The following is a 56,592-nucleotide window of genomic DNA, read 5'->3' on the forward strand; positions in this document are numbered from 1 at the left end:
CAGCCAAGGCGGCAGCGGAGAAGGCGGCGGCGGAAGCGGCGGCCAAGGCGGCAGCGGAGAAGGCGGCGGCGGAAGCAGCAGCCAAGGCGGCAGCGGAAGCGGCGGCCAAGGCGGCGGCGGAAGCGGCGGCCAAGGCAGCGGAGGAGGCGGCGGCCAAGGCGGCAGCGGAGGAAGCGGCCGCCAAGGCGGCAGCGGATGCGGCGGCCAAGGCAGCAGCGGACGCGGCGGCGAAAGCGGCGGCCGATGCGGCAGCCAAGGCGGCGGCCGACGCCGCAGCGAAAGCGGCAGCCGACGCGGCAGCAAAAGCGGCGGCGGACGCAGCGGCGAAAGCGGCGGCCGACGCGGCGGCCAAGGCAGCGGCGGACGCGGCAGCGAAAGCGGCAGCCGATGCGGCGGCCAAGGCGGCAGCGGACGCCGCAGCGAAGGCGGCCGCGGACGCCGCAGCGAAAGCAGCGGCAGACGCCGCAGCCGCAGCAGCGCAGAACGATTCGACCGCGCCGGTGGGCCAGGCGCTCAATTCCACCGTCAACATCATCAACACTGTCACCAGCACGTCGGTCAAGCAGGCCGGTTCGTCTCCCGAGGGCGCCGGCAGCAGCGGCAGCGGCAGCAGCAGCGCCGGCAACAGTGCGCCTTCGGATACCAAGAAGGATGACGGCACGAAGGCAGACAGCAAGGACAGCGGCCCTGCCGGTCTCGCCACGAAAGCCGAGCCGGTCAAAAAACTGTACTGCAACTAAGACCATGGCCGCCCGCATGCCGCTTACTTGCCGCCTCGCCCACAGTTCTGCCCGCCGCCGCGCGCTGGCGGCCGGCCTGCTGCTGTCCGCCCTCGCGGCCCTGCCTGCTGCGGCGCTGGCCGCGCCGGTGGCGGCCACGGTGGTGCAGCTGAGCGGCGCCATGCTGGCGCAGAAGCCGGACGGCAGCGTCAAGCCGCTGGCGCTGCGCTCCGAAGTGGAAAGCGGCGACACGCTGCAGACCCAGGCCGGCGCCTACGCGCAGCTGCGCTTTATCGACAACAGCGAAGTCATCATGAAGCCGTCCACCACCTTGCAGGTGGAGCAGTTCGCTTTTGCGCGCGGCAAGCAAGCCGACGACCAGGCCAGCTTCCAGCTGCTGAAGGGCGGCATGCGCTCGGTCAGCGGCCTGCTGGGCCAGCGCAGCAAGGACAAATTCCTGGTCCGCACGCCCAGCGCCAACATCGGCATCCGGGGCACCACCTTCATCCTGGAATTCGTGGAGGCGGGCGCGGCGCCCGAGCAGGCCGCGCCGCCGTCGGGCAGCGCCATGATCCCGCCCGCGCCGCCGCCGTCCGGCGGTTTGCCGCCCGGCTTGCACGTCTATGTCAGCGAGGGCGGCATCTCCGTGACCAACCAGGCCGGCGTGGGGCAGTACGACCCCGGCCAGTTCGGCTACATCAAGGACTTGACCACCAAGCCGGTGAAAATGACCGCCAACCCGGGGATTCAGTTCAGTCCGCCCGCGTCGTTCGCGCCGCCGCCGCCGCCCGCAGACGCCTACTGAAAGTCCGATTGAACACACATCAGCAGCATCAAAAAAAACCAAGAGCCAATATGACATTGAAATTAGCGCGCTTTTTTGCAGGCAGTGTGCTTGCCGCCGCCGTGACCGCCGCCTGGGCCGCCGAGCCCGATGCCGTGATTCGCTTTGAGATCACCCGTTTCGACGTAACGGGCAACACCCTGTTGCCCGCCGCCGAGGTGGCCGGCCTGGTGGCCCCCTACGCAGGCAAGCAGCGCGACTTCGGCGACGTGCAGCGGGCGCTGGAAGCGCTGGAGGCGGCCTACCAGGCGCGCGGCTACAACGTGGTGACCGTGGAGCTGCCGGAGCAGGAACTGGACCGCGGCGTGGTGCGCCTGAACGTGGTGGAAACCAGGATAGGCCGCGTCAAGGTCAAGGGCAACCAGCATTTCGACGAAGCCAATATCCGCCGCAGCCTGCCCGCGCTGCAAGAGGGCAAGACGCCGAATCTGACGCAGGTGTCCGGCAATCTGCGCCTGGCCAATGAGAACCCGGCCAAGAAAGTGAACCTGAAGCTGCAGAGCAGCGACACCGACGGCGAAGTCGATGCGTCGCTGGAGACGACGGACGAGAATCCCTGGAAGGCCATGCTCAACGCCGACAACACCGGCACCGGGCAGACCGGCAAGACCCACCTGGGCTTCGTGCTGCAGCATGCCAATTTGTGGGGCCGCGACCATGTGGCCAGCCTGCAGTACACCACCACGGCCGAGAAGCCGGGCGCGGTGAAAGTGTACGGCGTGGGCTATCACATTCCCCTGTACAGCCTGAACGACTCGCTGGACTTCTTCGGCAGCTACTCCAACGTCGATTCCGGCACCGTGTCGGCCGGCATCCTCGACCTGGCGGTCAGCGGCAAGGGCGCCGTGTTCGGCACCCGCTATACCCACGGCCTGGCCAAGCGCGGCAACTACGAGTCGCGCCTGGTCTACGGCGTGGACTACAAGGCTTTCAAGAACAGCGTACTGCTGCTGGGGACCAACTTCGGCAACGACGTCACGGTCCATCCGCTGAGCGTGAACTACGTCGCCAGCTGGAGCGGCGGCGGCACCGAACTGGGCGGCTCGGTCACGCTGGTGCACAACGTGGCCGGCGGCTCGCGCGGCAGCCAGAAAGACTTCACCCTCAGCCGTGACGGCGCCAAGGCGGCCTACAACCTGCTGCGCCTGTCGGGCAGCTACAGCCGCAGCCTGCCGCAGGACTGGCAGCTGCGCGCCATCGTCAACGGCCAGCTGACGGCGGACGCGCTGATCCCCGGCGAACAGTTCGGCGCCGGCGGCGCCGGTTCCGTGCGCGGCTTCAGCGAGCGCGAAGTCTCGAACGACAGCGGCCTGAGCGCCAATCTGGAGCTGTACACCCCGGATCTGTGCAAGAACGAGCGCTGGCAATGCCGCGCGCTGGCGTTCTACGACGCCGCCTACGCCAAGCGCAACCACGGGCTGGCCGGCGAGCCGGGCAGCGGCACCATAGGCAGCACCGGCCTGGGCCTGCGCGTGTCGATGGGCGCTTCTGCGAACCTGCAACTGGACTACGGCCACGTGCTGCAGGCCGGGGACACCGGGCATAACGGTGGCAACCGCCTGCATGTGCGGCTGGGCCTGGCCTATTGAGCGCGATGCACTTGCGCGCCTTACACGAAGAATCGGGAATACAAAATGAGTCTGCCTAAAAAACTGTCTGCAACGAAAGCCATGCTGGTGCTGCTGCTGTGGTGCAGCTGCACCCTGGCCCTGGCGGCGCAAGTGGCCGGCACCGTGGTGCAGCTGAGCGGCCCGCTGCTGGCGCGCAAGGCCAGCGGCGCGGTCAAGATCCTGTCGCTGAAGTCCGAGGTGGAAAGCGGCGACACGCTGGTCACCGAGAAGAACACCTACGCCATGGTGCGCTTCATCGACAACAGCGAGATGACGCTCAAGCCGGCCACCACCATGAAGATCGACAGCTACGCCTTCGACAACGCCAAGCCGGACGGCGACGCCGCCAATTTCAGCCTGGTGAAGGGCGGCCTGCGCTCCGTGACCGGCCTGCTGGGCAAGCGCAACAAGGAAAAGTTCGAGCTGAAGACGCCGAGCGCCACCATCGGCATACGCGGCACCACCTTCGTGGCCGAATACGTGCCGCCCGATGAAGAACGCGCCCTGGCCTCGCTGCAGGCCTGGCTCAACGCCAGCACCGCCGCGCTGGGCGACAGCGTGATGCCGGTTGCGCCGCTGCAGCTGGCGCAAGGGCCGCTGCTGCCGCCGCCGCCGGCCGGCCCCCCGCGGTTGCCGGGCCTGTATGTGCAGGTGCTCGATGGCCTGATCCACGTCACCAACCCGTCCGGCAGCTCCAACTTCTCTGCCGGCCAGTTCGGCTTCACGCCCAACTTCAGGCAGCCGCCGGTGCTCGTGCCGCAGAATCCCGGCATGCAGTTCGCGCCGCCGCCCGCTTTCAATATATCGACGCCCGGCAGCAGCACCGCCCCGCCGGGCAAGTCGAACACGGTTGACTGCGAGGTGCGTTAAGCCATGAATATCGGCCAGGCTGCGCAGGCATCGGGCGTGAGCGCCAAGATGATACGCTACTATGAAAGCATAGGCCTGGTCAGCGAGAGCCGGCGCAGCGAGGCCGGCTACCGCATCTACGGCGAGAAGGATCTGCACGCGCTGCGCTTCATCAAGCGCGCCCGCAAGCTGGGCTTCGCGCTGGAACAGATACGCGGCCTGCTGTCGCTCTGGCAGGACAGCGCGCGCGCCAGCGCGGACGTGAAGAAAATCGCGCTATCCCATGTGGACGAACTGAATCAGCGCATCCGCGAGCTGACGGAAATGCGCGACACGCTGGCCACGCTGGCCTCCTGCTGCCACGGCGACCAGCGTCCCGACTGTCCCATCCTGCAAACGCTCAGCGAATAAACATCCACACGGTCAGCGCCGCGCCGACCGCCACCACGAAGCCGCGCATCAGCCGCTCCGGCATGCGGTGGATCAGCCATGAACCGCACAAGCCGCCCGCAATGCCGCCCGCGCACAGCGCCAGCGCGGCCGGCCAGCTGATCATGCCCGAGAACGCGAAAATGGCCGCCGCCGACGCGTTCATCGCCATCGCCAGCATGTTCTTGGTGGCCGTGGCCATGCGGATCTGCTGGCCGGCGATGGTGAGCGCGGCCAGCATCAGGAAGCCGATACCGCCGCCGAAGTAGCCACCGTAGACCGCGATGCAGCTTTGCACCGCCACCAGCGCGCCGGTGGGCATGCCGGCCACCGCGTGCAGCGGCTGGCTGCGGAAACTGCCCCAGGCGAACACCGAGGTGGCGAACAGCACCAGCCACGGCACCAGCTTGGAGAAGAACAGCGGCGGCGTCACCATCAGCAGGATGGCGCCGATCACGCCGCCGCCCACGCTGATGGCGAACAGCTGCTTGAACGACAGCCCGCCCACGCCGCCCACCAGCTTGCGGCCGGCGATGGCCGACGTGGTCTGGCTGGGGAACATGGCGATGGTGGACGTCATATTCGCCGCCACCGGGTTCAGGCCGGCCAGCAGCAGGGTGGGGAAGGTGATGAAGGAGCCGCCGCCCGCGAGGGCGTTCTGCACCCCGGCAAACAGGCCAGCGGCGGCGATCAGCAGGACGGTGTGGAATTCGAGTGGAGGCACGGGAGACATGCCCGATTATAGCCGGGCGCGCACGGCGGCGTAATTCCGGCATCATCCCGGCATAGACTATGCAGGGGAGCGGACGATGGAGTATGAACTGTACTACTGGCCCACCATCCAGGGACGGGGCGAATTCGTGAGGCTGGCGCTGGAGGAGGCGGGGGCCAGCTACCGGGACGTGGCGCGGGGCAAGGGCGGCATGGCGTCCACCGAGGCGGCCATCGACCCCGGCGACGAGCCGCGCGCCGCGTTTGCGCCGCCGGTGCTGCGCGCGGGGCAGTTGCTGATAGGGCAGACTGCCAATATCCTGCTGTACCTGGGCCGCAGGCACGGCCTGGCGCCGCGCGCAGAAGCGGGCTGGCTGTGGGCGCACCAGCTGCAGCTCACCATCGCCGACATCGTCAACGAAGCGCACGACAGCCACCACCCTATCTCCACCAATCTGTACTACGAAGACCAGCGCGAGGCAGCGCAGCAGCGCGCGGCCGATTTCACCGCCGCGCGCATTCCCAAGTTCCTGGCCTACTTCGAGCATATCCTGCAAAACAACGGCGGCCGCCACATGGTGGGCAAGCGCCTCAGCTATGTGGACCTGTCGCTGTTCCAGCTGATCGAAGGCTTGCGCTACGCCTTCCCCAAGGCCATGGCGAAGCAGGAACCCGGCTGGCCCGGTTTAACGGCGCTGCACGCCATGGTGGCGCAGCGTCCCCGCATCGCAGCCTACCTGGCGTCGAAGCGGCGCATTCCCTTTAACGAGGATGGCATTTTCCGCCGCTACCCCGAGCTGGAATAGGCCCTGGCCGGCCTTACTGCGCCGCGCTGACCGGGAAGCCCGCGCCGGCGATGGCCGCCTTCACCGCTTCCAGCGCCGCGCTGGACTCCACCTTCACCTGGCCGGCGGCCAGGTCCACCGCCACGCTGGCCTGCGCATCGAGCGCCTTCACCGCCTTGGTCACGCTGGCCACGCAATGCCCGCAGCTCATCTCTTCCACTTGCAGCTGATACATATCGACCTCCTTGTTGTGATGTAAGTACTGTAGCCCTTCCCACCGTGGGAAGGTCAAGCGTGGCGCAAGCAAGGGCGCTGTGTTATTTTCTTGGCACAACGATATTCAACGGGACGGGCATGAAACAATTATTTTGGCTTGCTGTGGTGGCACTGACTGCATGCAGCAATCCTGCGGAGACCGGCTCGCCGGGCGGCGCGGCCGTCAAGGAGGGCCGGGGCGGGTTTCTTGCTTACGAACACAGCGTTTTTATCGACACCGAGGAGGCGCGCGTGCGGCCGCTGGCGGAGCAACTGCTTGCCGCTTGCCACGCGGACCGCGAGAACAACTGTACCTTGCTTGAGTCCGCGAGCGGCCAGGGGCGCGACCCCAGTGCGCTTGTGAAACTGCGCGCCAAGCCGGCCGGCGTCGCCAAGCTGGTGGCGCTGGCCTCGTCCGGCGGCACGGTGCAAAGACAGCAAGTCCATGTTGACGACCTGGCCAAGTCCGTCATTGACAGCAACAAGCGGCTCGACATGCTCAAGGGCTACGAGCGGAAGCTGAAGGATTTGGAGGGCAAGGCGGGCAATAGCGTCGATGCCCTGATGAAGCTGTCCAAGGAGCTGGCGTCGGTGCAGTCGGAGCTGGAACAGGCGGTGGGGCAAAATGCGCATCTGCTGGAGCGGGTCAATCTGGATCTGCTGACCATCCAGATCGATGCGCGCCAGCACAGATCGTTCTGGTCGCCGATCGGCGCCGCGCTGTCCGGCTTTATGGGCAATTTGTCGCAAGGGGTATCGAGCCTGATTACGGGGCTTGCGTATATCCTGCCATGGCTGCTTGCGGCGTTTGCCGCTTGTCTGGGCGGCCGCAAGCTTTGGCGCAAATTGAGACGCAAATAAAACCCCCGGGGACGAAAGCGGCGTACCTTCCTCTATGGCTCGCGTTTTTGTAGGCCTGTTCCTACGCGGTTCGGACGCTGGCGCGGCAAGCCGCTAACTGCCGGGCTTGCTGGCCTGCGGGAGCTCCAAATTTACGTAAGGCATTGTTTTTGAAAGGAAATTTTTACATATTTCCTTGTTAATGTTTCGTTTTGATCATGCTAGGATGCTTAGGCAGTCTTGTGCGCACACGACAGCTTTCCTGCCTTTCATCCTTTTTTACGGGGGTAATATGATCAAAATGAAATCCATCGCAGTCGCGCTGGCACTGGTGGGCGCCACTGCCGGCGCCAGCCTGGCGCACGCAGCCGACATCAGCCAGACCACCGCCGCCGCACTGACCGGCAACACGGCGCACTTCGGCCGCGACCTGACCGCTTACAGCGTGGGCGACCTGTTCACCGACCGTTTCACCTTCACCAGCGGCAACCTGAGCAACTTCGTCGGCGGCGTGATCTCGGTCTCGCCCGGCGCGGGGCCGCTCAAGAATATCGATATCACCGGCCTGAGCCTGTATAACGCGGCTGGCCTGGTGCTGGGCGGCAGCAACCACGGCAACGGCGCCGCCGATGTGTGGACCATCAATTCCATGGGTCCGCTGAGCGCCGGCAGCTACTATCTGCAAGTGAGCGGCACCGTGCTGTCGGCCAACGACGCCAGCTATGCCGGCCACCTGACCCTGGCGCCGGTGCCGGAACCAGCCACCTACGGCATGATGCTGGGCGGCCTGGGCGTGCTGGGTTTCCTGGCCCGCCGCCGTAAAAATCAAGCTTGATTCCGCAAACATGGCGTGGCGCCTGACGGCGCTATAATAAAAACGGAGGCTCAGGCTTCCGTTTTTACGCCGGGAGATCCTATTTTCCGCTTACTCCGCCTCTTCGCCGCGCTTGCGGCGCTGTGCTGCTGCGCCGCCGCGCCGGTGGCCCGGGCCGCCCTCCTGCCGGCCCAGCTGGCCGTGGTGATCAATGACGACGACCCCAACAGCGTGGAACTGGGCGAGTACTATCGCCGGCAGCGCGGCATTCCGGCCGCGAACATGGTGCACGTGCGCATACCCGGCAAGCCGCGCAAGCTTGGCGCCGCGCAGTTCCGCCAGCTCAAGGACGACATCGACGCCAGGCTGGGCCCGGAGATCCAGGCCGTGCTGATGGTGTGGACCGCGCCTTACGCGGTCGAATGCAACGGCATCACCGCCGCCTACACGCTGGGCCTGGACAGCGCCCTGTGCGCCAAGACCTGCCAGCCCAGCAAACCCAGCGCCTATTTCAACGCCGCCGGGCCTGCCATGGCGCGGCCGTTCAGCGCGCTGGGCATGCGCCTGGCCATGTTGCTGCCGGCCGATTCGGTGGAGCAGGGCAAGGCGCTGATAGGGCGGGGCGTGGCCAGCGGTTTCCGCGTGCCGGCCGCAGGCGCCTACTACCTGGAGACCAGCGAAGTGCAGCGCAACAGCCGCGTGCCGTTCTATCCGCGCGCCGGCGTGCTGGCGCAGCGCAAGCTCACCATCCACCAGCAGAAGGCGGACACGCTCGAAGGCGCGCGCGACATCATGGTGTACCAGACCGGCATGGCCACGGTAGACAAGCTGGACACGCTGGCCTTCCTGCCCGGCGCCCTGGCCGACCACCTGACCTCCTTCGGCGGCGACCTGTACGGCGCCACGCAGATGAGCAGCCTGCGCTGGCTGGAGGCGGGCGCCACCGCCAGCTACGGCACGGTCAGCGAGCCCTGCAACTACTGGCAGAAATTCCCCCACCCCACGGTGCTGCTGCGCCACTACCTGAACGGCGACACCGCCCTGGAGGCCTACTGGAAAAGCGTGTCCTGGCCGGCGCAGGGTGTGTTTATCGGCGAGCCGCTGGCCGCGCCTTATCGCCGCAACTGAGCGCCGCAACTGAGCGCCGCAATTGAGACATTTGTCGGATCGTTACAACTTTAGTCCGTTCGGACTAATGACAAGTCATCAATTTGTCATGTGATTATATTAATATGCAGATAGCAACTATAGAAATCATTTTGTTAACGCCTTCCCACACCAGGACCGCATATGAAACCATCCGCCCCCGCCGCGCCAGGCCGCCTCACCGTGCTGGCCGCCTTGCTGGCCAGCCTGTCCGCTCCCGCCCTGGCCGATTCGGCCGTCGTCATCAGCCAGGTCTACGGCGCGGGCGGCAATGGCAGCGGCGCCACTGGCGCCGTGCTGAAACACGACTTCATTGAACTCTACAACCGCAGCGGCAGCCCCGTGTCGCTCAACGGCTGGAGCGTGCAGTACGCGTCCGCCACCGGCAGCAGCTGGTCGGTCACGCCGCTGACCAACGTCATGCTGCAGCCGGGTCAGTACTACATGGTCCAGGAAAGCGCGGGCACGGGCGGCACCGCCACCACCGTGACGGCCGACAAGGTCGGCACGATTACCATGGCGGCCGGCGCCGGCAAGGTCGCGCTGGCCAACACCACCACCGCCTTCACCGTCGTCAATCCTAGCGGTGCGGCGCTGCTCGACCTGGTCGGCTACGGCAGCACCGCCACCTTCTTCGAGGGCAGCGCGCCGACCGGCACGCTGGGCAACCTGACCGCCGCGCTGCGCAAGGGCAATGGCTGCACCGACACCGACAACAACGGCGCCGACTTCGAAGTGCTGGCGCCGAATCCGCGCAACACCTCCGTGACGCTGGCTTGCGGCGCCACGGTGGTCAAGCCCATCGTCGCCACCTGCCCATCCACGCTGTCCGTCGCGCAGGGCTATAGCGGCAGCGTGCCGCTCACCGCAACCGATGAAGACAGCATCGTCACCAGCGCCAGCATTTCGATCGGCGGCATGGCCGGCATCAGCCTGGACGGCTTCACCGCCGCCGGCGCAGTGGGCGGCACCGCCAGCGTCAACCTGAGCGCGGCGGCCAGCCTGGCCGTCGGCAACTACCCGGTCACCATCGAGTTCGCCAACGACGGCAACCAGTTCGCCACCTGCCCGGTCACCGTCAAGGTCACCGGCCTGGCCAGCGTCACCAAGACCATCCCGCAGATCCAGGGCGCCAGCAACGGCGACACGCCTAGCCCGTTCGCCAACACCGTCCAGACCGCCGAAGGCGTGGTAACACTGAAGGTGTCCAACGGCTTCTTCATGCAGGACCCGGTGGGCGACAACGACGTCACCAGCTCGGACGGCATCTTCGTCTTCACCTCCACCGCGCCGACCGTGCAAGTGGGCCAGATCGCCCGCGTGACCGGCCTGGTGTACGAATACGTGCCGACCGGCGCCAAGCGCTCCTATACCGAGTTCAAGGACGTGAGCGCCGTGGTGCCCATGGGCGACGGCCCGGCCATCACGCCGGTCAACGTCGAACTGGGCGACAACCTGGCGCAGGTGGAAGGCATGCTGGTGCGCTTCACCCGTCCGCTGACCGTCAACCAGGCTGAGTTCCTGGGCGACCGCGGCGAACTGACGCTGGCCAATGGCCGCCTGGAAGTGCCGACCAACCGCTACCCTGCGCGCTCGCCGGAGGCGTATGCGCTGGCGGCCTCCAACGCCGCCGGCATGATCGTGCTGGACGACGGCCTGTTCGTCACGCCCGCCACCATCCCCTACATCGGCCAGGACGGCACCGTGCGCGTGGGCGACACCGTCACCGACCTGGTGGGCGTGATCGACTTCGGCGCCGCCGGCGGCAGCATCACCACCTTCAAGCTGCAGCCGGTATCGCCGCCGGTGTTCTCGCGCACCAATCCGCGCGAAGGCGCACCCGAGCTGGCACCCGGCAACGTGAAAGTGGCCAGCGCCAACGTGCTGAACTTCTTCACCACCTTCACCAACGGCCGCAACGTGGAAGGCCAGACCGTGGCGGGCTGCAAGGTCGGCAGCACCACCACCTTGAGCAACTGCCGCGGCGCCGACAATCTGGTGGAGTTCGAGCGCCAGCGCGACAAGATCGTGGCCGAACTGAAAGCCATCGACGCCGACGTCTACGGCCTGATGGAAATCCAGAACAACGGCGACTACGCGGTGACCTACCTGACCAACGCGCTGAACGCGGCCGTCGGTTCGCCGGTGTACGCCGTGGTGCCTGCGCCGGCCGCCACCGGCACCGACGCCATCCGCGTCGCCATGATCTACAAGCCGTCCAAGCTGACCCTGGTGGGTGGCGCGCTGTCGGACGACGACAGCGTCAACAACCGTCCGCCGATGGCGCAAACCTTCCTGGCCAACAACGGCGAGAAGTTCTCGCTGGTGGTGAACCACCTGAAGTCGAAAGGCAGCTGCCCGTCCGGCACCGGCCTGGACGCCGACAAGGGCGACAGCCAGAGCTGCTGGAACAACACCCGCAAGCTGCAGGCCGCGCGCCTGGTGAACAGCTTCGTGCCGCAAGTGGTGGCCGCCGCCGGCGATCCGGACGTGCTGCTGATCGGCGACATGAACTCCTATGGCATGGAAGACCCGGTCTTCGTGATGACCAACGCGGGCTTCGTCAACCAGCTGGAGCGCTATGTGCGTCCGCAAGGCATGCCTTACTCCTACGTGTTCGGCAGCAATAGCGGCTATCTGGACCACGCGCTGGCCAGCGCCTCGCTGAGCCCGCAAGTGGCCGGCGCCGCCGAATGGCACCTGAACGCCGACGAGCCGACCGTGATCGACTACAACACCGACGGCAAGCCGCAGGACCTGTACAACGCGCTGGCCTACCGCGCCTCGGACCATGATCCGGTGGTGGTGAGCCTGAACCTGCAGCCGAAGTTCGTCGACATCAGCGCCGGCGTCAAGTTCGTGCAGCAGGGCACGGTGTACAACCGCTTCACGCAGAAGTCGGCCGGCGTGATCACCGTGACCAACACCGGCAGCACGCCGCTGACCGGCCCGTTCCAGCTGCAATTGAACGGCCTGGGCAACGGCCTGGTGCTGGACAACGCCAGCGGCAGCTTCGGCGGCGCGCCCTACGTCACGCTGGGCGGCACGCTGGCGCCCGGCGCCACCATGACGGTAGCGCTGACCTTCAGCAATCCGAATAAAGCGGTCGTGACCTTCACGCCCAAGTTCTACACCGGCAGCTTCTAAGGAAAATTAACCATGAATAACTTCTTCAGCAAAACCCTGCGCACTGCGGCGCTCAGCCTGGTGCTGGCGGCCGTCAGCGGCCTGGCCTCGGCCGGCGTCATCGTCTCCGTCGACACCCGGACCTTCGGCGTGGCGGGCGGCTATCTGGACTTCCAGTTCAGTTCCAACGGCAATGGTGTGGAGGCCACGGCCACCATGTCCAGCCTGGTGAACTTCGACGACGCAGTGGTCGACTATAACTTCAATGTTACGCCGCAAGCGGGGGGCTACCTGTTCAGCAATCTGACCCTCACCGAGCTGGCCTTCGCGCTCACGTTCGACAAGGTGCTGTCGTTCGACCTGAGTTTTGCCGGCGGCATAGATCCGGTGTCGGGCTATAAGTCCAACTTCAGCATCAGTGCCTTCGACAGCCTGGGCAATCTGGTTGGCAATTACGATCCGGTGACCGGCGCCATTGCCCAGTACCTGTGGACCCCGCCCACCACGCCGGGCGGCGGCGGCTCGATCGGCAACGGCCCCGGCGATCCGGGCGCGGTGAGCGCCGTGCCGGAACCGTCGGACTGGCTGCTGAGCGGCACCGGCCTGGCGCTGATGGCGCTGGTGCTGCGCCGCCGCCGCGCCACGGCCGGCCTGCCTCGCCAGGATATGGCACTGGCGGCTTGATAGTTTGTTGTATCCGCGCACCGGCCGGTGCGCGCGTCAGCGCCTGAACCATGCGCGCCGTCCCGCCAGGGACGGCGCGTTTTTCATAGGGCGGCCGAAAATTTAGTCGGAAATCCTATGAATCGCGCAATTAAATTGTATTAGTAAGCACTATCCGGGCTGATGCATAGTGTTTCCATGCCATCCCCCATCCTCATCATCGACTGCGATCCGCAGGTCCAGCAGCTGTTGGCGCTGAACCTGCGCCAGGCCGGCCACCAGCCGCTGTGCGCGCTGGACGCCGAAAGCGCGCTGCTGATGCTGGAAACCGTCTCGCCCGCGCTGCTGCTGGTGGAATGGGACTTGCCCGGGCAGTCCGGCCTGTCCCTGCTGCGCCGCCTGCGCGCGCAGCCGCGCACCGAGGATTTGCCCGTCATTATGCTGACCGCGCGCGCCGCCGAGACCGACAAAATCATGGCGCTGGAAAGCGGCGCCGACGACTACATCACCAAGCCCTTCAGCCCGCGTGAAACGCTGGCCCGCATGCACGCGGTGCTGCGCCGCCAGGCGCATGCCGCGCTGCACGCCGGCGCGCAGGACGGCGCCATGGCAGGGAAGGACACGCTGCAGCTGGCCACGCTGCGGCTGGACGCCGCCGCCCAGCGCGTCATCGCAGGCGGGCGCCAGCTCAGTCTCGGGCGGGTGGAGTTCCGCCTGCTGCATTTTTTGATGCGGCATCCGGAGCGCGTGTACAGCCGCGCGCAGTTGCTGGACCTGGTGTGGGGCACGGACGCCTGCCTGGACGAGCGCACCGTGGACGCGCATGTCGGCCGCCTGCGCAACGCCTTGCAGCCCGGCGGCTACCACGACCATATCGAAACCGTGCGCGGCTGCGGCTACCGCTTCACGGCCCGCGTCGCCGCCACTGCCTGAGGCCCGGCGCGCCATGGAGCACACGGTCATCCTGAGCAAGCTGGAGCAGGAGTACCTGCTGGGCGCCATCGAGGCGTCGCTGTCCGTGCGCGAATTGCGCAGCTATTTCCTGTGGACGCAAGGCCAACTGCAAGCGCTGCTGCCGCACCGCGTGATGGTCTGCATGCAGTTCAGTCCGGCAGGCGGTGCGCACGGCGGCTTGCTGCGCACCGAATGCCTGCACGGCACCGTGCTCGACCCGGCGGTGCTCAAGCAGCTGTGCGACCCTGCGCAGGGATTGGCGCCGCGGCTTGCCCGCCACGCCCGTGCGCGCGCCGGCGGGCAGGCCTTGCCGGCCGCTGTCGCCGCCGGTGCCGCCGGTGCCGCCGCCGAGCCGTGGGCCGCATTTGGTCCGGACCTGCAGCGTATGGGCCTGGACAATGTGCTGCTGCACGGCAGCGGCGATCTGCCCGGCGGCGGTACCTGCTTTGCGCTGTTCGGCATGCCCCAGCGGCCCGGTCCGCGCCAGGCGTATTTTCTCGAGCTGCTGCTGCCCCACTTGCACTTCGCCTTGCTGCGCCTGGACGCCGGGCCCGCCGCCGCCCCACCCGAGCGCCCCGTCAGCCGGCGCGAAATGGAAATCCTGCACTGGGTCAGGGAAGGCAAGAGCAACACCGAAGTGGGGCAGATCCTCGGCATCAGCGGCCTCACCGTGAAAAACCATTTGCAGCGCATCTACAAGACGCTGGGCGTCAGCAACCGCACGCAGGCGGTGGCGCGCGGCATGGCGCTGCGGCTGCTGGACGGCGGCGCAGCGCGCGCTTGACGCGGCGCCCGCACAAGCACATGATGGATGATTCCTTCCTCGCCGGTGCCCACCGCCCATGACCATGCGCCTGACCACGCTGCTCGTCCTTGCCGCCGCCGGCGTCTTGCTCGGCTGCGCCGCGCTCGCCGGCGGCAGCGGTGGCGACACCGCGACCCAGCCGCGGTCCGGCGCGGCCGCCTTGCCCGAGCTGCTGCAGCGCCTGCACGCCATGGAGGCCGCCTCCACCTGCACCTCTTCCGCCGGCTGCCATGCGGTGCCGGTCGGCGCGCGCCTGTGCGGCGGCCCGTCGGCCTGGCTGGCCATGTCCTCCGCGCAGATGGCCGCCGCCGCTCCGCTCGCGGAACGCTACACCGCGCTGCGCAAAAGCGCCAACGAGGTGGCTGAGAAAGAGGGCATGGCCTCCACCTGCCAGGCCATTCCGCAGCCTGCCGTCGGCTGCCTCGCCGGCTATTGCCGCACCCTTCCTGGCGGGCCGTCCGGCCGCGCCGACTGACATTTCGATTGTTTCTTCATTTGCGTGAAATTAATTCGCGCTGGAAACATTTTTTGTCGACAAATCTTACAGTTTGAGTTCCTTGCAACCATGCAAATGAATCAACTTCCTGATTCTTTTGAAAATATTTCATAGGCACGGTAAATGCTTAAAGGAACGGACTCAACTAGGGGAGTGGTTGAGGCCGGCAAGTTATCTGTCCACAAGACAAGATAGCTTTCTCAAAACTAAGAAACCATTTATATCCAGGGGATTTCGTGGCTAAATTTACGATAAGCGGTACGAGCAAACTCGTCAAAAAAGCGGCATGCATTGCGGCGCTGGCGGCCAGCAGTTTCGCTCAAGCGGGAGTACTCAATTTTGAAAGCGGCTTTGCCGATTCGCCCATCCTGTATGCGGGCCAAAACCAGTCCACCGGCGACTATTGGATCGAGACCTACGCCTACGGCGCCACGCAGAGCACCGACCTGGCCGGCGTGATTGTCGATGGCTCCACCAACGACCTGTGCATTTCCGGCGGCTGTCCGACCAACAACAAAAGCAACTACTACACCGGCCTGAATGACGGCTATCTGTACTTCGGCCTGAACAGCGGCAGCAACTTCCACCTGAGCTCCCTGCAGGCCAGCTATGTCGGCGCCGACGGCACCACGTTCCCCAGCACCGCGGGCGCACTGCTGATCCAGGGCTTCAACGCAGCCGGCGTTGCCGTGGGCAACTCCCAGACCATCTTCCTGCCTGGCCCGACCGGCGGCGCCTTCAACTTCGCCAGCTACAGCCTGTCGCCGCTGGCGGGCTATGAAGTCAACTTCGTGCGCATCTATGGCTACGGTTGCGACGCCACGGGCAGCTGCAGCCGCACCAATGGCATCGGCAACATTGCACTCGACAACATCGTGACTGTCCCGGAACCCACCAGCATGGCCTTGTTCGGCCTGGGCCTGCTCGGCCTGGGCGCGCTGCGCCGCCGCCGTTCGGCTTGAACCAGTGCTGTTCCATTCTTAATCCATTCCGGGAAAAACCATGAACCTGAACCTGCGTCCAATTTCGCTGGCAGTGCTGGCACTGCTGTCCAGCCTGACCATTAACGCCAGCGCGCAAGAAGAGCGCCGCACCTACATCGTGCAACTGGCAGACCAACCCGCCGCCACCTACAACGGCGGCGTCAATGGCCTGGCTGCGACCCAGCCGGCCCCCGGCGAAGTGTTCGACTTCCGCGCGCCCAGCGTGCAGGAATACATCCGCTATCTGGGCGACCGCAAGACCGAAGTGCTGGCCAGCGTCGGCAACCCCGCCGTCATCGCCAACTATGACGTGGTGCTGAACGGCTTCGCCGTGCAGCTGACCGACGCCGAAGTGCTGGCGCTGAAAAACAATCCGGCCGTGGCCGACGTGCAGGCCGACGCCGTGCGCCGCGTCGACACCATCTCCACCGCGCGCTTCCTGGGCCTGAGCACGAACGGCGGCCTGTGGTCGAAATTCACCGGCGGCCAGCTGGTGAAGGGCGAGAACATGGTGATCGGCGTGGTCGACAGCGGCATCTGGCCGGAAAACCCGGCCTTCGCCGACCGCGTCGACGCCAACGGCAACCCGACCTTCGACGGCTCGGGCACGCTGGCCTACCTGAGCCCGCCTGCCAGCTTCAAGGGCGGCTGCCAGAGCGGCGAGGGCTTCGATGCCGGCCTGCACTGCAACAACAAGCTGATCGGCGCCAAGTACTTCAACGCCGGCTTCCTGGTGTCGTCCAACGGTCCGAAAAAGAACTGGAGCGAATTCTATTCGCCGCGTGACTCCAACATCGGCAGCAACGGCGTCTCGACCGGCCACGGCGGCCATGGCAGCCACACCGCGTCCACCGCGGCCGGCAACGACGGCGCCTTCGCCACCGTCAACGGCGTGCCGATGGGACCGAGCACCGGCATGGCGCCGCGCGCCCGCATCGCCGCCTACAAAGTGTGCTGGACCTACGACGATCCGGCCGCCGAAGACGGCACCAACGCCAGCAACACCTGCTACAACACCGACTCGGTGCTGGCCATCGATGAAGCGGTCAAGGACGGCGTGAACGTCATCAACTACTCGATCAGCGGTTCCCAGACCTCGGTCAACGACCCGGTCGAGCAAGCGTTCTACCGCGCCTCGCTGGCCGGCGTGTTCGTGGCCGCCTCGGCCGGCAACAGCGGTCCGGCGCAAGCGGTGGCCCACGTCAGCCCATGGCTGACCACGGTGGCCGCCTCGACCCACGACCGCAGCACCCAGGCCGACGTCACGCTGGGCAGCGGCGCCAAGTACAGCGGCGCCTCGCTGAACGTCAATCCGCTCGGTTCCGCCCCGCTGATCCGCGCCGAAGACGCCGGCCTGGGCGGCGGCGCCGCCAGCCTGTGCTTCAGCGACGCCGGCGCCGCCGCCGCCCTGGGCCAGGTGAAACTGGATCCGGACAAGGTCGCCGGCAAGGTCGTCGTCTGCACCCGCGGCGAGAACGCCCGTGTCGACAAGAGCCTGGCCGTGCTGCAGGCCGGCGGTATCGGCATGGTCATGGCCGACAACGGCGGCGGCCTGGTCTCGGAAGCGCACTCGGTGCCGACCGTGCACGTGACGGCCGCCGACGGCGCCGCCATCAAGACCTACGCCCAGACGCAAGCGGCCAGCGCCGCCATCAGCGCCTTCGCCATCAAGTCGGCGCCGGCCCCCATCATGGCCGGCTTCTCCTCGCGCGGCCCGAACGCCGGCGACAGCAATATGCTGAAACCCGACCTGACCGCGCCCGGCGTGGACGTGATCGCCAGCGTGACCGCTGCGCTGACCCCGGCCGAACACGCCGCCGTGGCCGCCGGCACCCTGGTGCCGCCAGCGGCCTACGCGTCCTACCAGGGCACGTCGATGTCCAGCCCGCACGTGGCCGGCCTCGGCCTGCTGATGCGCCAGCTGCATCCGGACTGGACCCCGGCCGCCATCAAGTCGGCGCTGATGACCACCGCCTACAGCACCCTGAACGACGGCCTGGCCGGCGCGCAGAACGGTCTGCTGCCATGGTCGCAAGGCGCCGGCCACGTCGACCCGAACAAGGCCGCCGATCCGGGCCTGGTGTACGACCTGAAAAAGCCCGACTACGTGGCTTACCAGTGCAAGGTGAACAAGGCCGCCGTGCAACCGCAAAGCGATTGCACCCTGTACGGCACGCTGGACGAGACCTACAACCTGAACCTGCCTTCGATCACCATCGGCGGCGTGCAGAACAGCGTCACCGTGCGCCGTTCGGTGACCAATGTGGGCGGCGCCAGCGCCACCTACAACGCCACTGCCTCGGTGCCGGGCTTCAGCACGGTGGTCACGCCGTCCAGCCTGACGCTGGCGCCGGGCGAAACCGCCGCCTTCACCGTCAAGCTGACCACCACCAACGCCGCCAACGGCGTGTGGAACTTCGGCAGCCTGAGCTGGACCGACGGCACCCACGTGGTGCGCAGCCCGATCCAGGCCCGCACCGGCAAGTCGATCGCCGGCACCACCCAGCTGACCGGCGACAAGACCTCGGGTACCCGCATCTTCCCGATGAAAGCCACCTTCAACGGCCGCATGACCGCCCTCAAGGGCGGCCTGAAGGCGCCTACCCTGGGCAGCGCGGTGACGCTGACTCCGGGACCGCTGAGCTCGGCCAACCTGAAGCTCGCCTGCGCGGCCGGCAACGACCTGCCGAACGTGAAGGTGTACAACGTGGCGATTCCCGCCGGTACCGTTGCGGCCCGCTTCGCACTGCGCGATGCGGACGTCGGCAGCGCCGGGGACGACAACGACATGGGCGTGCTGACCCCGTCCGGCGCCTGGATCTATTCGGGCAACGACGGCAGCAACGAGTCGGCGCAGATCGCCGGTCCGGACGCGGGCAACTACAAGGTGTGCGTAACGGCCTACGGCGGCGGCGCCAGCATGTCGCACAAGCTGCAATCGACCGTGGTGAGCACGGCGGATGTGGGCGGCAAGTTCACCGTGGTGCTGCCGGGTAAAGTGGTGGCCAACGTGGCCGCCAGCATCGTCGCCACCTGGTCCGGCCTGGCCAACGATACCTCCTATCTGGGCGGTATCCAGTTCCAGGATCTGAACGGCAACGTGCAGACCACCACCATCGTCAACATCAACACCGGCTCGGCCAGCATTCCTGTGGCGGAAACGGAACGCACGCGCTCGAAACTGATCGACTAATTGTCGCTCGGCAAGAGCCGTAAATCACAGCCGCGCGGGCGTGTCCCGCGCGGCTGTTTTTATTGCGGAAAACGTTGTCGAATGCTTAAACCCCGTGGTAGGCTAGGCGGATTCAGCCTAGAGTAGTAAATAAGGAGTCGTTCGGATGCACGCAGCACAGCTACACGGTAACAAAGCGCCGCGCCGCGCCGCCGGTTTCACCCTGCTGGAACTGCTGGTGGTGATCGTCATCATCGGCCTGCTGGCGGCCTATGTCGGCCCCAAATACTTCTCCCAGCTGGGCAAGTCGGAAGTCACCATCGCCAAGGCCCAGATCGAGGCCTTCGAGAAGTCGCTGGATACCTACCGCCTGGACGTGGGCCGCTATCCCAGCGCCGAAGAAGGCCTGGCCGCGCTGCTGGCCGCGCCCGCATCGGCCGGCGCGAAATGGAACGGTCCCTACCTGAAAAAAGGCGTGCCGCCCGATCCGTGGGGCAAGCCTTACCAGTACCGCGCACCCGGCACCAAGGGCGAGTACGAGATCATCTCGCTGGGCAAGGACGGCCAGCCTGGCGGCGCCGGCGAAGACGCCGACATCTCGTCCCAGTAAGCCCGGCCTCGACAGCAACCCCAGCAACCCTCGGCACCGGCTCATTCCATGCAGTTCGAAGTACGTACCTTGTCGCCGGAAATGGTGATCGGCCGCCAAGTGGTGGATGGCCGCGATGAAGCGGATGCGCGCCGCCAGGTGGAGGCGCGCGGCCTGTTCGTCAGCGCCATCGCGCCGGTGCGCGGCGGCCTCGGCCTGCCGGTCGGCAAGGGCCGGGGCAAGTCCCTATCGCTGGTGCTGTTCAGCCAGGAATTGCTGGCGCTGCTCACGGCCGGCCTGGGCGTGGTGGAGGCGCTGGAGGCGCTGCTGGAAAAGGAAGCCAGTCCCGCCACGCGCGGCGTGCTGGAACGCCTGCTGGGCGGCCTGCGCGAAGGGCAGCGCTTTTCGACCGTGCTGGCCGAGCAGCCGGAACTGTTCCCGCCGCTGTACGTGGGCATCGTCAAGGCCGCCGAAGGCACCAGCGACCTGCCGCGCGCGCTGTCGCGCTTCATCGACTACCAGCAGCGCATCGACACCGTGCGCGCCAAGATCGTCAGCGCCGCCATCTATCCGTCCATCCTGCTGCTGGTGGGCGGGGGCGTCAGCCTGTTTTTGATTTCCTATGTGGTGCCGCGCTTCGCCGAGGTCTACCAGGGCGCCGGCCGCAACCTGCCGTGGATGTCGCAGATGATGCTGGGCTGGGGCCAGTTCGCCGCCGCCCACACCACCGCCTTGCTGGGCGGCGTGGCGCTGGCGCTGGCCAGCCTGGTGTTCGGCCTGCGCCGCCTGATGGCCAACGGCGGCCTGCTGCGGCTGATGTCGCGCCTGCCCGGCATCGGCGAGCGGGTGCGCATCTACGAACTGTCGCGGCTCTACCTCACGCTGGGCATGCTGAGCGAAGGCGGCATCACCATCCTGCACGCCATCGACACGGTGCAGGGCATGGTGTCGCCGTCGGTCCGGCAGGGCTTGCAGGCCGCGCGCGCGCATGTGGAGTCCGGCCTGCCGCTGTCGTCCGCCTTCGAAGCCAACGGCCTGACCACGCCGATCTCGCTGCGCATGCTGCGCGTGGGCGAGCGCACCGGCGACATGGGCCTCATGCTGACCCAGTCGGCGGCCTTCTACGACGGCGAAATCAGCCGCTGGATAGACCGCTTCACGCGCACCTTCGAGCCGCTGCTGATGGCCTGCATAGGCCTGGTGGTGGGCGCCATCGTGGTGCTGCTCTACATGCCGATTTTCGACCTCGCCGGAGATATGTCTTGATGCCTGACTTTGCCGCCATCGACCACGCCATGCTGGTGCGCGCCCGCGCGCGCGCCGCGCAGAGCAAGCGCAGCCTGGTCGAGGAACTGGAGGCGCTGACCGGCATCGAGCCGCGCCTGGCGGTGCGGGCGCTGGCCCAGCCCTTCGGCCTGGCCGTGCTGGAAACAGTGGACATGCTGGGCTATACGCCGGCCTTCGACCTGCTGCCGCTGTCGCAGGCCATGGCGCGCCGCTGCGTGCTGTTGCGCGCCCAGGACGGCATGCTGGTGGGCGTGATCGCCGACCCCTTCGACCTGGACCTGCAGACCTGGCTGGGCACGCAGGCGCGGGCCACGCCGCACGCGCCGCTGCACACCCGGCTGGCGCTGCAATCGGACATCCAGGCCTATCTGTCCAAGCAGGAGGAGTCGGCGCGCGCGGTGGACAGCCTGCTGCCCGGCGCCAGCGAAGGCCGGCGCGACGGCAAGACAGCCGCCGTGCTGTCCTTCGCCTCCGTGTCCGAGGCGGCCAGCCCCGCCGTGCGCCTGGTGAACTCCACGCTGTACGACGCGCTCAAGGCCGGCGCGTCCGACATCCACCTGGAAAGCACCGCCGGCGGCCTGGCCGTCAAGTACCGGGTGGACGGCGTGCTCGACCACGCCACGGCGGTGAACGGCATTGAAGTGGCCGAGCAGATCATCTCGCGCCTGAAGGTGCTGGCCGAACTGGACATCTCCGAGCGCCGCATTCCGCAGGACGGCAGCTTCCGCGTGGAGGCGGGCGGGCGCGAGATCGACCTGCGCGTCTCCATCATGCCCAGCATCCACGGCGAGGACGCGGTGATACGTATCCTCGACAAGCGCGCCATGATAGAAGCCTACGGCTCGCTCACGCTGGAAGCGCTGGGCTTCGACGCGCCCTCGCTGGCCACGCTGCGCGTGCTGGCGCAGGAGGCTTACGGCATGCTGCTGGTGACCGGCCCCACCGGCTCGGGCAAGACCACCACGCTGTACGCCGCGCTCACCGAGATCCACAACGGCCGCGAAAAAATCATCACCATCGAAGACCCGGTGGAATACCAGCTGCCCGGCATCCTGCAGATTCCGGTCAACGAGAAGAAGGGCCTGACCTTCGCCAAGGGCCTGCGTTCCATCCTGCGCCACGACCCGGACAAAATCATGGTGGGCGAAATCCGCGACCGCGAGACGGCGGAAATCGCCGTGCAGTCCGCGCTGACGGGCCACCTGGTGCTCACCACCGTGCACGCGAACAATGTGTTCGACGTGTTCGGCCGCTTCACCCACATGGGCATCGATCCCTACGCCTTCGTGTCCGCGCTGAACGGCATCTGGGCGCAGCGCCTGGTGCGCATCAACTGCCCGCACTGCGCCGCCGAATACACGCCCACGGAGCAGGAGCTGGCCAGCGTCAACCTGACCCGCGCCGACGTGTTCGACTACCGCTTCATGGAAGGCAAGGGCTGCGGCGACTGCCGTGGCACCGGCTACAAGGGCCGCCGCTCGATTGCGGAAATCCTCACGCTGAACGACGAAATACGGGAACTGATCGTGGACAAAAAACCGATCCGCCAGATCAAGGCCGCCGCCTACGCAAACGGCACGCGCAGCCTGCGCCTGGCTGCGCTGGAGCTGGTCAAGCGCGGCGGCACCACGCTGTCCGAAATCAAGCGGGTGACGCTGCATGCCTAAGTTCCTCAACAGATTGCCGGGACAGGCGCTGCGCATCGGTGTGTCGGGCTTCGCCGTGAGCTTGCTGAAGGTGAGCCGCTGGTTCGGCCCCCGGGCCGAGCTGCTGGCCGAACAGCCGTTCTCGCCCGAAGGCGTGGGCGCGCTGCACGCCCACCACGCCATTGGCGTTGCGCTGCGCGAGCTGCTGGCGGGACAGGACGTGCAGGGCTGGCCCGCCAGCTTCGTGCTGGCCGACGAACTGGCGCGCCTGTGGCAGGTTACGCCGCCCGCGCAGGCGGCGCGCCTGGCCGACCTGGAGGCGGCCGCCGCGCTGCGCTTCCACGGCCTGTACGGCGAAGCCGCCGCCAACTGGAAGATCGTGGCGGACTGGGACGCGCGCCAGCCTTTCTTTGCCGCCGCCATGCCGCAGCCCTTGCTGGCCACGCTGGAACAGGCGGCCGCCGAGCACGGGCTGGCCGTGGTGGAAGTACAGCCGCATTTCGTCACCGCCTGGAACCGCTGGCAGGGCGCGCTGAAGGCGGGCGCCTGGTTCGGCCAGGTGCACGACAATCTGCTGACGCTGGCCGTTATCGACGGCAAGCGCCTGAACGCCATCCGCGCGCTGCCTGTGCCGCGCGGCGCCGACCAGTACTGGCTGGCGCAAACGCTGAAACGCGAAGCGCTGCTGGCCGGGCTGGAAGCGCCGCAGCTGCTGCAGCTGTGCGGCCAGGTGCCGCCGCCGCTGGCCAAGCCGGCCGCCGGCGCGGACCAGATCTCCTGCACCGTGCTGGGCGCCGCCTTGCCCGGCGAAGACAAATGGTCGCTGGCCAGCGTGCTGGCGGCGGGAGGGCTGGCGGCATGAGGAAGATGCGCATCGACTTTGCGGCGCCCGGCTGGCGCCGCGCGCTGTACCGCTCCCATCCCGCCGTGCTGGCCGGGTGCGCGCTGGGGTTGGCGCTGTGCGCAGGCGCAGCCGCATACGGCTACCAGATGGCGCAGCAGCAGCGCGCCCGCGCCGAGCAGCTGGGCGAGCTGGAACGGCAGCAGCGGCGCCAGGCGCAGCAGCTGCAGCAGCAGAAACAGCAGCCGCGCCTGGGGCAGCAGGGCGCCGCGCCGGCCGCCAAGGTGCAGATGCCGGAAGCGCAGTCCAAGGCCATCAACGCGGCCGTGCTGCAGCTGAATCTGCCGTGGCGCGACATGCAGGAGGCCGTGGGCGAAGCCACGCCGGCCAGCATCGCCTTGTTGGCGCTGGAGCCCGCCCCGAACAAGCAAGTGCTGAAGATCAGCGCCGAAGCCAAGAATCCGGACGACATGATCGCCTACATAGAACAGCTCAAGCAGCAGGAGTTCTTCGTGAGCGCCGCGCTGGTGCGGCACGAGATCAACGACCTTGATCCGAACCGGCCGGTCCGCTTCCAGGTGGAAGCCCAGTGGGGCGCGCGATGAAGCCGGGCCTCGCCAAGATGCAGCCCGGGCAGCCGGGGGCGGCGCAAGCCACGCTCAGCGCCTTGCTGCTGCGCGCGCGCCTGGCCGTTGCGCGCGCCGGCGCGGGCGCCTGCGTGGCCGCCGTGCTGTGCGTGGCGGGCGCTGCGGCGTGGACCTGGCTGCTGCCGCGCGGCGCCGAGCAGAAGCTGGCGCTGGCGCGTCCCTTGCCGGTGCCGTCCACGCTGGCGGTGGCTGCGCCGCCGCCATCCGCCAATGAAAACCTGGCGCTGTTCAACGAGACGCTGGGCGACAAGCGCTACGCGGAGCAGCACGTGAAAGTGCTGTTCGGCCTGGCGGCCAAAGCGGGCCTGAGCCTGAACCAGGGCGAATACAAACCGGGCTACGACAAGGCCAGCCGCATCAGCAGCTACCAGATCACGCTGCCGGTGAAGGGCAGCTACCAGGCCATCTGGCAGTTCGCCCTGGCCGCCTTGCGCGAACTGCCCTTTGCCGCGCTGGACGACATCGGCTTCCGGCGCGAGAACATCGGCGACGCGCAAGTCGAAGCCCGCGTGCGCTTCACGCTGTACCTGAAGGACGGCGCCATGCCGGAGCAGCCATGAAGCCGCGCCACTTGCTGATGGCCGTGGCGCTGGCCGGCGCCGGCGCCCTGGTGGTGTTTGGCGACAAAACGCCGGCCGGCAGCGGCGTTGCCGAAGCCGTGGACCGCCGCCCGCAGCCGGCCGCCAGCCCGTCCGCCGCCGTGCCGACGCCGGCGCCGGCCGCGCCCGTGCCGGCAGCCAATGGCGCCAAGCCCGCAGCGGCGGAGGTGCAGATACTGCGCCTGCTGCCGCGCACCGAACTGATAGGCGAATCCGGCGAAGGCAGTTTCGGCGGAGGCGGCGCCCTGTTCGGCAGCCAGAACTGGACCCCGCCGCCGCCACCGCCCCAAGCCCCGCCGCCCCCTCCGCCGCCGCAGGCGCCGCCGCTGCCGTTCAGCTTTATCGGTAAGGCCGCCAGCGAAGGCGCTTGGGAGGTATTCCTGGCGCGCGGCGAAAAGACCTATGTGGTGCGTGCGCAAATGGTGATCGACGGCGTCTACCGCGTCGACGCCGTCGCGCCGCCCCTGCTGAAGCTTACCTATCTGCCGCTGAATCAATCCCAGCAGCTCAATATTGGAGTTCCCGACTAATGGCCCGCACACCCCACCGCATGTTGAAAACCACGGCCATGGCCACGCTGGTGGCGCTGGCGCTGGCCGGTTGCGCAGGCGAGATGGCCTACCGCGACGGCCGCACCCTGGTCGAACAGAACAAGCCGGAAGAGGGCCTGGCCAAATTCCAGGAAGCCATCACGCAAGCGCCCAACAACGCGCAATTCCGGGCCGCCTACCTGCTCACGCGCGACCGCACCGCCGTGCGCTACCTGGACCAGGCCGAGCGCGACCTGGCCGACGGCCGCCGCGCCCCGGCGCAGCAAGCCTACCAGCGCGTGCTGGCCATCGATCCCATGAACGAGCGTGCCCGCGCCGGCCTGCGCGCGGTGGAGTCGGCCGAGCGGCTGGAGAAAATGGTGGCCTCGGCGGCCGAACTCGCCGCCAAAAAAGACTACGACGGCGCGCGCCAGAAGCTCAACGCGGTGCTGGCGGAAAAGCCGGCCTACGAGGAAGCGCGCCTGATGCTGCGCGACGTGAACGACAAGAGCGCCCAGCCCACCGCCGAAGCGGGCCTGTCGAAAGCGTTCAAGCAGCCCATCAGCATTGAGTTCCGCGACGCGCCGCTCAAGCAGGTGTTCGAGATTATCGCGCGCCGCTCCGGCCTGAACTTCGTCTTCGACAAGGACGTGAAGACCGACCAGAAAGCCTCCATCTTCCTGAAGAACAGCACCGTCGAGGCGGCGGTCTATTATCTGCTGATGACCAACCAGCTCGAGCAGCAGGTCCTGGACGGCAACACCATCCTGATCTACCCCAACGTGGCGGCCAAGCTGAAGGAATACCAGGAGATGGTGGTGAAGACCTTCTTCCTGGCCAATGCGGAAGCCAAGTCGGTGGCCAACACGCTCAAGACCATCCTCAAATCGCGCGACGTGGTGGTGGATGAAAAACTGAACCTGCTGATCGTGCGCGACAACGCCGAGGCGATCCGCCTGGCCGAGCGCCTGGTGGCGCTGCAGGACGTGGCCGAGCCGGAAGTGATGCTGGAGGTGGAGATCCTGGAAGTGAAGCGCACGCGCCTGATGGAACTGGGCGTGGCCTGGCCGACCAGCGTCACCCTCGGCCCGCTGATCTCGTCCGGCGGCACGGTGCTGACGATTAACGACCTGAACCACCTGAACCAGCGCAGCATAGGCGTGTCCGCGCTCAACGTGACCGGCAAGGCCAACAAGACCGACGGCGACAGCAACCTGCTGGCCAATCCGCGCATCCGCGTGCGCAACAAGGAAAAGGCCAAGATCCTGATCGGCGACAAGGTACCGGTGATTACCACCACCATTTCGCCCGGCACCGGCGGCTTTGCCAGCGAGTCGGTCAGCTATGTGGACGTGGGCCTGACGCTGAACGCCGAGCCGACCATCTACCTGAACAACGAAGTGGCGATCCGCGTGTCGCTGGAGGTCAGCAACCTGGTCAGCCAGGTGGAGACCAAGTCCGGCACCAAGGCCTACCAGATCGGCACGCGCCAGGCCAGCACCATGCTGCAACTGAAGGACGGCGAGAACCAGGTGCTGGCGGGCCTGATCAACAACGAGGACCGCAGCAACGGCAGCAAGGTGCCGCTGTTCGGCGACGTGCCCATCCTCGGCCGCCTGTTCGGCAGCACCACGGACGACAAGCAGAAGACCGAGATCGTGCTGTCCATCACCCCGCACCTGATCCGCAACGTGCAGCGCCCCGAGGCGGCCAACGCCGAATTCTCGGCCGGCACCGAAGGCAACTTCCGCCGCCGTCCCGACCCCGCCGTGCGCACGCCGGTGGCGCTGCCGCTCGGCGCCCCGAACGTGCCCGCTGCGCCAGCCGCGCCGGTGGTTCCGGCCGCGCCGCAGCTGCCGGGGCAGGGCGCCCAGCCGCTGGCCATCCCCGCTCCCGGCCAGGCGCCGGCCGCGCCGGCCGGCGTGCCGCTGTCCACTTCGCAGCCCGGCCCCGCGTCCAGCGTGGCCCAGCCCGAGCCAGCTGCCCCGGCGCAGCCGCCAGCAAAATGAATCTGCGGCGCCGTGGCTTCACGCTGATCGAACTGCTGGTGACGCTGGCCATCCTGGGCCTGCTCGGCACGCTCGTGGTGCCGGTGGCGCAGGTGACCATCCAGCGCCGCAACGAACAGGAGCTGCGCCGCTCGCTGAACGAGATCCGCCAGGCCATCGACGCCTACAAGCAGGCTTACGATGACGGCCGGGTGGCCAAGAGCACCGTCAGCACCGGCTACCCCAAGAACCTGGAGCTGCTGGTGGAGGGCGTGCAGGACCAGAAAAACCCCAAGCGCAGCAAGATCTACTTCCTGCGCCGTATTCCGCGCGATCCCTTCAGCGCCGAGCCGGAGGCGTCCGATGCGCAGACCTGGGGCAAGCGCAGCTACGCCAGCGACGCCGACCAGCCGCGCGAAGGGGAGGACGTGTACGATGTCTACTCCCTCTCCGAGAAGACCGGCTTGAACGGCGTGGCCTACCGAAAATGGTAAACATGAACAAAGCCAGACAAGGATTTACGCTGATCGAGCTGCTGGTGGTGCTGGGCATTATCGCGCTGCTGCTCACGCTGGCCGTGCCGCGCTACTTCCCCAGCGTGGACAGCGCCAAGGAAACCATCCTGGCCGACAACCTGCGCAACACCCGCGCCACCATCGACCAGTACTACGGCGACACGGGCCGCTACCCGGACACGCTGGAGCAGCTGGTGGAGAAGAAATACCTGCGCGCCGCGCCCATCGACCCCATCACCGAGAGCAGCACCACGTGGATACTGGTGGCGCCGGAAGACGGCACCAAGGGCGGCGTGTCGGACCTGAAAAGCGGAGCGCCCGGCAATGACCGCCATGGCAAACCCTACGCGGACTGGTAGGCCGCCCCGGCGCGGCGCCGGCCTGGCTTCCGGTTTCACCGCGGGCTTCACCTATATCAGCCTGGTCATCATGCTGGCCATCATGGCGCTGGTGTGCGCGACTACGGTCAAGCTGGGCGCCGTGATGCAGCGCAGTGCCGCCGAGCGCGAGCTGCTCAGCATAGGCGCGCAGTTCAGCGACGCGCTGCAAAGCTATGCCAAGGCCACGCCGCCCGGCCAGCCCACCCAGCCGCCCTCGCTGAAGGAGCTGCTGCTGGACCCGCGTTTTCCCGCTGTGCGGCGCCATCTGCGCAAAATCTTTGTCGATCCCATGACGGGCAAGGCGGAGTGGGGCATCAGCTACGTGGCGGGCACCACCGGCGTGGTGGCGGTGTACAGCCTGTCCACCGCCAAGCCGGTCAAGATCGGCAATTTCCCCGCCCGCTTCCAGGGTTTTGAAGGCAAACAGCGCATCTCGGACTGGAAATTTGTCAGCGCGGGGGATGCACAGCCGCTGGCAGGCCAGCCCGGGGCCAAGCCGCCGCAGCCGGGACAGCCCGGCACGCCGCCGCTGCCCGGCGCCCCGCCGCCTGCCGGTGCGGAGCCTGCCGCGCCGCCTGCCATGCCGGCCGAACCTGCGCCGGAACCGCAGGCAGAACCCCCGGCCACCCCGCCGGCCGAACCGCCCGCCGAGCCGGCCGAGCCGGCGCCGCCGCCCGATGACGCCAAGCCGGATCCCGATCCGCCGCCCGAACAGCAGAGATAAAACACCAGCCCGGATGCCCACGCATACCGGGCTTTTTATTTACTGAAATATTGCTGCGCAACATAGTAAATATGCTTGCATAAATTTCTTTATTAACGGAAATTAAATATAATCAAAAGAACAACGGTTTTCTCGTGTTTATGCTATGCTGATTTCCGCAGTCCCGAACTCTTTGGTTAGCTCATCAACCAATAAAATCAACTTTTTAAGGATAACCTATGAAATTGAAACTTATTGTTGCGAGCTTATTGGCCGCAGCTTCCCTGGGCGCCTCGGCGGCGGATCAACTGGTCATTCTGGATGATAACCCGCTGGCAAACAACTTCTTCCAATCCGTCAAATCCCCGGTCGATGATGTCCTGTCCGGCGGCTCCGACGTAATCACTTTTGGCGGCCTGGCACCAGGCCTGTACGAGATCGTCGTGACGATCAGCGGCCAAAACCTGACCTTCGACGGCACCCTGTCGAACCTGAACGGCACCACTGGCAGCGTCTTCAGCGATGGCAAGCTGCGCTTCTTCGGCGTTGAACACAGCGGCGCCGCTCCCTTCGTGCTGAGCCTGTTCGGCGCGGGCGGCGTGGGCGCTAAATACAGCGGCGAAGTGAGCGTGACGGCGGTACCGGAACCAGCCACCTACGGCATGCTGATCGGCGGCCTGGGTATTCTGGCTTTCCTGGCTCGCCGCAAACAAGACTCAGACGCCTGAGGCGGGAACCAGCATTAAAAAACCCGCTTGCGAGCGGGTTTTGTTTTTTGGAATTACTTTGCACGGCGTTTAAAGTCGCGGAAGCGGAAGCCCATTACATATAATGCAAGGAAATAAATTACCGCGCAAATAGTTATTATCAGAAATAATGTTCCGGCACGCAAGAAGGGATGGTGGCCCATTGCCAGCCAGTCGACTTTTGCTGCACTGAACCATGCGGCCGCACCCATCAAACCCACTGCTACCAAGAGTTTCAAATAGAATTTCCCCCAGCCAGCTTTCGGCTGATAGACGCCGCGCTTGCGCAGTCCCCGGTACAGGAATGCCGCGTTGATGCAAGCCCCGAGTCCGATTGAAAGCGCCAGTCCGGCCACGGCGATGTAGGGCACAAACAACAGATTCATCAGCTGCGTGGCGATCAGCACGCCGACCGCGATCTTCACTGGCGTGCGGATATCTTGCTTGGCGTAAAACGCCGGCGCCAGGGTTTTCACCAGGATGATGCCGATCAGGCCGGCACTGTAGGCCACCAGCGGCTGGGCCGACATGGTGGCCGCTTCGGCGGTGAATTTCCCGTAGTGGAACAGGGTGCTGATCAGCGGCACCGCCAGCGTGGCCATGCCCACCGCCGCCGGCAGCGCCAGCAGGAAGGTTAGGCGCAGGCCCCAGTCCAGCAGGTCGGAATATTCCTCGTGGTCGGCGTCGGCATTGGCCTTGGCCAGGCTGGGCAGCAAGATGGTGCCCAGCGCCACGCCCAGCATGGCGGTGGGGAATTCCATCAGGCGGTCGGCATAGGACAGCCAGGAAATGCTGCCCTCGGCCAGGCGCGAGGCGATGCTGGTGTTGATCATCAGGCTGATCTGTGCGGCGGACACGGCGAACACGGCCGGCCCCATCTTCTTCAGCACGCGGCGCACGCCGCCGTCGCGCAGGCCCACCAAGGGGTTCAGGTACAGGCGCGGCAGCATGCCGATGCGTATCAGCGCCGGGACCTGGATGGCCACCTGCAAAATGCCGCCCACGAACACGGCGATGGCCATGGCGTAGATGGGCTGCTTTAAATAAGGCGCCAGGAACAGCGAGGCGGCGATAAAGCTCAGGTTCAGCAGCACCGGCGTGACGGCCGGGATTTTGAACTGGCGCCAGGTGTTCAATATGCCCCCGGCCAGCGCCACGAAGGACATGAAGGCGATATAGGGGAACATCAGCCGCGTCATCCAGACCGAGGCGTCGAAAGCTTCCGGCGTGGCGCGCAGGCCGGTGGCGATCAGGTAGACGAACAGCGGGGCGCCTATAATACCGAGTGCGCTCACCAGCACCGTGGCCCACACCAGCGTGGTGGCCACGTGGTCGGCCAGCTCCTTGCTGGCTTCCTGGCCATGCTGGTTCTTGTACTCGGCCAGGATGGGCACGAAGGCCTGCGAGAACGCGCCCTCGGCGAACAGCCGGCGCAGCAGGTTGGGGATGCGGAAGGCGACGACGAACGCGTCCGTATAGGCGCCGGCGCCAAAGGCGCGCGCAAACAGGCTTTCGCGCAGCAGGCCGGTCACGCGGGACAGCATCGTCATGCTGGAGATGGCAGCGAGGGTTTTGAGCAGGTTCATGGGCGGCGATTATAGCGGGCGCATCCGCCGCACAGCATGAAGCGACGGTGAAAACGCTGTGAAATCGCTGCAAAAAGAGCAATTTGCAGCGTGCGCGGCGTTTTGGGAATTGCTCTGTCGCCAAAAGCCCGCTATAATTTAAGGCTGTACAGATTTCAGTATCGCAGACACTAATGTTTTGCCAGCGTCCCTTGGCTTACATGGTTAGGCAGACAGACTGAACAAACACCTGTTTGGCAAACGCTATTGTTTGCAAACGAACTTTGACAACGATTAGGAACTACCATGGCAAATACCGCACAAGCGCGCAAACGCGCTCGTCAAGCAGTCAAGCAAAACGCTCACAACTCGTCCCAGCGTTCGACCCTGCGCACCGCTATCAAGGCAGTGCGTAAAGCGATCCAGGGCGGCGACAAAGCTGCAGCTACCGCAATCTTCCAGGCATCCGTGTCGACCATCGACAGCATCGCCGACAAGAAGATCATCCACAAAAACAAGGCAGCTCGCCATAAGAGCCGTCTGGCCGCTGCCCTGAAAGCACTGGCAGCCTAATTCCGCTGGCGGCGCTTGCGCCGCCGCGTAATTGAGCAGGATGCAAAAAACCCGCATGGCGCAAGCCATAGCGGGTTTTTGTACGTTGCGCGCCTGCGGGCGCGGCGGCTTACTTGGAGGCGGCCGATGCTGCGGAGGCGGCCGAAGCGGCAGCCGAAGCCGAGGCTTTTTTGTGCTTTTTCATTTTTGGCGCGGAAGCGGCGGCCGATGCGGAAGCCGAGGCTGCAGGAGCGGACGCCATAGCCGATGCCGACGCCGAGGCGGGGGCTGCGGGAGCGGCGGCGAATGCGGATGCGGCGAACAGGGATGCAAGCAGAGCGGCGACAAGTTTGGACATGGCGATTTCCTTTGGCGGTTGGTGGAAAACACTGGATTCAAATGAATTTATTTCACGAATCTGTTTCCTTAACGCAGCGGAATATTGGCAGTTGACAGGCAACGCATCAAATCCTGTAACTATTTTTGTTGCGCCGCGTCAAGCAGGACCGCTTTTCAAGCCGCCATGCCCGGGACGCAGGTGCAGCACCAGGCCATCGAGCGGAATCGGCGGCAGGCCGGCCAGTTCGGGTTCGCGGCGCCCGATTTCGTTGGCCAGATCCATCAGCAGCCATTCCATTTCATCCAGCAGGGCGCGCAGTTCGCCCAGGATGCCGGGATCGTCGCGTGCGACGCCGAGCATATTGTTCATATGGTCCGGATCGAAGCCGGTTTGCAGCACCAGGCTGCGGATGAAGGCCATGCGCTCGAACAGAAAGCCCAGCGGCGTGCCGGCCGGGTCGCGCGGCGCCACCGCCATTTCAAAACTGGAGCGCAGCGCCGACCAGGCTTGCAGCAGCTCGGCCAGGTGGCCGAGCTGGGTCATGGCGCCGTGTTCGTTCGGCTGGTTCAGGGCGTCGCCGGGCGTGGCGTTGATCAGGTCGCGCAGCGCGCCGACCGCCTTGTGGTCGTAGCGGGTCTGGTTCAGCCGCACCAGCACGTCCAAGCGCGGCAGGTCGAAGCGCCGTATCACGGTTTCGGCCACGTCGGCCACCGCCAGCAACTTGGCCAGGGGCGGTATTTTGGCGCTGCGCAGGCCGTGCGGATAGCCGCTCCCGTCCAGGCGCTCGTGGTGGTGCAGCACGGCTTGCGCGGCTGCGGCGGGGAAGCCGGGCATTTCGTGCAGCAGCACATAGCTGGTGACGGGATGCACGTGCACATAGCAGCGCTCGTCGGGCGTTACGTCGTGCCCGGCCGACAGGATGGCCGGATCGGTGTGCATTTCGCCGAAGTCGTGGCCGATGGCGGCCATCAGTAAATTGTAGCGCTCGGTGGCGGGCAGGCCCATGCGCTGGGCCAGCGCGTGCGCGATCATGCCGGTGCGCAGCGTGTGCTCGAAGATTTCGCTGCGCCGCGCGCGCATCACCGTGAGCCGCATCTGCACCGGCTTGGGCAGCTTGAGCGAGGCCAGCGCGTGCTTGACGGCCAGCGGATCGCCGGTGCGCGCGGCCAGCCGGGCATACACGGGTTCATGGTCGAGTACGCGGGCGGCGGCGCTGGCCAGCGCTTCGGCGTCCACCGGGTGTTCGCTTTCGAGCTGGTGGTCCAGCGGCGCGGTCAGTTTATGCTGGGTCAGCCGCTCGAACTGTTGCGGGCTGAGCAGGGCGCCCTTGGCCACCAGCTTGATGCCGGTGGACGAATATATGTCTGCGCTGGCGACGATGCTGCGCTCGCTACCCAGCTCGGCGACCGCCTGCAGATAGTGCGGATTCTCGCCCGTGGGCGCCATCGGTTTGCTGCACGCGTCGGTGTCCGGCATAGAACCAGCCTTTCAAAGCACAGTCTCCATGGCTACCAATATACGGCAATTCGTATTGCGCTGCACCAAACGGCTTGCATATTTGCTACTTTGTCAGCGCGGCCGCAGGTCTTTTGGCGACACTTCCATCCATTCGCCCGGCATCAGCGGGTGGCTGGCCAGCGAGATGCCGCCGATGGCGCTGCGCACCAGGCGCAGGGTGGGGTGGCCGATGGACGCCGTCATGCGCCGCACCTGGCGGTTCTTGCCTTCCTGCAGGGTGATGGCCAGCCACGCGGTGGGCGCGTCGGCGCGGCTGCGGATGGGCGGGTTGCGCGGCCACAGCCACCCCGGCTCGGCAATGCGCACCGCCTGGCAGGGCTTGGTGGTGAAGTCGCCCAGGTCGAGCGGCGCCTGCAGGCGCGCCAGCGCGTCCGCGTCCGGCACGCCTTCCACCTGCACCAGGTAGACCTTGGCCTCCTTGCGGTCCGGGTGGGCGATCTCGTGCTGCAGCTTGCCGTCGTCGGTAAGCAGCAGCAGGCCTTCGCTGTCGGCGTCCAGCCGGCCGGCCGGATAAACATTGGGGATCTTGACATGGTCGGCCAGCGTTTCGCGGCCGTCCTGCGGCGAAAACTGGCACAATACCTGGAAGGGCTTATTGAATAAGATGAGCGGCATAGACGAATTGTACCGTGGCGCCCGGCAAAATACTGGTGCATAATGTGAAACACACGTCTTATGTCTTATAGAAGACTCGACCACACCACCCGGAGATCACGATGTTTCAACATATCAAAGTTCCCGCTGACGGCCAGAAGATCACCGTCAACGCCGATTTTTCCCTGAACGTGCCAGACTGCCCCATCATTCCTTACATTGAAGGCGACGGTACCGGCGTGGACATCAGCCCGGTCATGATCAAGGTGGTGGACGCGGCCGTGGCCAAGGCCTACGGCGGCCAGCGCAAGATCAGCTGGATGGAAATCTACGCGGGCGAGAAATCGACCACCGTGTACGGTCCGGACGTGTGGCTGCCGGAAGAAACGCTGCAGGTGCTGAAGGACTACGTGGTGTCCATCAAAGGCCCGCTGACCACGCCGGTGGGCGGCGGCATCCGCTCGCTCAACGTGGCGCTGCGCCAGGAGCTGGACCTGTACGTCTGCCTGCGCCCGGTGCGCTACTTCAAGGGCGTGCCCTCGCCGGTGCGCGAGCCGGAGAAGACCGACATGGTGATCTTCCGCGAGAACTCGGAAGACATCTACGCCGGCATCGAATACCAGCAAGGCTCGGAAGGCGTGAAAAAGCTGATCGATTTCCTGGTCAAGGAAATGGGCGTGAAGAAGATCCGCTTCCCGGACACCTCCGGCATCGGCATCAAGCCGGTATCGATCGAGGGCACCGAGCGCCTGGTGCGCAAGGCCATCCAGTACGCCATCGACAATGACAAGCCCTCGGTGACCATCGTCCACAAGGGCAACATCATGAAGTACACCGAAGGCGGCTTCCGCGACTGGGCCTATGCGCTGGCGCAGAAGGAGTTCGGCGCCCAGCTGATCGACGGCGGCCCGTGGTGCAAGTTCAAGAATCCGAAGACCGGCCGCGAGATCACCATCAAGGATTCGATCGCCGACGCCTTCCTGCAGCAGATCCTGCTGCGTCCGGCCGAGTACAGCGTGATCGCCACGCTGAACCTGAACGGCGACTACATCTCCGACGCGCTGGCCGCGCAGGTGGGCGGCATTGGCATTGCGCCGGGCGCCAATATGTCGGACTCGGTGGCCATGTTCGAAGCCACCCATGGCACCGCGCCCAAGTACGCCGGCAAGGACTATGTGAACCCGGGCTCGCTGATCCTGTCCGCCGAAATGATGCTGCGCCACATGGGCTGGACCGAAGCGGCCGACCTGATTATCTCGTCCACCGAGAAATCCATCGCCTCGAAGAAAGTCACCTACGACTTCGCGCGCCTGATGGAGGGCGCCACTCAGGTTTCGTGCTCCGGTTTCGGCGATGTGATGATCGATAACATGTAATTTGCAAGCCGGGGCGGCATGGCTGCCAGGCTGGTTTGCAAGGCCCCGCACTGCGCGCCAGTGCGGGGCCTTTTTCATTGGTGTATGCTGATGCTCTCAGACAATAAAGGAACCCACATGCAGTGTCCATTTTGCGGCGAGGGCGCCCTGGTGCACCAGACCAAGGATATGCCTTACACCTACGAAGGCAAATCGACCGTGATCCCGGCCGTCACGGGGGACTTTTGCGGCGCCTGCGGCGAATGCGTGTTCACCGACAAGGAAAGCAAGCGCATCGGCGACGCCATGCTGGCCTTCAACCGCCTGGTGAACAGCGGTGCTTAGTAAACTGGCAATTTAGTTTCAATTATGTAATTTAAATGTATAATGGGAAAAATAAATTTCTCATATACAAGGTTCCCATGTTCCGTTCCGTGTTGTTGCTGGCGTTCGCCAGTGCTTTCGCCACCAGCGCCCACGCCAACCTGATACAGAACGGCGACTTCTCGGCTTCCAACGTTGCCTACGGCAGCGCGCTGTACGCCAATGGTTTCACGGCCACGCGCGTGGCGGCCAGCGGCTGGACCTTCAGCAACGGCAGCGGCATCATCGACCACTCGTGGGACGCCATGGCGAGCCAGGGCACGGTCGCCTTCCTGCAGAACTTTAGCCCCTTGAACTGGGCCGATCCGGCCCTGTCGCAAGTGTTCAGCTCGTCGGCCAGCAGCTTCCAGGTGAGCTTCCAGTTGTCGCAGCGCGACGGCAATCACGAAAGCGTGAACGTCAAGCTGGACGGCAAGGCGCTGGCGCCCACGCTGCAGCCGGTGGGCTCGAACTGGACCTCGTACACCTTTAATATCGCCGGCCTGACGGGCGGCTCGCACACGCTGAGCTTCAACGGCATCAACCTGTCCGGCGCGAGCGACTCCTCGCTGTTCATCGACAACGTCAGCGTCAACGCGGTGCCGGAACCGGCTAGCGCAGCCTTGCTGCTGACCGGCTTGGGCCTGGCAGGCCTGATCCGCCGCCGCCGTGCAAAGTGAGCCCGACTCCAGCCAGCCTGTGCTTGGCAGCGAGGGCGACTGAGGTTATTTGCATTGGAAGCTGAATTTTCCAGTGCGTAACTCGTCTGTCGCCGTGCATAGCTTCGCTGGAGGAGGGACGTCCAGCCTTAGGTAACGCTCAGTACGGGCGTACAAGCAATCCACTTGATACCTGTAGGATGGCGCATCCGCGTTGACTGGCCAGGTCTGATAGATCTTCGATTTCGATTTGCGCTCATCGGATGGCGCCATGATGGGGAGGCTACTCGCCGCATCCGCCGATAGCTCTGCTGGGAAAGAGAGAACGCGGACGGATTCAAGGCGGCTTGCTGGAATGCCCCATTCTGTCGGCGTGCTAGCCGGGCAAGCAATCGGCTGAGCAAATCCTTGTTCCGCTGCCGTAGCCATTGCGGCCGCCGCAAACAATCTGTAGACCAGATTCATTCGATCACCCAAAAGCCCTCATCTTACGTTCGGCCTGGATAGCCGTATTGACGTTGCGTAAGACCGCTGCGTCGCACGCCGGCAATGCTGCGCCGGTTTGCGCAGGGCAGGGACGAAAAAAAACCCCACGATTGCGGGGTTTCTCACTTCCGGACAGCGAACGCTTAGGTCGACTGGATGTTGGAAGCTTGCTTGCCTTTAGGGCCTTGGGTGACTTCGAACTGAACTTTTTGACCTTCTTTCAGGGTCTTGAAGCCGTTCATGTTGATTGCGGAGAAGTGTGCGAACAAGTCCTCGCCGCCATCATCAGGAGTGATGAAGCCAAAGCCTTTGGAGTCATTGAACCACTTAACGGTACCAGTTGCCATAAAAAAAACTTTCAATAAAAACGAATCACACGAGCCATAAAAGCAAGAAGCTTCCTGCCCCCTCCTCGACGCCTCACTTCTTATCAACATGTACATTTCTGCACAAGTCGATATGGCATTGTTGGCGGAACAATTTTTAATGTCAAGCGCTTTCGGCGCGCTGTTGGTATTTTTCTTGCAACAGCAACATTGCTCAACAAAAAAGCAACTCTTGATTTTTCGGCGGTGGCCGCCATCTGCGCCAAGTCGGGAAAACGCGTAAGATGGAATACATGTGGATTTACCTCCATAAAGCACGTTGCAACAACACCGAAAGCATTAGAATATAAGCGTATGGCAACCAAGCATGACACCGAACAGCTGCTGGAACGGCAGACGCTAAAACCGCCTCCCCTGTACCAGGTGGCGTTGCTGAATGACGACTACACCCCCATGGAATTTGTCGTGGCCGTGATTCAGGAGTACTTCAACAAGGACCGTGAGACGGCCACCCAGATCATGCTCAGCGTGCACCGCTACGGCAAGGGCGTGTGCGGCGTCTTCTCGAAGGATATCGCGAGTACCAAAGTGGAGTTTGTATTAACGCATGCACGCAAGGCAGGCCACCCCCTGCAGTGTGTGATGGAGGAAGTATGATTGCGCAGGAACTGGAAGTAAGTTTGCACATGGCGTTTGTCGAAGCACGGCAGGCACGGCATGAATTCATCACGGTAGAGCATCTGCTGCTGGCGTTGCTGGACAACCCGTCTGCGGCCGAAGTGCTGCGTGCGTGCGCCGTCAACATCGAGGATTTGCGCAAAACCCTGACCAACTTCATCGGCGACAACACGCCGACCGTGCCTGGCACGGGCGAAGTGGATACCCAGCCGACGCTGGGCTTCCAGCGGGTGATCCAGCGCGCCATCATGCACGTGCAGTCCGCTTCCAACGGCAAGAAGGAAGTCACCGGCGCCAACGTGCTGGTGGCCATCTTCGGCGAGAAGGACTCGCACGCGGTCTACTACCTGCACCAGCAGGGCGTGACCCGCCTGGACGTGGTCAACTTCATCTCGCACGGCGTGCGCAAGGACCAGCAGTCGGACGCCGCCAAGGCCTCCGAAGGCGTGGAAGAGGGCGCCCCGGGCGCCGAGGGCCAGCAGAAGGAAAGCCCGCTCGACCAGTTCACGCAGAACCTGAACAAGGCCGCCGCCGACGGCAAGATCGATCCGCTGATCGGCCGCGAAGAGGAAGTGGACCGCGTGATCCAGATCCTGTGCCGCCGCCGCAAGAACAATCCGCTGCTGGTGGGCGAAGCCGGCGTGGGCAAGACCGCCATCGCCGAAGGCCTGGCCTACCGCATCACGCAGAACGACGTGCCGGAAATCCTGCAGAACGCCGTGGTCTATTCGCTGGACATGGGCGCGCTGCTGGCCGGCACCAAGTACCGCGGCGACTTCGAGCAGCGCCTGAAGGCCGTGCTCAAGCAGCTCAAGGACAACCCGAACGGCATCCTGTTCATCGACGAAATCCACACCATCATCGGTGCGGGTTCGGCCTCGGGCGGCACGCTGGACGCGTCCAACCTGCTGAAACCTGCCTTGGCCAACGGCCAGCTGAAGTGCGTCGGCGCGACCACCTACACGGAATTCCGTGGCGTGTTCGAAAAAGACCACGCGCTGAGCCGCCGCTTCCAGAAAGTGGACGTGAACGAGCCTACCGTCGAACAGACCGTGCAGATCCTGCGCGGCCTGAAGTCGCGCTTCGAGGAACACCACGGCGTGAAGTACTCCGCGTCCGCGCTGTCCACCGCAGCCGAACTGGCGGCCCGCTTCATCAACGACCGCCACCTGCCGGACAAGGCCATCGACGTGATCGACGAAGCCGGTGCAGCGCAGCGCATCCTGCCGAAGTCCAAGCAGAAGAAAACCATCGGCAAGACCGAGATCGAGGAGATCATCTCCAAGATCGCGCGCATCCCGCCGCAGACCGTCAACCAGGACGACCGCAGCAAGCTGCAGACCATAGACCGCGACCTGCGCAACGTGGTGTTCGGCCAGGACCCTGCCATCGACGCGCTGTCGTCCGCCATCAAGATGGCGCGCGCCGGCCTGGGCAAGACCGACAAGCCGATCGGCTCCTTCCTGTTCTCCGGTCCTACCGGCGTGGGCAAGACCGAGGTGGCCAAGCAGCTCGCCTTCATCCTGGGCATCGAGCTGATCCGCTTCGACATGTCCGAATACATGGAGCGCCACGCCGTGTCGCGCCTGATCGGCGCGCCGCCGGGCTACGTTGGTTTCGACCAGGGCGGCCTGCTGACCGAAGCGATCACCAAGAAGCCGCACGCGGTGCTGCTGCTGGACGAGATCGAGAAAGCGCATCCGGACATCTTCAACATCCTGCTGCAGGTGATGGACCATGGCACGCTGACCGACAACAACGGACGCAAGGCCGACTTCCGCAACGTGATCATCATCATGACCACGAACGCGGGCGCCGAGAGCCTGCAGAAGACGTCGATCGGCTTCACCACCACCAAGCAGGCTGGCGACGAGATGGCCGACATCAAGCGCATGTTCACGCCTGAGTTCCGCAACCGTATCGACGCCACCATCAGCTTCCGCGCGCTGGACGAGGAAATCATCCTGCGCGTAGTGGACAAGTTCCTGATGCAGCTGGAAGAGCAGCTGCACGAGAAGAAAGTGGAAGCCGTGTTCACCGAGGCGCTGCGCAAGTTCCTCGGCAAGAAAGGCTTCGACCCGCTGATGGGCGCACGCCCGATGGCGCGCCTGATCCAGGACATGATCCGCAAGGCGCTGGCCGACGAGCTGCTGTTCGGCCGCCTGGTATCCGGTGGCCGCGTGACGGTGGACCTGGACGAAAAAGACCAGGTGAAACTCGAGTTCCCCGAATCGGACGCGGCGCCAAGCCCACCGCCCGAAACGGTGGAAGTCGAGTAACAAGCAAACCCGCCTCCGAGGCGGGTTTTTTATTTCGCAGGGCGGGTTGGCGCGAGCGCTACAGGCGTGCGATAAGCCGCCGCATCAGCGCCGCCAGCGCCGCCGGCTGCTCCAGCGGTATCAAATGCCCCGAGTCCTGCACCACCTCCAGCACCGCCCCCGCAATCCCGTCGCGCAGCTCCACCGCCTGTTCCGGCGAGCGCAACTGGTCCTGTGCGGCGGCGATCACCAGCGTGGGGCAGGCGATGCCGCCCAGCCGGTCCAGATCGCCCCGCTCCAGCAGCGACTGGCGCAGGAACACCTCGCGCCCCAGCCGCTCGCCCATGGCGCGCACGCGCGCAATCAGTTCGGCGTTCCCCGCCAGGTCCGGGTGCAGCGAGGTGACGATGGCGCCCTTGCTCAGCCCCCTGAACGGCCCGGGCGGCGTAGCCAGCGCCGCCTTCGCGCGCTGCTCGCGCGTTGCCTGCGAGTCCGGACGTGCGGACGTGGCGATCAATATCAGCGACTGCACGCGCTGCGGCGCCAGCCGCGCCATTTCCCGCGCAATGTAGCCGCCCATGGAAAATCCGGCCAGCGCAAAGCGCGGCGGGCAGGCGGCCAGGATGTGGCGCGCGATCTCCTCCACCGTGCTGCCTTCGCGCAGACTGCCGTGGATGATGGGATAGTCCGCCGCCAGCAGCGGCAGCACCTCATCCCACAGGGTTTCGTCCAGCATATAGCCGGGTATCAGGACAAGAGGGCTCATAAGTCGGCAAGGGTTTTGAATTGCGCGGCGCGGCGGCGCGACACCTCCACCGGCGGGCCGTCCTGCAGCGCCAGGTCCAGCCCGCCCGCATCGTTCGGCGCCACGCTGCGCACCAGGTCCAGGTTGACGATGTGGCGGCGGCTGGCGCGGAAGAAGCGCTGCGGGTCGAGCTTTTCCTCGAGCTCCTTGAGCGTGCGCAGCATCAGCGGCTGCTGGCTGCCGAAGTACACCCGCGTGTAGTTGCCCTCGGACTCGAACAGGCGGATGTCGTGCAGGCCGACGAACCAGCAGCGCTCGCCGTCCTTGATGAACAGCTTTTGCGGCGCGGGCCGGGGCAGGGCCCCATCGGCTGCCCCGGCTGCCCCGGCCGCAGGGATAGCCGCCTGCTGCGCGCTCGCCGCCAGCGCGGCGGCAGCCTGGCGCCGCTGCGCCGCGCGGGCCAGCGCTGCGGCCATGCGCGCGGGCTGGATCGGCTTTTGCAGATAATCCAGCGCGTTCACTTCGAAGGCCTGCAGCGCGTAGCGGTCGAAGGCCGTGGTGAAGATCACGTCCGGCACATCGTCCAGCGACGCCAGCAGGTCGAAGCCGCTGCCGCCCGGCATTTGCACATCGAGCAGCAGCAGGTCGGGCCGCAGGGCCGCAATCTGCGTCAGCGCATCGGCCGCGCTGGCCGCCTCGCCGACGATTTCCATTTCCGGGTGCGCCGCCAGCAGGCGGCGCAGCTCGGCGCGCGCCAGGCGTTCGTCGTCCACCAGCAGCACGCGCATCAGGCGGCCTCCGGCAAGGTCAGCGTGGCGCGCACCCATCCCCCGGATTCCGCCAGTTCCAGGCTGGCCTCGGGTCCCACCGCCAGCTTGAGCCGCTTGCGCGCATTGTTCAGTCCCACCCGCGTGGAGTTGCTGAATTGCCGCAGCGCGCCCGTGTTGGCAATCTCGATGCGCACCCCGCTTGCATCGCGCCGCGCGCTGATGGTGATGTCGCTGCCGGTGATGCTGTTCTCCACGCCATACTTCACCGCGTTTTCCACCAGCGTTTGCAGCGCCATTGGCGGCACTTGCACCGTCTCCGTGCCGGCCTCGATATGCAGGCTGGCGCGCAGCCGCTCCTCGAAGCGGATCTGCTCAATCGCCAGGTAGGCCTGCACCGCCTCCAGCTCCTCCGCCAGCGGCACCGTGCTGCTCTGGCCCGACTGCAGCGCGTAGCGCATCAGGCTCGCCAGCTGGTCTATCATCTGCGCCGCCGCGTCGCGGTCCTCGTACATCAGGCCGCGCACGCTGTTCAGGCTATTGAAGAAGAAATGCGGATTGACCTGGGCCTGCAAGGCGCGCAGCTCCGCGTCCTTGGCGCTTATTTCCAGCCGCAGCGCCTCCGCTTCAAAGCGCGCCGCGCGGCCGATGGCTTTCACCATCAGATAGAAGCCGGTCCAGCTGGCGAATACCAGCGTCCAGAAGATCAGCGCCATCGGCAGGAAGCCGAAGCTGTCGAAGCGCGCGTCCTGCAGCACCACCAGGCCCAGCACCACGCTGGCGCACTGCAGCGGCGGCAGCACCAGGGCGGGCACGGTCCACATCTGCCAGCGCAGGCGCGGCGTGTGCCAGCCCTTGCGCTTGAACAGGCTGCGCCATCCATGCGACAGCAGCAGGCCGCTGGCGGCGGTCCACACCGTGGTGAGCAGCACGCCGTCCAGCTGCAGCGCGGAGCGGTACATCGCCAGCATGAACATCAGGATGCCGGACCAGCCGCACAGCTGCAGTATCCAGTACCAATGCAGGCGGGTGAGCCAGGGGCGGGCGGAATGGTCCATTGCGTTATTTCAGAAATTGGTCGATGCGAGCATACATCCAATCAGGATCGTCGTACATGATGAAGTGGCGTGCCGTGTCGGCCAGCTCCACCTGCACGCCCGGCAGCTGCTGGTATTGGCTCTTGAACATGGCCTCCACCGCGCTGCGCGGCAGGAAGCTCTTGTACGCGGCCCAGCTGCCCAGTACCAGCGTGGGCGCCTGGATGCGCGCAAGATCCGGCCGCAAGTCCTGCGACAGCATCTGATAAATGGCGGTGGCCATGGTCCTGCGGTCCGACTGCAGGCTCCAGCCGGCCACGCGTTCCGCATCCGCTTCAGCGCTGACCAGGCTGCCGGCGGTACGGCGCTGCTGCGCGGCGAAGGAGGCCTGGTCGGCGCCGAGCAGGCGGTCCCGCATCTGCGCCGCCATGGCCTCGAGCTGCTCGGACGTCACGTTCGGCAGCTGGGTGGCGCCCAGCGCGGGCAACGCGTCCACCACCACCACGCGGCCCACCTGCGCCGGATGGTTCGCCGCCATCTTCAGCGCCAGGAAGCCGCCCATGCTGTGGCCGACCAGCAGCGGGCGCCCCAGCTTGTTGTCGCTGATGTAGGCGGACAACTGCTGCTCCACCGCCGGCAGCAGCGGCGCGTCGATGGCGGGCGCGCCCGCGAAGCCGGCCAGCGTCAGCACATGGCACTGGCGGCTGGCGCAGAAGCGCTGCACTGTGCCGTCCCACACCTCGCCCGGCGAGGCCAGGCCTGGAATCAGGATGACCGGCGCGCCGGCGCCCGTCACTTTGACGTTGAAGGCGGAAGGGGTGGCAGCGGCAGCGGTAACAGCGCCGGCGAGCAGCATGCTGCAGATCAGGCGTTTGAACATGGTGGGGCTCCTGGAGTGGTTGCGATGAAACCCATGCTATCGGCGCGCCGCCGGTCCGGCCACGGCCTTTGGATGAACGGCGAAAATTGAGGATGAACGGCGCGGCGGTGTGGTGTATATTTGCCAACCAGGTATTGCCATGTCCCCCTCACCGAGCGAGCCAAACTTGAACCGACCACGCCTGAAGTCCACCCTTGCCCCGCTGGCCGCCGCCTGCGCCATGCTGATCTCCCAAACCGCCGCCGCGCTGCCGAACACCAGCGACACCCGCATGCTGAGCGAGCCCGCAGTCTCTGCGCGCCACATCGCCTTCATGTACGCGGGCGACCTGTGGCTGGCCAACCTGGACGGCAGCGCGCCGCGCCGCCTGACTTCGGACCTGGGCGAGAAATCCAGCCCGGTGTTCTCGCCGGACGGCAAACTGCTGGCCTACACCGCGCAACTGGACGGCAATGCGGACGTGTATGTGCTGCCGGTGGAGGGCGGCGTGCCCAAGCGCCTGACCTACCATCCCGGCCAAGACATCGTGCAAGGCTTTGCGCCCGACGGCAAATCGGTGCTGTTCACCTCCCCGCGCGCGGCCTTCAACAACCGCTTCCGCAAATTGTTCACGGTGCCGGTAAGCGGCGGCGTGGAAACCGAGCTGGAAATTCCGAACGCGGCGCGCGCCGCCTACTCGCCGGACGGCAAGCGCGTGGCATACAACCCGTTCTCTCCAGCCTTCCTGCAATGGAAACGCTATCGCGGCGGCACCAACTCCGTCCTGTGGCTGTACAGCTTCGGCGACAAGTCGGTGGAAAAAATCCCGCAGCCGGCCACGCACGCCAACGACGTGGACCCGGTCTGGATAGGCGACACCGTCTACTTCCGTTCGGACCGCAGCGGCGAATTCAACCTGCACGCCTACGACCTGAAAACCAGGGCCGTGCGCCAGATCACCAATCACCGCGACTTCCCGGTGCTGAACATCTCCGCAGCGGGCAACACCTTGGTGTACGAGCAGGCCGGCTATCTGCACACGCTGGACCTCGGCAGCCAGGCGAACACCCAGGCCCGCAAGCTCACGGTGGGCGTGAGCACGGACCTGGGCTTGTCGCGCGAGCGCTGGGTGCGCGGCGCGCGCTACATCCGCAACGCGTCCATTTCGCCGTCCGGCGCGCGCGTGGCCTACGAATTCCGGGGCGAGATCGTCACCATCCCAGCCGACAAGGGCGACGTGCGCAATCTCACGCAGACCTCGTCCGCGCACGAGCGCAACCCGGCCTGGTCGCCGGACGGCCGCTCGGTGGCCTATATTTCCGATGAATCCGGCGAATACGAACTGCACATCCGCGCCCAGGACGGCAAAGGCGCACCGAGGAAACTCAAGCTCACCGGCGCGGGCTACTACGACAACCTGGTATGGTCGCCCGACTGCAAGAAGATCGCCTACACCGACAACGCCTGGACCCTGTACGTGCTGGACATCGCCACCGGGTCAACGAAGAAGGTGGCCTCCGAACCGCTCTACGGCGTGAACAAGACGCTGCGCGCCGCGTGGGCTCCGGACTCGCGCTGGATCGCCTACACGCTCAATTCCATGAGCTACACGCGCAGCGCCTACATCTACTCGCTGGAGCAGAATAAATCGCATGCGGTGACGGACGGCCTGTCGGACGTGGCCAATCCGGTGTTCGACAAGAGCGGCAAGTATCTGTACTTCTTCGCCTCCACCAACGCCGGTCCGAGCAACAACTGGTTCTCGCAGCAGAACGAGGATAACCAGGTCACGCGCACCATCTGGATGGCGGTGCTGCGGCGCGACCTGCCTTCGCCGCTGATCAAGGAAAGCGACGAGGAGAAGGGCGCACCGGCAGCGAAAGAGCCGGAGAAGAAGGACGCCGCCAAGACCGCCAAGGCCGAACCCGAAGCGGCCGACGCGGCCAAGGCCGATCCCAAGATCGACCCCAAGACCGGCCGCGACGACCCGAAAGTGGCGCTGGCCGTGGTCGCCCCCATCAGCATAGACTTCGACGGCATCGAGACCCGCATCATCGACCTGCCTGTCCCCGCTGCGAAAATCTCCGACCTTGATGCCGGCGCCGCAGGGCAGATCTTCTTCGTGCGCGACGCGGACGGCAAGAAAGCCATCCAGCGCTTCGACCTGAAGGACAGGAAAACCGAAACCCTGGTGGCCGAATCGGACGGCTACGACCTTTCCGCCGACGGCAAGAAGCTGCTCTACGTATTCAAGGACAACTGGGCCATGGGTTCGGCCACCGGCAAGCTGCTGCCGCCTGGCGAAGGCCGCATCAAGGTCGACAGCATCGAAGTGAAAGCCGAGCCGCGCGCCGAGTGGACGCAGATCTTCAACGAAGCCTGGCGCATCAACCGCGACTTCTTCTACGACCCCGGCATGCACGGCGTGGACTGGAACAAGATGCGCGCCAAGTACGCCGCCTTCCTGCCCGACCTGTCCAGCCGCGCGGACCTGAACCGGCTGATACAGTGGATGTGCAGCGAACTGGCGGTGGGCCACCATCGCGGCGGCGGCGGCGACAACTTCATCGAAAGCCGCGCCGTGCCGGGCGGCCTGCTGGGTGCGGACTACGAGATCGCCAACGGCCACTACCGCTTCAAGAAAGTGTACGGAGGCCTGAACTGGAATCCGTCGCTGCGCGCGCCGCTCACCGAGCCGGGCCTGAACGTGAAGGCGGGCGAGTATCTACTGGCGGTGGAAAGCCGTCCGCTGCTGCCGCCCACCAATCTGTACAGCGCGTTTGAAAACACTGCCAACAAGGCCATCGACATCACCGTGGGGCCCAACGCGGACGGCAGCAAGTCGCGCACTATCACCGTGGTCCCGGTGCCCAACGAGGACGCGCTGCGCAACCGCGACTGGGTGGAGGGGAATATCCGCAAGGTCAGCGCCGCCACCAACGGCCGCGTGGCCTATGTCTACGTGCCCAACACGGCGGGCCTGGGCCACACCTACTTCAAGCGCTACTTCTTCCCGCAGGCCGACAAGGACGCCGTCATCATCGACGAGCGCTTCAACGGCGGCGGCAGCGTGGCGGACTACTACATCGAAATCCTGCAGAAGAAGGAGATCGCGTGGTGGACCATGCGCTACGGCGCGGACATGAAAACGCCGTCCGCCTCCATCCAGGGCCCGCGCGCCATGCTGATCGACGAGACGGCCGGTTCCGGCGGTGACCTGCTGCCGTGGATGTTCCGCAAAAATCAAATGGGGCCGCTGATCGGCAAGCGCACCTGGGGCGGCCTGGTGGGCATCCTCGGCTTCCCGGTGCTGATGGACGGCGGCACGATTACGGCGCCCAACCTGGCGTTCTGGACGCGCGACGGCGGCTGGGGCGTGGAGAACGAGGGCGTGGCGCCGGACATCGAAGTGGAGCAGACGCCGGCCGAAGTGATCGCGGGCCGCGATCCGCAGCTGGAGAAGGCGATCGAAGTGATCAAGGCGGAGCTGGCGAAGAATCCGCCGGCGCGGCCTGTGCGTCCGGCCTTCCCGGACAAGAGCAAATAGTCAGCCGGCGAGTCAGCCGGCGCGGCCGAGTTTGCGCCGCATCAGCTGCGGGTAACCGAACCACATGGTAATCAGCAGCGCGAAGGCGCCGCCCCCGCTGCATGCGGCGAGGGCGGTGTCGCCGGTCACCATTTGCAGCACCACGAACACGTCCAGCGAAATGGCGGCCGCCAAGGGCGCCAGCGCGTAGCAGATGCAGCGCGAAGACAGCGCGATCGCGCGCCGCGAAATATGGAAAGGCTCGGCCTGGCGATGGTAAGCGGCCGGCATCATCACGAGGGCGATCGCCACCACCACCAGCGCCAGTGCCGCCACGTGGCAGTCCTGCACCAGCATGGGCAGCTGCTTGAAGGGCTCGTTGAACACGGCGATGGTCTGGAAGCCGAACAGCGCCTGCACGCCGGGCAGCACCATGCGCGCCTCCTCGATCACCCGGCCCATCTGCTCCTTCAGCGATTCCGCCTCCACCTGATCACGCATAAACGCCTCCATTGATGAGGCGATTCTAGCGCCGCCCCCGCCCGCGTGGCGCGCCCTTCAGCGAACTGAGCCGCATTCGGGGTCTGACCCCGAATGCGGCTCAGTCCGCTTGTAGTCAGGGAGCGCGCATTTAGGGGCAGACGGGGACGCCGAGCCCCGAATGCGGCTCAGTTCGCTTGTGGTTAGGTGGAGGACTGTTCGGCGCGCAGGCGGCGCCAGAGGGTGGTGCGGCTGATGCCGAGGTGGTCGGCGGCGGCGTCGCGGCGGCCGCCGAAGCGGGCCAGCACGGCGCTAGCGCTTTCCGGGGCGCCGGGGATTGCTGCTGGAGGCGGCGGCGGTGCGCCGGCAAGCGTGCTGGCGCTGGCTTGCAGCTCGGGGGCGACACTGAGCACAAAGCCCGGCGTGAGCGCCTGCAGCGGTTCGGCGGCCAGGAACAGCGCCAGCCGTTCGGTCAGATTGCGCAGCTCGCGCACATTGCCGGGCCAGCCGTAGCCCAGCAGCAGCGGGGTGCAGGCGCTGATCTCGGCGTGCAGATTGGGATGCGGCCGCGCGCCCAGCGCCGCCAATGCATTTTTCAGCGACCACTCGGCCAGCGGCACGATATCTTCGCGCCGTTCGCGCAGCGGCGGCAGCGCCAGGCGCAGCACGGCAAGACGGTAGAACAGGTCGGCCCGGAAGCGGCCTTCGCGTACGCGCTGTTCCAGGTCGCAGTGCGTGGCGCTGATGATGCGCACATTGATGGCGATGGGCCGCGTGCCGCCCACCCGCACCACCTCCCGTTCCTCCAGCACCCGCAGCAGGCGCGTTTGCAGCGCCAAGGGCATTTCGCCTATCTCGTCCAGGAACAGCGTGCCCCGGTTGGCCGCTTCGAACAGGCCCGCGTGCCCGCCGCGCCGCGCGCCGGTGAAGGCGCCTTCCTCGTGTCCGAACAGCTCGGACTCGAGCAGCGATTCGGCGATGGCGCCGCAGTTGACCGCCACAAAGGGCCGGCTGGCGCCCAGGCTGCGCGGCGCCTCGCGGTGGATGGCCTGTGCCACCAGTTCCTTTCCGCAGCCGGTTTCGCCCTGTATCAGCACCGTGGCGGGCGACTTCGCGTACAGCACCACGGCCTGGCGCATCTTCTCCATGGCGGCTGAATCGCCGCGCAAATCGTTCAGGCCGTGCCGCGCGCGCAGCGTGTCCGCCACCACGCCCAGGCGGCTGCGCGCACGGTTCGATTCGAGCTGGGTCAGGCGCGCCATCTCCAGCGCGTCGTCGAAGGCGCGCCGTATCGATGCGGCTGAGTACACGAACACCGCCGTCAGCCCGGCCTCTTCGGCCAGGTCGGTAATCAGCCCGGCGCCGACGATGGCGCGCACGCCGGAGGCTTTGAGTTCGTTGATCTGCGCGCGCGCGTCCTCCTCGGTGGCGTAGGTGCGCTGCTCCACGCCGAAGCCGAAGGTGGCGGCGAATTCGGACAGCTCGGGCATTTTCTCCTGGTAGGTGACGACGGCGATGCGCTCGGACACGCGCCGCGCCCGCGCCAGCGCCTGCATCACGTCGAAGCCGCTGGCCTTGGCGATCACCACCGGCACCGACAGGCGGCCCTTCAGATAGGCCGCGTTCGAGCCGGCCGCGATCACCGCGTCGCAGCGCTCGGTGGCCATGCGTTCGCGGATATGGCGCGCCGCCTCGTCAAAGCCCAGGTTGACCGGCTCGATGGTGGCCAGGTTGTCGTATTCCAGCGTGATATCGCGGAACAGCTCGGACAGGCGCGATACGGCCACCGTCCAGATCACGGGTTTGTCGGCGGGGTCGAAGGGCGGCGGGGCGGATGGGCGCATGTTTCAATTATAGGCCATGTTTCGCAACGTGATGTTTCAGTGTTTCAAAATGAAACAGGACTATAGTGCATTCATAGAGCCAAGTGCTTGATTTTGCTATGGTTCACCTGCTGGCACGGGGCTTGCAATACTGGCTGCAACCTAACTTGAAAGGGCATCACATGAGCCAGTACTCCGCAGGCGCCGCGTTCCGCAAAGCCGTCCAGGAAGAATCCCCGCTGCAGGTTGTCGGCGCCATCAACGCCAACCACGCCCTGCTGGCCAAGCGCGCCGGGTTCAAGGCCATCTACCTGTCCGGCGGCGGCGTTGCCGCCGGCTCGCTGGGCCTGCCCGACCTGGGCATTTCCAGCCTGGACGACGTGCTGACCGACGTGCGCCGCATCACCGACGTGTGCGACCTGCCGCTGCTGGTGGACGTGGACACCGGCTTCGGCGCCTCCGCCTTCAACGTGGCGCGCACCGTCAAGTCCATGATCAAGTTCGGCGCCGCCGCCATGCACATTGAAGACCAGGTGGGCGCCAAGCGCTGCGGCCACCGTCCGGGCAAGGAGATCGTCACCAAGCAGGAGATGGTGGACCGCATCAAGGCCGCCGTGGACGCCCGCACCGACGAAAACTTCGTCATCATGGCGCGCACCGACGCGCTGGCCGTGGAAGGCCTGGACGCCGCCATCGAGCGCGCGGTGGCCTGCGTGGAAGCCGGCGCCGACATGATCTTCCCGGAAGCGATGATCTCGCTGGACATGTACAAGCAGTTCGCCAAGGCGGTGGGCGTGCCCATCCTGGCCAACATCACCGAATTCGGTTCCACCCCGCTGTTCACCGTGGACGAGCTGCGCACCGCCGACGTGGGCCTGGTGCTGTACCCGCTGTCCGCCTTCCGCGCCATGAACAAGGCCGCTGAAAACGTCTACGGCGCCATCCGCCGCGACGGCACGCAGCAGAACGTGCTCGACACCATGCAGACCCGCGCCGAACTGTACGACCGCATCAACTACCACGACTTCGAGCAGAAGCTCGACGCGCTGTTCGCCGCGCAAAAGAAATAAGCCAGAATTCAAGGAGACCTCGAAAATGACCGAACAAGCCCCAACCTTCAAGCCCAAGAAATCCGTCGCCCTGTCCGGCGTCACCGCCGGCAATACCGCGCTGTGCTCCGTCGGCAAGACCGGCAATGACCTGCACTATCGCGGCTACGACATCCTGGACGTGGCCACCACCAGCGAGTTCGAAGAAATCGCCTTCCTGCTGGTGCACGGCAAGCTGCCGACCCAGTCGGAACTGAACGCCTACAAGACCAAATTGAAATCGCTGCGCGGCCTGCCGCAGGCCGTGAAAGCCGCGCTGGAAGCGCTGCCCGCGTCGGCCCACCCGATGGACGTGATGCGCACCGGCGTGTCCGTGCTGGGCTGCGTGCTGCCCGAGAAGGACGACCACAACGTGCCTGGCGCGCGCGACATCGCCGACCGCCTGATGGCTTCCTTCGGCTCCATGCTGATGTACTGGTACCACTTCAGCCACTCCGGCAAACGCATCGAAGTGGAAACCGACGACGACTCCATCGGCGGCCACATCCTGCACCTGCTGCACGGCGAGAAGCCTTGCGACTCGTGGGTCAAAGCCATGCACGTGTCGCTGATCCTGTACGCGGAGCACGAGTTCAATGCTTCCACCTTCACCAGCCGCGTGATCGCCGGCACGGGTTCGGACATCCACTCGGCCATCACCGGCGCCATCGGCGCGCTGCGCGGCCCGAAACACGGCGGCGCCAACGAATTCGCCTTCGAGATCCAGAAGCGCTACGAGAACGCCGACGAAGCCGAAGCGGACATCCGCAAGCGCGTGGAAAACAAGGAAGTGGTGATCGGCTTCGGCCACCCTGTGTACACCATCTCCGACCCGCGCAACGTGGTCATCAAGGAAGTGGCGCGCAAGCTGTCCGAAGAAGCCGGTTCGACCAAGATGTTCGACATCGCCGAGCGCCTGGAATCGGTCATGTGGGAAATCAAGAAGATGTTCCCCAACCTGGATTGGTTCTCCGCCGTGTCCTACCACATGATGGGCGTGCCGACCGCCATGTTCACGCCGCTGTTCGTCATCTCGCGCACGTCCGGCTGGGCCGCCCACATCATCGAGCAGCGTATCGACAACAAGATCATTCGCCCGAGTGCAAACTACGTCGGCCCGGACGATCTGAAATTCGTTCCTATCAAGGACCGCAAATAATGAATACGCTACACCGCAAAGCCCTCCCGGGCACCAAGCTGGACTTCTTCGACGCGCGCGCCGCCGTCGACGCCATCCAGCCGGGCGCTTACGACAAGCTGCCCTACACCTCGCGCGTGCTGGCCGAAAACCTGGTGCGCCGCTGCGAGCCCGCCACGCTGAACGCCTCGCTGTCCCAGCTCATCGAGCGCAAGCGCGACCTGGACTTCCCGTGGTTCCCTGCGCGCGTGGTCTGCCACGACATCCTGGGCCAGACCGCCCTGGTGGACCTGGCCGGCTTGCGCGACGCCATTGCCCTGCAAGGCGGCGACCCTGCACTGGTCAACCCCGTAGTTCCCACCCAGCTGGTGGTGGACCACTCGCTGGCGGTGGAATGCGGCGGTTTCGATCCGGACGCCTTCAACAAGAACCGCGTCATTGAAGACCGCCGCAACGAAGACCGCTTCGACTTCATCAACTGGACCAAGAAGGCGTTCAAGAACGTCGACGTGATCCCGCCGGGTAACGGCATCCTGCACCAGATCAACCTGGAGCGCATGTCGCCGGTGGTGCAGGTGCAGGACGGCGTGGCCTATCCGGACACGCTGGTGGGCACCGACTCGCACACGCCTATGGTGGACGCGCTGGGCGTGATCGCCATCGGCGTGGGCGGACTGGAAGCGGAAAGCGTGATGCTGGGCCGCGCCTCGTGGATGCGTTTGCCCGACATCATCGGCGTGGAGCTGACCGGCAAGCCGCGCGAAGGCATCACCGCCACCGACACGGTGCTGGCGCTGACCGAATTCCTGCGCAAGGAAAAAGTGGTGTCGTCCTACCTGGAGTTCTTCGGCGAGGGCGCTTCGCACCTCACGCTGGGCGACCGAGCCACCATCTCCAATATGGCGCCGGAATTCGGTTCCACCGCCGCCATGTTCTACATCGACGAGCAGACCATCAAGTACCTCAAGCTCACCGGCCGCGACGCCGCGCTGGTGGACCTGGTGGAGGTGTATGCCAAGGAAACCGGCTTGTGGGCGGACTCGCTCAAGCACGCCGCGTACGAGCGCGTGATCCGCTTCGACCTGTCCACCGTGGTGCGCAACATCGCCGGCCCGTCCAATCCGCACAAGCGGGTGCCGACCTCCGAACTGGCCGCGCGCGGCATTTCGGGCGTGGTGGAAAACGAGCCTGGCCTGATGCCTGACGGCGCCGTCATCATCGCCGCCATCACCAGCTGCACCAACACCAACAACCCGCGCAATATGATCGCCGCCGGCCTGCTGGCGCGCAACGCCAACAAGCTGGGGCTGACCCGCAAGCCGTGGGTGAAAAGCTCGCTGGCGCCCGGCTCCAAGGCCGTGACCCTGTACCTGGAAGAGGCGAAGCTGATGCCCGAACTGGAGCAGCTCGGCTTCGGCGTGGTGGCTTACGCCTGCACCACCTGCAACGGCATGTCCGGCGCGCTGGACCCGGTGATCCAGAAGGAAGTGATAGACCGCGACCTGTACGCCACCGCCGTCCTGTCCGGCAACCGCAATTTCGACGGCCGCATCCACCCTTACGCCAAGCAGGCCTTCCTGGCCTCGCCGCCGCTGGTGGTGGCCTACGCCATCGCGGGCACCATCCGCTTCGATATCGAGAAGGACGTGCTGGGGGTGAGCGCGGACGGCAGGGAGATCCGCTTGGCCGACATCTGGCCGAGCGACGCGGATATCGACGCGCTGGTTGCCGCCAGCGTGAAGCCGGAGCAATTCCACAAGGTCTACATCCCGATGTTCGCCAAGCAGGAAGACGACGGTGTGAAAGTGAGCCCACTGTACGACTGGCGTCCGCAGACCACCTACATCCGCCGTCCGCCGTACTGGGAAGGCGCGCTGGCCGGTGCGCGCACGCTGTCGGGCATGCGTCCGCTGGCCGTCCTGGGCGACAACATCACCACCGACCACCTGTCGCCGTCGAACGCCATCATGATGGACAGCGCGGCCGGCGAGTACCTGCACAAAATGGGCTTGCCGGAGGAGGACTTCAATTCCTACGCCACCCACCGCGGCGACCACCTGACCGCGCAGCGCGCCACCTTCGCCAACCCCACGCTGAAGAACGAGATGGTGCTGGAAGACGGCAAGGTGAAAGCCGGTTCGCTGGCCCGCGTTGAGCCGGAAGGCAAGGTCACGCGCATGTGGGAAGCCATCGAGACCTATATGGAGCGCAAGCAGCCGCTGATCATCATCGCCGGCGCCGACTACGGCCAGGGTTCCTCGCGCGACTGGGCCGCCAAGGGCGTGCGCCTGGCCGGCGTGGAAGCGATTGCGGCGGAAGGCTTCGAGCGCATCCACCGCACCAACCTGGTGGGCATGGGCGTGCTGCCGCTGGAGTTCATGCCGGGCGTGAACCGCCTGACCCTGGGCATCGACGGCACCGAGACCTACGACGTGATCGGCGAGCGCACGCCGCGCGCCACGCTGGCGCTGGTCATCACGCGCAGGAACGGCGAGCAGCTAAGCGTTCCCGTCATCTGCCGCCTGGACACGGCAGAGGAAGTGTCGATCTACGAAGCGGGCGGCGTGCTGCAGCGCTTCGCGCAGGACTTCCTCGAATCCGCGAAGGCCGCATAAGCATGGCACACACACCTCAAATCAAGATCCCCGCCACCTATATGCGCGGCGGCACCAGCAAAGGCGTGTTCTTCCGCCTGCAGGATCTGCCGGCGGCGGCGCAAGTTCCCGGCAAGGCGCGCGACGCCTTGCTGCTGCGCGTGATCGGCAGCCCGGACCCTTACGGCAAGCAGATCGACGGCATGGGCGGCGCCACCTCCAGCACCAGCAAGACGGTCATCCTGTCCAAGTCCGCAAAAGCGGACCACGACGTGGACTACCTGTTCGGCCAGGTCGCCATCGACAAGGCCTTCGTGGACTGGAGCGGCAACTGCGGCAACCTGTCAGCCGCCGTTGGCGCTTTCGCCATCAGCGGCGGCCTGGTGGACGCGGACCGCGTGCCGCGCGACGGCGTGGCCGTGGTGCGCATCTGGCAGGCCAATATCTCCAAGACCATCATCGCCCACATCCCCATCGCCAACGGCGAGGTGCAGGAAACCGGCGACTTCGAACTGGACGGCGTGACCTTCCCGGCCGCCGAAGTGCAGCTCGAATTCATGGACCCGGCGGCGGACGAGGAGGGCGCTGGCGGCTCTATGTTCCCGACCGGGAACCTGGTCGACGAGCTGGAAGTGCCCGGCGTGGGCACCTTCAAGGCCACCATGATCAACGCCGGCATCCCGACCATCTTCGTCAACGCGGAAGAAATCGGCTACACCGGCGCCGAGCTGCAGGACGCCATCAACGGCGACGCCAAGGCGCTGGCCCGCTTTGAAACCATACGCGCGCACGGCGCGCTGCGCATGGGCCTGATCAAGCATATCGACGAGGCGGCGCAGCGGCAGCACACGCCCAAGGTGGCCTTCGTGGCGCCGCCGGCCGGCTACACCTCATCCAGCGGCAAGCAGGTGGCGGCGGGCGAAATCGACCTGCTGGTGCGCGCGCTCTCGATGGGCAAGCTGCACCACGCCATGATGGGCACCGCGGCGGTGGCCATCGGCACGGCGGCGGCGGTGCCCGGCACGCTGGTCAACCTGGCCGCCTGCGGCGGCGCGCCGGTGGCCATGTCAGCGGTGCGCTTCGGCCATCCGTCCGGCACGCTGCGGGTGGGCGCCGAGGCGACCCTGGTCAACGGCGAATGGAGTGTCACCAAGGCCATCATGAGCCGCAGCGCGCGGGTGCTGATGGAAGGCTGGGTCAGGGTGCCGGGCGACGCTTTCTAGCCTGCCACTCTCCTTGCTTTGTTGTAACTATGCCCGCTGCACGCGGGCATAGGCGCATTTAGAGGCCGCCGTCGGCGTGCGCGGTGGCGGACCCGCACGTTGTGGTTTATGATCTGCCAACTACGCTGCCACAGGAGACCGGCACGTTACTAAAAGGTGCCCAGGTGTACATGAGTCGTGTTCCACCCCATCCGGATTCCGTGGCCGAAGCCTTGCAGCTGATCGGCCTGCCAGCGTGCGCGTGCGGCGGCGACGGGATGGTGCTTGCCTCCAGCCCGGAGCTGGACGAACTGCTGGGCTTCGCTGCGCGCGGCCGTCCGGTGGCCGACGTGTTCGCGCGCCACGCCCGCAGCGACAGCATGGCGCGGCTCGATGCCGCCATGGGCGGCAATGCAGGGGACAGCGCCGCCGCCAAGGCCGCGCGGCAGTGGGACAGCTGCCTGGCCCACGCCACCGGCCAGTACATCCCGGTGCAGGCCACGCTCAAGCCGCTGCTCGGCGAAGGCCCGGCGGCCGGCGCCATCGTGGTGTTCCACGACACCAGCGGCTTCCAGCGCGACCAGCGCGCGCTGCGCAAGACCTTGCTGGAACAGCAGGCCATCCTGGAGAACGCGGCGGTCGGCATCATCTTCGGCAAGTCCGGCTTCATCATCGAGTGCAATATTCGCGCGGCCGAAATGTTCGGCTATGCGCGCGACGAAATGGAGGGCGCCAGCGGCAATATGCTGTATGGCAGCGACGAAATCCGCCAGGGCGTGGCCGAGCAGTCGCGCCCCTTGCTGACGCGGGGCCAGTCCTTCAAGACCGAAATCCAGCTGCGCCGCAAGGACGGCACGCTGTTCTGGGGCCGCCTGTATGGCCGCTCGCTCGACCCGTCCGACATTGCCGAAGGCACGGTCTGGATCGTGGAGGACATCAGCGAGCAGCGCGCGGCCGAGGAAAGCAT

53 protein-coding genes and 1 pseudogene (1 of these 54 running past the window's edge) are annotated in these 56,592 nt (G+C 65.8%); 40 read left to right on the top strand and 14 right to left on the bottom strand.

Translation table 11 applies throughout. From position 1 onward, the window contains the following. The 5 genes and pseudogenes from AC07S4_RS27955 to cueR all read left to right on the top strand — a co-directional run. Nucleotides 1-740, top strand: a pseudogene (locus tag AC07S4_RS27955) (hypothetical protein); the annotation flags it as partial. 4 nt (nt 741-744) lie between these two features. Next, complete coding sequence (locus AC07S4_RS27960; protein ID WP_494989710.1) at nt 745-1,524, top strand: FecR family protein; 780 nt, start codon at nt 745-747, stop codon at nt 1,522-1,524. Nucleotides 1,525-1,574: 50 nt separating this feature from the next. Next, nucleotides 1,575-3,152 (top strand): ShlB/FhaC/HecB family hemolysin secretion/activation protein, encoded by a 1,578-nt coding sequence (locus AC07S4_RS27965; RefSeq protein WP_494989711.1) that lies wholly within the window; start codon nt 1,575-1,577, stop codon nt 3,150-3,152. Nucleotides 3,153-3,197: 45 nt separating this feature from the next. Further along, nucleotides 3,198-4,043, top strand: a complete 846-nt coding sequence (locus tag AC07S4_RS27970) for a FecR family protein (protein WP_494989712.1) — start codon at nt 3,198-3,200, stop codon at nt 4,041-4,043. A gap of 3 nt (nt 4,044-4,046) precedes the next feature. Further along, entirely contained in the window at nt 4,047-4,433 is a 387-nt protein-coding gene (cueR, locus tag AC07S4_RS27975; protein WP_161072645.1) for a Cu(I)-responsive transcriptional regulator, read from the top strand. Here the strand turns inward: cueR and AC07S4_RS27980 are convergent. Continuing rightward, the gene (locus tag AC07S4_RS27980; protein WP_494989713.1) at nt 4,423-5,184 is read right to left on the bottom strand and encodes a sulfite exporter TauE/SafE family protein; all 762 of its coding nucleotides are present in this window, start codon (nt 5,182-5,184) and stop codon (nt 4,423-4,425) included. The two genes, cueR and AC07S4_RS27980, sit on opposite strands and share 11 nt — an antisense overlap. 76 nt (nt 5,185-5,260) lie before the next feature. Here AC07S4_RS27980 and AC07S4_RS27985 point away from each other — a divergent pair, with 76 nt between their 5' ends. Beyond that, nucleotides 5,261-5,968: a glutathione S-transferase gene (locus tag AC07S4_RS27985; protein WP_494989714.1), complete on the top strand. Its 708-nt coding sequence runs from the start codon at nt 5,261-5,263 to the stop codon at nt 5,966-5,968. Nucleotides 5,969-5,981: 13 nt separating this feature from the next. On the opposite strand, the gene AC07S4_RS27990 is transcribed toward AC07S4_RS27985, so the two are convergent. Further along, nucleotides 5,982-6,182 (bottom strand): heavy-metal-associated domain-containing protein, encoded by a 201-nt coding sequence (locus AC07S4_RS27990; protein ID WP_494989715.1) that lies wholly within the window; start codon nt 6,180-6,182, stop codon nt 5,982-5,984. Between the two features lie 119 nt (nt 6,183-6,301). Between AC07S4_RS27990 and AC07S4_RS27995 the strand changes: the two genes are divergently transcribed. From AC07S4_RS27995 to AC07S4_RS28100, 22 genes are all read left to right on the top strand, one after another. After that, nucleotides 6,302-7,063 (top strand): DUF4349 domain-containing protein, encoded by a 762-nt coding sequence (locus AC07S4_RS27995; protein WP_494989716.1) that lies wholly within the window; start codon nt 6,302-6,304, stop codon nt 7,061-7,063. Nucleotides 7,064-7,343: 280 nt separating this feature from the next. After that, the gene (locus tag AC07S4_RS28000; protein WP_494989717.1) at nt 7,344-7,877 is read left to right on the top strand and encodes an FxDxF family PEP-CTERM protein; all 534 of its coding nucleotides are present in this window, start codon (nt 7,344-7,346) and stop codon (nt 7,875-7,877) included. A 144-nt stretch (nt 7,878-8,021) separates the two neighbouring features. After that, on the top strand, nt 8,022-8,984 hold the full coding sequence (locus AC07S4_RS28005) for a TIGR03790 family protein (RefSeq protein WP_494989718.1): 963 nt from the start codon (nt 8,022-8,024) through the stop codon (nt 8,982-8,984). A gap of 162 nt (nt 8,985-9,146) precedes the next feature. Then, nucleotides 9,147-12,149 carry an ExeM/NucH family extracellular endonuclease gene (locus AC07S4_RS28010; protein ID WP_494989719.1) on the top strand — a complete coding sequence of 1,001 codons (3,003 nt, stop codon included), beginning with the start codon at nt 9,147-9,149 and terminating at the stop codon, nt 12,147-12,149. A 12-nt stretch (nt 12,150-12,161) separates the two neighbouring features. Beyond that, complete coding sequence (locus AC07S4_RS28015) at nt 12,162-12,812, top strand: NF038129 family PEP-CTERM protein (RefSeq protein ID WP_494989720.1); 651 nt, start codon at nt 12,162-12,164, stop codon at nt 12,810-12,812. A 177-nt stretch (nt 12,813-12,989) separates the two neighbouring features. Beyond that, entirely contained in the window at nt 12,990-13,724 is a 735-nt protein-coding gene (locus AC07S4_RS28020) for a winged helix-turn-helix domain-containing protein (protein WP_494989721.1), read from the top strand. A gap of 13 nt (nt 13,725-13,737) precedes the next feature. After that, a complete protein-coding gene (locus AC07S4_RS28025) occupies nt 13,738-14,529 on the top strand; it encodes a LuxR C-terminal-related transcriptional regulator (RefSeq protein ID WP_494989722.1) in 792 nt (263 codons plus the stop codon). A 58-nt stretch (nt 14,530-14,587) separates the two neighbouring features. Next, nucleotides 14,588-15,025, top strand: coding sequence for a hypothetical protein (locus tag AC07S4_RS28030; protein WP_494989723.1), 438 nt, complete (start codon nt 14,588-14,590; stop codon nt 15,023-15,025). Nucleotides 15,026-15,282: 257 nt separating this feature from the next. Continuing rightward, on the top strand, nt 15,283-16,008 hold the full coding sequence (locus tag AC07S4_RS28035; protein ID WP_494989724.1) for an NF038120 family PEP-CTERM protein: 726 nt from the start codon (nt 15,283-15,285) through the stop codon (nt 16,006-16,008). 40 nt (nt 16,009-16,048) lie between these two features. Then, nucleotides 16,049-19,222 (top strand): S8 family serine peptidase, encoded by a 3,174-nt coding sequence (locus AC07S4_RS28040; RefSeq protein WP_494989725.1) that lies wholly within the window; start codon nt 16,049-16,051, stop codon nt 19,220-19,222. A 145-nt stretch (nt 19,223-19,367) separates the two neighbouring features. Then, on the top strand, nt 19,368-19,811 hold the full coding sequence (gene gspG / locus AC07S4_RS28045) for a type II secretion system major pseudopilin GspG (RefSeq protein ID WP_494989726.1): 444 nt from the start codon (nt 19,368-19,370) through the stop codon (nt 19,809-19,811). A 48-nt stretch (nt 19,812-19,859) separates the two neighbouring features. Continuing rightward, nucleotides 19,860-21,056 carry a type II secretion system F family protein gene (locus AC07S4_RS28050; protein WP_494989727.1) on the top strand — a complete coding sequence of 399 codons (1,197 nt, stop codon included), beginning with the start codon at nt 19,860-19,862 and terminating at the stop codon, nt 21,054-21,056. Beyond that, on the top strand, nt 21,056-22,744 hold the full coding sequence (locus tag AC07S4_RS28055) for a GspE/PulE family protein (RefSeq protein ID WP_494989728.1): 1,689 nt from the start codon (nt 21,056-21,058) through the stop codon (nt 22,742-22,744). Before AC07S4_RS28050 ends, AC07S4_RS28055 begins: the two co-directional genes overlap by 1 nt. Next, nucleotides 22,737-23,585: a hypothetical protein gene (locus AC07S4_RS28060; protein ID WP_494989729.1), complete on the top strand. Its 849-nt coding sequence runs from the start codon at nt 22,737-22,739 to the stop codon at nt 23,583-23,585. The genes AC07S4_RS28055 and AC07S4_RS28060 overlap by 8 nt, the downstream gene beginning before the upstream one ends. Continuing rightward, nucleotides 23,582-24,169: a PilN domain-containing protein gene (locus AC07S4_RS28065; RefSeq protein WP_494989730.1), complete on the top strand. Its 588-nt coding sequence runs from the start codon at nt 23,582-23,584 to the stop codon at nt 24,167-24,169. Before AC07S4_RS28060 ends, AC07S4_RS28065 begins: the two co-directional genes overlap by 4 nt. Further along, the gene (locus AC07S4_RS28070) at nt 24,166-24,771 is read left to right on the top strand and encodes a hypothetical protein (protein WP_494989731.1); all 606 of its coding nucleotides are present in this window, start codon (nt 24,166-24,168) and stop codon (nt 24,769-24,771) included. The genes AC07S4_RS28065 and AC07S4_RS28070 overlap by 4 nt, the downstream gene beginning before the upstream one ends. Continuing rightward, complete coding sequence (locus AC07S4_RS28075) at nt 24,768-25,340, top strand: hypothetical protein (RefSeq protein ID WP_494989732.1); 573 nt, start codon at nt 24,768-24,770, stop codon at nt 25,338-25,340. The genes AC07S4_RS28070 and AC07S4_RS28075 overlap by 4 nt, the downstream gene beginning before the upstream one ends. Continuing rightward, nucleotides 25,340-27,349 (top strand): secretin GspD/PilQ domain-containing protein, encoded by a 2,010-nt coding sequence (locus AC07S4_RS28080; protein ID WP_494989733.1) that lies wholly within the window; start codon nt 25,340-25,342, stop codon nt 27,347-27,349. The genes AC07S4_RS28075 and AC07S4_RS28080 overlap by 1 nt, the downstream gene beginning before the upstream one ends. Further along, complete coding sequence (locus tag AC07S4_RS28085; RefSeq protein WP_494989734.1) at nt 27,346-27,822, top strand: type II secretion system protein; 477 nt, start codon at nt 27,346-27,348, stop codon at nt 27,820-27,822. The genes AC07S4_RS28080 and AC07S4_RS28085 overlap by 4 nt, the downstream gene beginning before the upstream one ends. After that, nucleotides 27,816-28,202, top strand: a complete 387-nt coding sequence (locus tag AC07S4_RS28090) for a type II secretion system protein (protein ID WP_161075713.1) — start codon at nt 27,816-27,818, stop codon at nt 28,200-28,202. Before AC07S4_RS28085 ends, AC07S4_RS28090 begins: the two co-directional genes overlap by 7 nt. Beyond that, nucleotides 28,177-28,947, top strand: coding sequence for a type II secretion system protein (locus tag AC07S4_RS28095; protein WP_494989735.1), 771 nt, complete (start codon nt 28,177-28,179; stop codon nt 28,945-28,947). The genes AC07S4_RS28090 and AC07S4_RS28095 overlap by 26 nt, the downstream gene beginning before the upstream one ends. Nucleotides 28,948-29,165: 218 nt before the next feature. Continuing rightward, on the top strand, nt 29,166-29,654 hold the full coding sequence (locus AC07S4_RS28100; protein ID WP_494989736.1) for an FxDxF family PEP-CTERM protein: 489 nt from the start codon (nt 29,166-29,168) through the stop codon (nt 29,652-29,654). Between the two features lie 53 nt (nt 29,655-29,707). Here the strand turns inward: AC07S4_RS28100 and murJ are convergent, their stop codons facing one another. Further along, nucleotides 29,708-31,258, bottom strand: a complete 1,551-nt coding sequence (gene murJ / locus AC07S4_RS28105; RefSeq protein WP_494989737.1) for a murein biosynthesis integral membrane protein MurJ — start codon at nt 31,256-31,258, stop codon at nt 29,708-29,710. Nucleotides 31,259-31,543: 285 nt separating this feature from the next. Here murJ and rpsT point away from each other — a divergent pair, with 285 nt between their 5' ends. Continuing rightward, the gene (rpsT, locus tag AC07S4_RS28110; RefSeq protein WP_161074877.1) at nt 31,544-31,810 is read left to right on the top strand and encodes a 30S ribosomal protein S20; all 267 of its coding nucleotides are present in this window, start codon (nt 31,544-31,546) and stop codon (nt 31,808-31,810) included. Nucleotides 31,811-31,919: 109 nt separating this feature from the next. On the opposite strand, the gene AC07S4_RS28115 is transcribed toward rpsT, so the two are convergent. From AC07S4_RS28115 to AC07S4_RS28125, 3 genes are all read right to left on the bottom strand, one after another. Next, complete coding sequence (locus AC07S4_RS28115) at nt 31,920-32,147, bottom strand: hypothetical protein (RefSeq protein WP_494989738.1); 228 nt, start codon at nt 32,145-32,147, stop codon at nt 31,920-31,922. Nucleotides 32,148-32,285: 138 nt separating this feature from the next. Next, complete coding sequence (locus tag AC07S4_RS28120) at nt 32,286-33,605, bottom strand: HD-GYP domain-containing protein (protein WP_494989739.1); 1,320 nt, start codon at nt 33,603-33,605, stop codon at nt 32,286-32,288. A 93-nt stretch (nt 33,606-33,698) separates the two neighbouring features. Then, nucleotides 33,699-34,262 carry a pseudouridine synthase gene (locus tag AC07S4_RS28125; protein WP_494989740.1) on the bottom strand — a complete coding sequence of 188 codons (564 nt, stop codon included), beginning with the start codon at nt 34,260-34,262 and terminating at the stop codon, nt 33,699-33,701. A 101-nt stretch (nt 34,263-34,363) separates the two neighbouring features. On the opposite strand from AC07S4_RS28125, the gene icd reads away from it, so the two are divergent. The 3 genes from icd (at nt 34,364) to AC07S4_RS28140 (ending at nt 36,639) form a co-directional block, all read left to right on the top strand. Beyond that, nucleotides 34,364-35,617, top strand: a complete 1,254-nt coding sequence (icd, locus tag AC07S4_RS28130) for an NADP-dependent isocitrate dehydrogenase (RefSeq protein ID WP_494989741.1) — start codon at nt 34,364-34,366, stop codon at nt 35,615-35,617. Between the two features lie 117 nt (nt 35,618-35,734). Further along, a complete protein-coding gene (locus AC07S4_RS28135; protein ID WP_161074881.1) occupies nt 35,735-35,941 on the top strand; it encodes a type II toxin-antitoxin system MqsA family antitoxin in 207 nt (68 codons plus the stop codon). A 77-nt stretch (nt 35,942-36,018) separates the two neighbouring features. After that, entirely contained in the window at nt 36,019-36,639 is a 621-nt protein-coding gene (locus tag AC07S4_RS28140) for a PEP-CTERM sorting domain-containing protein (protein WP_494989742.1), read from the top strand. Nucleotides 36,640-36,684: 45 nt separating this feature from the next. Here AC07S4_RS28140 and AC07S4_RS28145 read toward each other — a convergent pair whose 3' ends face one another. Together AC07S4_RS28145 and cspE are read right to left on the bottom strand one after the other, a co-directional pair. Continuing rightward, a complete protein-coding gene (locus tag AC07S4_RS28145; protein ID WP_494989743.1) occupies nt 36,685-37,083 on the bottom strand; it encodes an STY0301 family protein in 399 nt (132 codons plus the stop codon). Between the two features lie 164 nt (nt 37,084-37,247). Next, the gene (gene cspE, locus AC07S4_RS28150; protein ID WP_019921881.1) at nt 37,248-37,451 is read right to left on the bottom strand and encodes a transcription antiterminator/RNA stability regulator CspE; all 204 of its coding nucleotides are present in this window, start codon (nt 37,449-37,451) and stop codon (nt 37,248-37,250) included. Between the two features lie 333 nt (nt 37,452-37,784). Here cspE and clpS point away from each other — a divergent pair, with 333 nt between their 5' ends. Both clpS and clpA read left to right on the top strand, forming a co-directional pair. Continuing rightward, a complete protein-coding gene (gene clpS, locus AC07S4_RS28155; RefSeq protein WP_161074917.1) occupies nt 37,785-38,087 on the top strand; it encodes an ATP-dependent Clp protease adapter ClpS in 303 nt (100 codons plus the stop codon). Beyond that, entirely contained in the window at nt 38,084-40,387 is a 2,304-nt protein-coding gene (gene clpA / locus AC07S4_RS28160) for an ATP-dependent Clp protease ATP-binding subunit ClpA (RefSeq protein ID WP_494989744.1), read from the top strand. The genes clpS and clpA overlap by 4 nt, the downstream gene beginning before the upstream one ends. Nucleotides 40,388-40,445: 58 nt before the next feature. On the opposite strand, the gene AC07S4_RS28165 is transcribed toward clpA, so the two are convergent. The 4 genes from AC07S4_RS28165 to AC07S4_RS28180 are packed head-to-tail and all read right to left on the bottom strand — an operon-like array spanning nt 40,446 to nt 43,795. Then, entirely contained in the window at nt 40,446-41,132 is a 687-nt protein-coding gene (locus AC07S4_RS28165) for an alpha/beta fold hydrolase (RefSeq protein ID WP_494989745.1), read from the bottom strand. Further along, complete coding sequence (locus AC07S4_RS28170; RefSeq protein WP_494989746.1) at nt 41,129-41,899, bottom strand: LytR/AlgR family response regulator transcription factor; 771 nt, start codon at nt 41,897-41,899, stop codon at nt 41,129-41,131. The genes AC07S4_RS28165 and AC07S4_RS28170 overlap by 4 nt, the downstream gene beginning before the upstream one ends. After that, a complete protein-coding gene (locus tag AC07S4_RS28175) occupies nt 41,899-42,936 on the bottom strand; it encodes a sensor histidine kinase (protein WP_494989747.1) in 1,038 nt (345 codons plus the stop codon). The genes AC07S4_RS28170 and AC07S4_RS28175 overlap by 1 nt, the downstream gene beginning before the upstream one ends. A gap of 4 nt (nt 42,937-42,940) precedes the next feature. After that, entirely contained in the window at nt 42,941-43,795 is an 855-nt protein-coding gene (locus AC07S4_RS28180; protein WP_494989748.1) for an alpha/beta fold hydrolase, read from the bottom strand. 166 nt (nt 43,796-43,961) lie between these two features. Here AC07S4_RS28180 and AC07S4_RS28185 point away from each other — a divergent pair, with 166 nt between their 5' ends. Beyond that, nucleotides 43,962-47,321, top strand: coding sequence for a S41 family peptidase (locus AC07S4_RS28185; protein WP_494989749.1), 3,360 nt, complete (start codon nt 43,962-43,964; stop codon nt 47,319-47,321). Between the two features lie 12 nt (nt 47,322-47,333). Here AC07S4_RS28185 and AC07S4_RS28190 read toward each other — a convergent pair whose 3' ends face one another. Both AC07S4_RS28190 and prpR read right to left on the bottom strand, forming a co-directional pair. After that, on the bottom strand, nt 47,334-47,801 hold the full coding sequence (locus tag AC07S4_RS28190; protein WP_494989750.1) for a DUF6328 family protein: 468 nt from the start codon (nt 47,799-47,801) through the stop codon (nt 47,334-47,336). Nucleotides 47,802-47,983: 182 nt separating this feature from the next. Further along, on the bottom strand, nt 47,984-49,624 hold the full coding sequence (gene prpR / locus AC07S4_RS28195; RefSeq protein ID WP_494989751.1) for a propionate catabolism operon regulatory protein PrpR: 1,641 nt from the start codon (nt 49,622-49,624) through the stop codon (nt 47,984-47,986). 161 nt (nt 49,625-49,785) lie between these two features. Here prpR and prpB point away from each other — a divergent pair, with 161 nt between their 5' ends. From prpB to AC07S4_RS28220, 5 genes are all read left to right on the top strand, one after another. After that, complete coding sequence (gene prpB / locus AC07S4_RS28200) at nt 49,786-50,673, top strand: methylisocitrate lyase (protein ID WP_494989752.1); 888 nt, start codon at nt 49,786-49,788, stop codon at nt 50,671-50,673. Nucleotides 50,674-50,698: 25 nt separating this feature from the next. Further along, on the top strand, nt 50,699-51,850 hold the full coding sequence (gene prpC / locus AC07S4_RS28205; RefSeq protein ID WP_494989753.1) for a bifunctional 2-methylcitrate synthase/citrate synthase: 1,152 nt from the start codon (nt 50,699-50,701) through the stop codon (nt 51,848-51,850). Beyond that, complete coding sequence (gene acnD / locus AC07S4_RS28210; protein ID WP_494989754.1) at nt 51,850-54,444, top strand: Fe/S-dependent 2-methylisocitrate dehydratase AcnD; 2,595 nt, start codon at nt 51,850-51,852, stop codon at nt 54,442-54,444. The genes prpC and acnD overlap by 1 nt, the downstream gene beginning before the upstream one ends. A gap of 2 nt (nt 54,445-54,446) precedes the next feature. After that, nucleotides 54,447-55,646 carry a 2-methylaconitate cis-trans isomerase PrpF gene (prpF, locus tag AC07S4_RS28215; RefSeq protein WP_494989755.1) on the top strand — a complete coding sequence of 400 codons (1,200 nt, stop codon included), beginning with the start codon at nt 54,447-54,449 and terminating at the stop codon, nt 55,644-55,646. 170 nt (nt 55,647-55,816) lie between these two features. Further along, nucleotides 55,817-56,592, top strand: the start of a protein-coding gene (locus AC07S4_RS28220; RefSeq protein WP_494989756.1) for a bifunctional diguanylate cyclase/phosphodiesterase. 2,521 nt of this gene lie beyond the right edge of the window; 776 of the gene's 3,297 nt are visible here — the first part of the coding sequence; it begins with the start codon at nt 55,817-55,819; the stop codon falls past the right edge of the window.

The organism is Pseudoduganella sp. GW821-FHT05F09, from assembly GCF_059419605.1.

Coding starts and splice junctions, on each gene's coding strand:
- AC07S4_RS27960 (WP_494989710.1), top strand. CDS start 745: ATGGCCGCCCGCATGCCGCTTACTTGCCGCCTCGCCCACAGTTCTGCC.
- AC07S4_RS27965 (WP_494989711.1), top strand. CDS start 1,575: ATGACATTGAAATTAGCGCGCTTTTTTGCAGGCAGTGTGCTTGCCGCC.
- AC07S4_RS27970 (WP_494989712.1), top strand. CDS start 3,198: ATGAGTCTGCCTAAAAAACTGTCTGCAACGAAAGCCATGCTGGTGCTG.
- cueR (WP_161072645.1), top strand. CDS start 4,047: ATGAATATCGGCCAGGCTGCGCAGGCATCGGGCGTGAGCGCCAAGATG.
- AC07S4_RS27980 (WP_494989713.1), bottom strand. CDS start 5,184: ATGTCTCCCGTGCCTCCACTCGAATTCCACACCGTCCTGCTGATCGCC.
- AC07S4_RS27985 (WP_494989714.1), top strand. CDS start 5,261: ATGGAGTATGAACTGTACTACTGGCCCACCATCCAGGGACGGGGCGAA.
- AC07S4_RS27990 (WP_494989715.1), bottom strand. CDS start 6,182: ATGTATCAGCTGCAAGTGGAAGAGATGAGCTGCGGGCATTGCGTGGCC.
- AC07S4_RS27995 (WP_494989716.1), top strand. CDS start 6,302: ATGAAACAATTATTTTGGCTTGCTGTGGTGGCACTGACTGCATGCAGC.
- AC07S4_RS28000 (WP_494989717.1), top strand. CDS start 7,344: ATGAAATCCATCGCAGTCGCGCTGGCACTGGTGGGCGCCACTGCCGGC.
- AC07S4_RS28010 (WP_494989719.1), top strand. CDS start 9,147: ATGAAACCATCCGCCCCCGCCGCGCCAGGCCGCCTCACCGTGCTGGCC.
- AC07S4_RS28015 (WP_494989720.1), top strand. CDS start 12,162: ATGAATAACTTCTTCAGCAAAACCCTGCGCACTGCGGCGCTCAGCCTG.
- AC07S4_RS28020 (WP_494989721.1), top strand. CDS start 12,990: ATGCCATCCCCCATCCTCATCATCGACTGCGATCCGCAGGTCCAGCAG.
- AC07S4_RS28025 (WP_494989722.1), top strand. CDS start 13,738: ATGGAGCACACGGTCATCCTGAGCAAGCTGGAGCAGGAGTACCTGCTG.
- AC07S4_RS28030 (WP_494989723.1), top strand. CDS start 14,588: ATGACCATGCGCCTGACCACGCTGCTCGTCCTTGCCGCCGCCGGCGTC.
- AC07S4_RS28040 (WP_494989725.1), top strand. CDS start 16,049: ATGAACCTGAACCTGCGTCCAATTTCGCTGGCAGTGCTGGCACTGCTG.
- gspG (WP_494989726.1), top strand. CDS start 19,368: ATGCACGCAGCACAGCTACACGGTAACAAAGCGCCGCGCCGCGCCGCC.
- AC07S4_RS28050 (WP_494989727.1), top strand. CDS start 19,860: ATGCAGTTCGAAGTACGTACCTTGTCGCCGGAAATGGTGATCGGCCGC.
- AC07S4_RS28055 (WP_494989728.1), top strand. CDS start 21,056: ATGCCTGACTTTGCCGCCATCGACCACGCCATGCTGGTGCGCGCCCGC.
- AC07S4_RS28060 (WP_494989729.1), top strand. CDS start 22,737: ATGCCTAAGTTCCTCAACAGATTGCCGGGACAGGCGCTGCGCATCGGT.
- AC07S4_RS28065 (WP_494989730.1), top strand. CDS start 23,582: ATGAGGAAGATGCGCATCGACTTTGCGGCGCCCGGCTGGCGCCGCGCG.
- AC07S4_RS28070 (WP_494989731.1), top strand. CDS start 24,166: ATGAAGCCGGGCCTCGCCAAGATGCAGCCCGGGCAGCCGGGGGCGGCG.
- AC07S4_RS28075 (WP_494989732.1), top strand. CDS start 24,768: ATGAAGCCGCGCCACTTGCTGATGGCCGTGGCGCTGGCCGGCGCCGGC.
- AC07S4_RS28080 (WP_494989733.1), top strand. CDS start 25,340: ATGGCCCGCACACCCCACCGCATGTTGAAAACCACGGCCATGGCCACG.
- AC07S4_RS28085 (WP_494989734.1), top strand. CDS start 27,346: ATGAATCTGCGGCGCCGTGGCTTCACGCTGATCGAACTGCTGGTGACG.
- AC07S4_RS28090 (WP_161075713.1), top strand. CDS start 27,816: ATGGTAAACATGAACAAAGCCAGACAAGGATTTACGCTGATCGAGCTG.
- AC07S4_RS28095 (WP_494989735.1), top strand. CDS start 28,177: ATGGCAAACCCTACGCGGACTGGTAGGCCGCCCCGGCGCGGCGCCGGC.
- AC07S4_RS28100 (WP_494989736.1), top strand. CDS start 29,166: ATGAAATTGAAACTTATTGTTGCGAGCTTATTGGCCGCAGCTTCCCTG.
- murJ (WP_494989737.1), bottom strand. CDS start 31,258: ATGAACCTGCTCAAAACCCTCGCTGCCATCTCCAGCATGACGATGCTG.
- rpsT (WP_161074877.1), top strand. CDS start 31,544: ATGGCAAATACCGCACAAGCGCGCAAACGCGCTCGTCAAGCAGTCAAG.
- AC07S4_RS28115 (WP_494989738.1), bottom strand. CDS start 32,147: ATGTCCAAACTTGTCGCCGCTCTGCTTGCATCCCTGTTCGCCGCATCC.
- AC07S4_RS28120 (WP_494989739.1), bottom strand. CDS start 33,605: ATGCCGGACACCGACGCGTGCAGCAAACCGATGGCGCCCACGGGCGAG.
- AC07S4_RS28125 (WP_494989740.1), bottom strand. CDS start 34,262: ATGCCGCTCATCTTATTCAATAAGCCCTTCCAGGTATTGTGCCAGTTT.
- icd (WP_494989741.1), top strand. CDS start 34,364: ATGTTTCAACATATCAAAGTTCCCGCTGACGGCCAGAAGATCACCGTC.
- AC07S4_RS28135 (WP_161074881.1), top strand. CDS start 35,735: ATGCAGTGTCCATTTTGCGGCGAGGGCGCCCTGGTGCACCAGACCAAG.
- AC07S4_RS28140 (WP_494989742.1), top strand. CDS start 36,019: ATGTTCCGTTCCGTGTTGTTGCTGGCGTTCGCCAGTGCTTTCGCCACC.
- AC07S4_RS28145 (WP_494989743.1), bottom strand. CDS start 37,083: ATGAATCTGGTCTACAGATTGTTTGCGGCGGCCGCAATGGCTACGGCA.
- cspE (WP_019921881.1), bottom strand. CDS start 37,451: ATGGCAACTGGTACCGTTAAGTGGTTCAATGACTCCAAAGGCTTTGGC.
- clpS (WP_161074917.1), top strand. CDS start 37,785: ATGGCAACCAAGCATGACACCGAACAGCTGCTGGAACGGCAGACGCTA.
- clpA (WP_494989744.1), top strand. CDS start 38,084: ATGATTGCGCAGGAACTGGAAGTAAGTTTGCACATGGCGTTTGTCGAA.
- AC07S4_RS28165 (WP_494989745.1), bottom strand. CDS start 41,132: ATGAGCCCTCTTGTCCTGATACCCGGCTATATGCTGGACGAAACCCTG.
- AC07S4_RS28170 (WP_494989746.1), bottom strand. CDS start 41,899: ATGCGCGTGCTGCTGGTGGACGACGAACGCCTGGCGCGCGCCGAGCTG.
- AC07S4_RS28175 (WP_494989747.1), bottom strand. CDS start 42,936: ATGGACCATTCCGCCCGCCCCTGGCTCACCCGCCTGCATTGGTACTGG.
- AC07S4_RS28180 (WP_494989748.1), bottom strand. CDS start 43,795: ATGTTCAAACGCCTGATCTGCAGCATGCTGCTCGCCGGCGCTGTTACC.
- AC07S4_RS28190 (WP_494989750.1), bottom strand. CDS start 47,801: ATGCGTGATCAGGTGGAGGCGGAATCGCTGAAGGAGCAGATGGGCCGG.
- prpR (WP_494989751.1), bottom strand. CDS start 49,624: ATGCGCCCATCCGCCCCGCCGCCCTTCGACCCCGCCGACAAACCCGTG.
- prpB (WP_494989752.1), top strand. CDS start 49,786: ATGAGCCAGTACTCCGCAGGCGCCGCGTTCCGCAAAGCCGTCCAGGAA.
- prpC (WP_494989753.1), top strand. CDS start 50,699: ATGACCGAACAAGCCCCAACCTTCAAGCCCAAGAAATCCGTCGCCCTG.
- acnD (WP_494989754.1), top strand. CDS start 51,850: ATGAATACGCTACACCGCAAAGCCCTCCCGGGCACCAAGCTGGACTTC.
- prpF (WP_494989755.1), top strand. CDS start 54,447: ATGGCACACACACCTCAAATCAAGATCCCCGCCACCTATATGCGCGGC.